The sequence below is a fragment of the Variovorax robiniae genome (assembly GCF_037889955.1).
GTDB lineage: Bacteria > Pseudomonadota > Gammaproteobacteria > Burkholderiales > Burkholderiaceae_C > Variovorax > Variovorax robiniae.
Map to the genome: position 1 here is coordinate 1 of NZ_JBBKZS010000012.1, position 57,671 is coordinate 57,671.

At 66.5% G+C, this 57,671-nt stretch carries 48 protein-coding genes and 1 pseudogene (1 of these 49 running past the window's edge); 19 read left to right on the plus strand and 30 right to left on the minus strand.

Annotated elements, in window-relative coordinates:
- From WKW79_RS23895 to argS, 11 genes are all read right to left on the minus strand, one after another.
- On the minus strand, positions 1–1,395 hold a 1,395-nt coding region (locus tag WKW79_RS23895), incomplete at its 3' end, for an Ig-like domain-containing protein (RefSeq protein WP_340337708.1).
- A 309-nt stretch (positions 1,396–1,704) separates the two neighbouring features.
- Positions 1,705–5,664 (minus strand): beta strand repeat-containing protein, encoded by a 3,960-nt coding sequence (locus WKW79_RS23900; RefSeq protein ID WP_340337709.1) that lies wholly within the window; start codon positions 5,662–5,664, stop codon positions 1,705–1,707.
- A gap of 267 nt (positions 5,665–5,931) precedes the next feature.
- Positions 5,932–7,203 (minus strand): HlyD family type I secretion periplasmic adaptor subunit, encoded by a 1,272-nt coding sequence (locus WKW79_RS23905; protein ID WP_340337710.1) that lies wholly within the window; start codon positions 7,201–7,203, stop codon positions 5,932–5,934.
- The gene (locus tag WKW79_RS23910) at positions 7,196–9,433 is read right to left on the minus strand and encodes a type I secretion system permease/ATPase (RefSeq protein ID WP_340337711.1); all 2,238 of its coding nucleotides are present in this window, start codon (positions 9,431–9,433) and stop codon (positions 7,196–7,198) included. The genes WKW79_RS23905 and WKW79_RS23910 overlap by 8 nt, the downstream gene beginning before the upstream one ends.
- A 16-nt stretch (positions 9,434–9,449) precedes the next feature.
- Positions 9,450–10,751: a TolC family protein gene (locus tag WKW79_RS23915; protein WP_340337712.1), complete on the minus strand. Its 1,302-nt coding sequence runs from the start codon at positions 10,749–10,751 to the stop codon at positions 9,450–9,452.
- A 398-nt stretch (positions 10,752–11,149) separates the two neighbouring features.
- On the minus strand, positions 11,150–12,736 hold the full coding sequence (gene rpoN / locus WKW79_RS23920) for an RNA polymerase factor sigma-54 (protein WP_340337713.1): 1,587 nt from the start codon (positions 12,734–12,736) through the stop codon (positions 11,150–11,152).
- A gap of 10 nt (positions 12,737–12,746) precedes the next feature.
- Complete coding sequence (gene lptB / locus WKW79_RS23925; RefSeq protein ID WP_340337714.1) at positions 12,747–13,586, minus strand: LPS export ABC transporter ATP-binding protein; 840 nt, start codon at positions 13,584–13,586, stop codon at positions 12,747–12,749.
- Complete coding sequence (lptA, locus tag WKW79_RS23930; protein ID WP_340337715.1) at positions 13,586–14,293, minus strand: lipopolysaccharide transport periplasmic protein LptA; 708 nt, start codon at positions 14,291–14,293, stop codon at positions 13,586–13,588. Before lptA ends, lptB begins: the two co-directional genes overlap by 1 nt.
- A 104-nt stretch (positions 14,294–14,397) precedes the next feature.
- The gene (locus WKW79_RS23935; RefSeq protein ID WP_340337716.1) at positions 14,398–15,045 is read right to left on the minus strand and encodes a thiol:disulfide interchange protein DsbA/DsbL; all 648 of its coding nucleotides are present in this window, start codon (positions 15,043–15,045) and stop codon (positions 14,398–14,400) included.
- Positions 15,046–15,278: 233 nt separating this feature from the next.
- Positions 15,279–15,983 carry an SPOR domain-containing protein gene (locus tag WKW79_RS23940; RefSeq protein ID WP_340337717.1) on the minus strand — a complete coding sequence of 235 codons (705 nt, stop codon included), beginning with the start codon at positions 15,981–15,983 and terminating at the stop codon, positions 15,279–15,281.
- Between the two features lie 5 nt (positions 15,984–15,988).
- The gene (gene argS, locus WKW79_RS23945) at positions 15,989–17,686 is read right to left on the minus strand and encodes an arginine--tRNA ligase (RefSeq protein WP_340337718.1); all 1,698 of its coding nucleotides are present in this window, start codon (positions 17,684–17,686) and stop codon (positions 15,989–15,991) included.
- A 130-nt stretch (positions 17,687–17,816) separates the two neighbouring features.
- On the opposite strand from argS, the gene WKW79_RS23950 reads away from it, so the two are divergent.
- Complete coding sequence (locus WKW79_RS23950) at positions 17,817–18,146, plus strand: hypothetical protein (protein WP_340337719.1); 330 nt, start codon at positions 17,817–17,819, stop codon at positions 18,144–18,146.
- A 74-nt stretch (positions 18,147–18,220) separates the two neighbouring features.
- Here WKW79_RS23950 and WKW79_RS23955 read toward each other — a convergent pair whose 3' ends face one another.
- The 8 genes from WKW79_RS23955 to WKW79_RS23990 all read right to left on the minus strand — a co-directional run bounded on the left by WKW79_RS23955 (position 18,221) and on the right by WKW79_RS23990 (position 26,883).
- The gene (locus tag WKW79_RS23955; RefSeq protein ID WP_340337720.1) at positions 18,221–20,260 is read right to left on the minus strand and encodes a fused MFS/spermidine synthase; all 2,040 of its coding nucleotides are present in this window, start codon (positions 20,258–20,260) and stop codon (positions 18,221–18,223) included.
- A 63-nt stretch (positions 20,261–20,323) separates the two neighbouring features.
- Positions 20,324–20,776 carry a DUF2214 family protein gene (locus WKW79_RS23960; RefSeq protein WP_340337721.1) on the minus strand — a complete coding sequence of 151 codons (453 nt, stop codon included), beginning with the start codon at positions 20,774–20,776 and terminating at the stop codon, positions 20,324–20,326.
- A gap of 41 nt (positions 20,777–20,817) precedes the next feature.
- Positions 20,818–21,753: a LysR family transcriptional regulator gene (locus tag WKW79_RS23965; protein WP_340337722.1), complete on the minus strand. Its 936-nt coding sequence runs from the start codon at positions 21,751–21,753 to the stop codon at positions 20,818–20,820.
- Positions 21,754–21,879: 126 nt separating this feature from the next.
- The gene (locus WKW79_RS23970; protein WP_340337723.1) at positions 21,880–22,776 is read right to left on the minus strand and encodes an SMP-30/gluconolactonase/LRE family protein; all 897 of its coding nucleotides are present in this window, start codon (positions 22,774–22,776) and stop codon (positions 21,880–21,882) included.
- Between the two features lie 7 nt (positions 22,777–22,783).
- Complete coding sequence (locus tag WKW79_RS23975; protein WP_340337724.1) at positions 22,784–23,749, minus strand: Bug family tripartite tricarboxylate transporter substrate binding protein; 966 nt, start codon at positions 23,747–23,749, stop codon at positions 22,784–22,786.
- A 30-nt stretch (positions 23,750–23,779) separates the two neighbouring features.
- Complete coding sequence (locus tag WKW79_RS23980; RefSeq protein ID WP_340337725.1) at positions 23,780–24,757, minus strand: Bug family tripartite tricarboxylate transporter substrate binding protein; 978 nt, start codon at positions 24,755–24,757, stop codon at positions 23,780–23,782.
- 4 nt (positions 24,758–24,761) lie between these two features.
- A complete protein-coding gene (locus WKW79_RS23985) occupies positions 24,762–25,955 on the minus strand; it encodes a CaiB/BaiF CoA transferase family protein (protein WP_340337726.1) in 1,194 nt (397 codons plus the stop codon).
- A complete protein-coding gene (locus tag WKW79_RS23990) occupies positions 25,948–26,883 on the minus strand; it encodes a hydroxymethylglutaryl-CoA lyase (RefSeq protein WP_340337727.1) in 936 nt (311 codons plus the stop codon). The genes WKW79_RS23985 and WKW79_RS23990 overlap by 8 nt, the downstream gene beginning before the upstream one ends.
- 96 nt (positions 26,884–26,979) lie before the next feature.
- Here WKW79_RS23990 and WKW79_RS23995 point away from each other — a divergent pair, with 96 nt between their 5' ends.
- The 5 genes from WKW79_RS23995 (at position 26,980) to WKW79_RS24015 (ending at position 31,742) form a co-directional block, all read left to right on the plus strand.
- A complete protein-coding gene (locus WKW79_RS23995; RefSeq protein ID WP_340337728.1) occupies positions 26,980–27,717 on the plus strand; it encodes an IclR family transcriptional regulator in 738 nt (245 codons plus the stop codon).
- A 132-nt stretch (positions 27,718–27,849) separates the two neighbouring features.
- Positions 27,850–30,024, plus strand: coding sequence for a malate synthase G (locus WKW79_RS24000; RefSeq protein WP_340337729.1), 2,175 nt, complete (start codon positions 27,850–27,852; stop codon positions 30,022–30,024).
- A gap of 152 nt (positions 30,025–30,176) precedes the next feature.
- On the plus strand, positions 30,177–30,467 hold the full coding sequence (locus tag WKW79_RS24005; protein WP_340337730.1) for a type II toxin-antitoxin system Phd/YefM family antitoxin: 291 nt from the start codon (positions 30,177–30,179) through the stop codon (positions 30,465–30,467).
- Positions 30,461–30,886 (plus strand): type II toxin-antitoxin system VapC family toxin, encoded by a 426-nt coding sequence (locus tag WKW79_RS24010; protein ID WP_340337731.1) that lies wholly within the window; start codon positions 30,461–30,463, stop codon positions 30,884–30,886. Before WKW79_RS24005 ends, WKW79_RS24010 begins: the two co-directional genes overlap by 7 nt.
- Before the next feature lie 253 nt (positions 30,887–31,139).
- Positions 31,140–31,742, plus strand: coding sequence for a fasciclin domain-containing protein (locus WKW79_RS24015; RefSeq protein ID WP_340337732.1), 603 nt, complete (start codon positions 31,140–31,142; stop codon positions 31,740–31,742).
- Between the two features lies 1 nt (position 31,743).
- Here the strand turns inward: WKW79_RS24015 and WKW79_RS24020 are convergent, their stop codons facing one another.
- The 3 genes from WKW79_RS24020 to WKW79_RS24030 form a co-directional block, all read right to left on the minus strand.
- Complete coding sequence (locus tag WKW79_RS24020; protein ID WP_340337733.1) at positions 31,744–32,511, minus strand: hypothetical protein; 768 nt, start codon at positions 32,509–32,511, stop codon at positions 31,744–31,746.
- Positions 32,504–32,719, minus strand: a complete 216-nt coding sequence (locus WKW79_RS24025) for a hypothetical protein (protein ID WP_340337734.1) — start codon at positions 32,717–32,719, stop codon at positions 32,504–32,506. The genes WKW79_RS24020 and WKW79_RS24025 overlap by 8 nt, the downstream gene beginning before the upstream one ends.
- A gap of 346 nt (positions 32,720–33,065) precedes the next feature.
- Complete coding sequence (locus tag WKW79_RS24030) at positions 33,066–34,433, minus strand: MATE family efflux transporter (RefSeq protein ID WP_340337735.1); 1,368 nt, start codon at positions 34,431–34,433, stop codon at positions 33,066–33,068.
- Positions 34,434–34,620: 187 nt separating this feature from the next.
- Here WKW79_RS24030 and WKW79_RS24035 point away from each other — a divergent pair, with 187 nt between their 5' ends.
- Together WKW79_RS24035 and WKW79_RS24040 are read left to right on the plus strand one after the other, a co-directional pair.
- Entirely contained in the window at positions 34,621–35,676 is a 1,056-nt protein-coding gene (locus WKW79_RS24035; protein ID WP_340337736.1) for a hybrid sensor histidine kinase/response regulator, read from the plus strand.
- 133 nt (positions 35,677–35,809) lie between these two features.
- Positions 35,810–36,736, plus strand: a complete 927-nt coding sequence (locus tag WKW79_RS24040; protein ID WP_340337737.1) for a hypothetical protein — start codon at positions 35,810–35,812, stop codon at positions 36,734–36,736.
- Between the two features lie 297 nt (positions 36,737–37,033).
- Here the strand turns inward: WKW79_RS24040 and WKW79_RS24045 are convergent, their stop codons facing one another.
- Positions 37,034–37,963, minus strand: coding sequence for a LysR substrate-binding domain-containing protein (locus WKW79_RS24045; protein ID WP_340337738.1), 930 nt, complete (start codon positions 37,961–37,963; stop codon positions 37,034–37,036).
- An 82-nt stretch (positions 37,964–38,045) separates the two neighbouring features.
- On the opposite strand from WKW79_RS24045, the gene WKW79_RS24050 reads away from it, so the two are divergent.
- Positions 38,046–38,381, plus strand: coding sequence for a DUF2917 domain-containing protein (locus WKW79_RS24050; RefSeq protein WP_340337739.1), 336 nt, complete (start codon positions 38,046–38,048; stop codon positions 38,379–38,381).
- A 6-nt stretch (positions 38,382–38,387) separates the two neighbouring features.
- Here WKW79_RS24050 and WKW79_RS24055 read toward each other — a convergent pair whose 3' ends face one another.
- The gene (locus WKW79_RS24055) at positions 38,388–38,951 is read right to left on the minus strand and encodes an ankyrin repeat domain-containing protein (protein WP_340337740.1); all 564 of its coding nucleotides are present in this window, start codon (positions 38,949–38,951) and stop codon (positions 38,388–38,390) included.
- A 251-nt stretch (positions 38,952–39,202) separates the two neighbouring features.
- Here WKW79_RS24055 and WKW79_RS24060 point away from each other — a divergent pair.
- From WKW79_RS24060 to WKW79_RS24075, 4 genes and pseudogenes are all read left to right on the plus strand, one after another.
- A pseudogene (locus tag WKW79_RS24060) lies at positions 39,203–39,363 on the plus strand (acetyl-CoA C-acetyltransferase); the annotation flags it as partial.
- Positions 39,364–39,366: 3 nt separating this feature from the next.
- Positions 39,367–40,161 carry an enoyl-CoA hydratase-related protein gene (locus tag WKW79_RS24065; RefSeq protein WP_422823954.1) on the plus strand — a complete coding sequence of 265 codons (795 nt, stop codon included), beginning with the start codon at positions 39,367–39,369 and terminating at the stop codon, positions 40,159–40,161.
- 111 nt (positions 40,162–40,272) lie between these two features.
- Positions 40,273–40,752 carry a VOC family protein gene (locus WKW79_RS24070; RefSeq protein WP_340337741.1) on the plus strand — a complete coding sequence of 160 codons (480 nt, stop codon included), beginning with the start codon at positions 40,273–40,275 and terminating at the stop codon, positions 40,750–40,752.
- A gap of 244 nt (positions 40,753–40,996) precedes the next feature.
- Entirely contained in the window at positions 40,997–41,797 is an 801-nt protein-coding gene (locus WKW79_RS24075; RefSeq protein ID WP_340337742.1) for a DUF899 domain-containing protein, read from the plus strand.
- Between the two features lie 87 nt (positions 41,798–41,884).
- Here WKW79_RS24075 and WKW79_RS24080 read toward each other — a convergent pair whose 3' ends face one another.
- The gene (locus WKW79_RS24080) at positions 41,885–42,211 is read right to left on the minus strand and encodes a DUF7709 family protein (protein WP_340337743.1); all 327 of its coding nucleotides are present in this window, start codon (positions 42,209–42,211) and stop codon (positions 41,885–41,887) included.
- Positions 42,212–42,254: 43 nt separating this feature from the next.
- Between WKW79_RS24080 and WKW79_RS24085 the strand changes: the two genes are divergently transcribed.
- Entirely contained in the window at positions 42,255–42,503 is a 249-nt protein-coding gene (locus tag WKW79_RS24085; RefSeq protein WP_340337744.1) for a cysteine-rich CWC family protein, read from the plus strand.
- Positions 42,500–43,762: a 6-phosphofructokinase gene (locus tag WKW79_RS24090; protein WP_340337745.1), complete on the plus strand. Its 1,263-nt coding sequence runs from the start codon at positions 42,500–42,502 to the stop codon at positions 43,760–43,762. The genes WKW79_RS24085 and WKW79_RS24090 overlap by 4 nt, the downstream gene beginning before the upstream one ends.
- On the opposite strand, the gene WKW79_RS24095 is transcribed toward WKW79_RS24090, so the two are convergent.
- On the minus strand, positions 43,707–45,260 hold the full coding sequence (locus tag WKW79_RS24095; protein WP_340337746.1) for a zinc-binding metallopeptidase family protein: 1,554 nt from the start codon (positions 45,258–45,260) through the stop codon (positions 43,707–43,709). The two genes, WKW79_RS24090 and WKW79_RS24095, sit on opposite strands and share 56 nt — an antisense overlap.
- Positions 45,261–45,400: 140 nt before the next feature.
- Between WKW79_RS24095 and WKW79_RS24100 the strand changes: the two genes are divergently transcribed.
- The 4 genes from WKW79_RS24100 to WKW79_RS24115 all read left to right on the plus strand — a co-directional run bounded on the left by WKW79_RS24100 (position 45,401) and on the right by WKW79_RS24115 (position 51,345).
- Positions 45,401–46,882: a DHA2 family efflux MFS transporter permease subunit gene (locus WKW79_RS24100; RefSeq protein ID WP_340337747.1), complete on the plus strand. Its 1,482-nt coding sequence runs from the start codon at positions 45,401–45,403 to the stop codon at positions 46,880–46,882.
- Positions 46,883–46,902: 20 nt separating this feature from the next.
- The gene (locus WKW79_RS24105) at positions 46,903–47,670 is read left to right on the plus strand and encodes a class II glutamine amidotransferase (RefSeq protein WP_340337748.1); all 768 of its coding nucleotides are present in this window, start codon (positions 46,903–46,905) and stop codon (positions 47,668–47,670) included.
- A gap of 194 nt (positions 47,671–47,864) precedes the next feature.
- Positions 47,865–50,030: a TonB-dependent receptor gene (locus tag WKW79_RS24110; protein WP_340337749.1), complete on the plus strand. Its 2,166-nt coding sequence runs from the start codon at positions 47,865–47,867 to the stop codon at positions 50,028–50,030.
- 10 nt (positions 50,031–50,040) lie between these two features.
- A complete protein-coding gene (locus WKW79_RS24115; protein ID WP_340337750.1) occupies positions 50,041–51,345 on the plus strand; it encodes a PepSY-associated TM helix domain-containing protein in 1,305 nt (434 codons plus the stop codon).
- Here WKW79_RS24115 and WKW79_RS24120 read toward each other — a convergent pair.
- From WKW79_RS24120 to WKW79_RS24135, 4 genes are all read right to left on the minus strand, one after another.
- Entirely contained in the window at positions 51,291–52,661 is a 1,371-nt protein-coding gene (locus WKW79_RS24120) for a TolC family protein (protein ID WP_340337751.1), read from the minus strand. The genes WKW79_RS24115 and WKW79_RS24120 overlap by 55 nt on opposite strands.
- Positions 52,662–52,666: 5 nt before the next feature.
- The gene (locus WKW79_RS24125) at positions 52,667–53,983 is read right to left on the minus strand and encodes an HlyD family type I secretion periplasmic adaptor subunit (RefSeq protein ID WP_340337752.1); all 1,317 of its coding nucleotides are present in this window, start codon (positions 53,981–53,983) and stop codon (positions 52,667–52,669) included.
- A complete protein-coding gene (locus tag WKW79_RS24130) occupies positions 53,980–56,187 on the minus strand; it encodes a type I secretion system permease/ATPase (RefSeq protein ID WP_340337753.1) in 2,208 nt (735 codons plus the stop codon). Before WKW79_RS24130 ends, WKW79_RS24125 begins: the two co-directional genes overlap by 4 nt.
- Positions 56,188–56,447: 260 nt before the next feature.
- On the minus strand, positions 56,448–57,671 hold the 3' portion of the coding sequence (locus tag WKW79_RS24135; protein ID WP_340337754.1) for an SdrD B-like domain-containing protein. It continues 4,575 nt past the right edge of the window; only the last 1,224 of its 5,799 coding nucleotides appear in the window; the start codon falls outside the window, past its right edge; its stop codon occupies positions 56,448–56,450.

Consider the following 57,671-nt stretch of genomic DNA (forward strand, 5'->3'; position numbering starts at 1 on the left):
GGCACCACCAGAGACGGCGATGTCGCTAGTGGTAAAGCCCGTCGGGGCTTCCGAGAAGGTGAAGGTGATGAGGGCGGTCTGGCCAGCTTTCACAGCGGCCACATTGCTGGTGATGGCCACCGTGGGGGCCAAGGTGTCAATGGCAATGGTCGGTGTCGTGCCCGCACCGCCGTTGTTGCCCGCTGCATCGGTGTAGGTGCTCGCGCCCACGGTAATGCTGGCGCTACCGCTGGCCAGGTCGGCCGTGGGCGTGAAGGTGGCGGTGTAGACCTTGGGGTCTGCCGTGACCGCCAGTCCTGTCACGGCACCACCAGAGACGGCGATGTCGCTAGTGGTAAAGCCCGTCGGGGCTTCCGAGAAGGTGAAGGTGATGAGGGCGGTCTGGCCAGCTTTCACAGCGGCCACATTGCTGGTAATGGCCACCGTGGGGGCCCGGGTGTCGATGGCAATGGTCGGTGTCGTGCCCGCACCGCCGTTGTTTCCCGCTGCATCGGTGTAGGTGCTCGCGCCCACGGTAATGCTAGCGCTGCCGCTGGCCAGGTCGGCCGTTGGCGTGAAGGTGGCGGTGTAGACCTTGGGGTCTGCCGTGACCGCCAGTCCTGTCACGGCACCACCAGATACGGCGATGTCGCTAGTGGTAAAGCCCGTCGGGGCTTCCGAGAAGCTGAAGGTGATGAGGGCGGTCTGGCCAGCTTTCACAGCGGCCACATTGCTGGTGATGGCCACCGTGGGGGCCAAGGTGTCCACGGAAATGGCAATGTTTGCCATGCCGGTGTTGGAGTGCAAGTCGGTCTGCGATGCCGTCAGGGTATGGCTGCCTTGCGCCAAGCCCGTCAGGGTGAAGGTCCACTGGCCACTGGCGTTCACCAAGGCCGTACCCAGCACGGCGGAGCCTTCCGTGATAGTGACGTAGCCTGAGCCGATTTCGGCGGTGCCGCTAATGATGTTGTCGCCGGCTTGGCTGCTGACGACCGTGTCGCCACCCAGACCCACCTTTGCGTCGATGGTCACCGGCGGGAGCACCGTGTCGATTGGCCGCGCAGTAAAGGCAGGGGAACTGACGGCCGGGCTGTTGAGAAAGCGGTTGGTCTCCGAAAGAGCGCCCGAATTGATGCTGAACGAACTAGTGCCACTCGACTCGGTCGCCGTTAGCTTGAACGTCACCGTATCAACAGTGTTTGCTGGGTTGAACGTATTGACCAAGTTAGCCAGCGTGAATCCATCCAAGGTGAATTCATTGGCCTGAACACTCGTGCCTGCGGAAGTCCACCAGGTTTCGGTCGTGGTGTAGACAACCTTGACGTACAACACGTCCCCAGCATGCACGGTCGTTGGCGTGACGACTCGGGTCAATGACGAGTCAGAGTAGTAGGTGATGCTGGTTGTGATGGCCATTTTTTATCTAATCGAAGAGAAGCTAATTGATCTGAATCGGCGTGCGGCGCGGCATTGCAGCGCGGGCAGGGCTGTTAGACGACTGCCCAACGCTCGTCGCGAGACGGCTGCTGGAGGCGGAAGGTGGGTTGACGGCGAAATTGCCGGGGCTGCGGATTTGCTCGTAACGCTACATGTAATAAACGTAAATAATTGTTACTACAGTGTTCACTATGCCCCATTTCCACAGGTGCGTCTATGGTCAGACGAGCGTCAGGTGTTGTTCGATTACTGGGAAAAACCCCAGTTCGTGCATAAGTTCTCAACAACTCAAGCCTGAAGCTTGAAGTTCTCAGCCAACAGCGACTCCAGGCTGCTACCGCCGGCGAAGGTCATCTCACCCAAAAGCGTCAGCTCTCCCGCCTGAATCATCCCGTCGGCATCGCCGCCATTGCTGCCGTCCTGATAGCGCCAGACCTTGGATTCAGCCGGGTTGGCCAGGTCTTGAAGCAACAAGACAAGATTGGCGCCGCTGGTGAAACTTCCTGCGTTGGCAGTGAGCTCGGTGTTGACATCGGAAGCCACGGTCGCTGCCGAGTCGAGGCCGGTGAAGTTGCCGCTGATGGCCAGCACTTCGTTCGTCGTGATCGCCGCGGCGTTGAAGCCGGCCAAATGAAAGCTGTCCAACGTGGCCGTACCGGACTGCGCATCGACCAACGTGTGGATGTCAAAGCCGGACACATCAATGACGCTCCCACCTGTTCCCGTGTGGAAGTCGAGGCTGACTTCTGGCGTCGTCGTTTTCAACACGACCTGGAGCGTGTCCGATACATCGCCTGATGCGCCGCTGTCACGGGTCACCACGGCGGTAAAGGCATGCGTGCCGTCGCCAGACAAATCGGCAACATACGTCCAGGTGCAAGCCGGGCCGGCAGTCGCATATCCCAGGAAAGCACTGCCGTCATAGATCGCGACCTGTTCGACCGGCGCAAGGGGCGCATCGGTCGTACCGCTGAGGGCCAGTGTGGTGTCGTTGGTGACGCCCTGGTGCGCGAAGGGCGGCTGCTCGGTCGTGTGGTACCCGACGGAGCCGGTGAAGATCCCGGTGTCGTCGCTGGCGTCGGTGATGCTGGCCAGCGTGGTCGAGATGGCCGTGTCGATCACGATCGGCGTGCCGTGGATCAACGCGCTGGCATTGCCGGCGGCATCGACGACTTGCGTGCTGAAGGTGTAGCTGCCATCGGCCAGGCCCGTTGCCGGCGTGTAGCAGGTCTCAAGCAGGTACGGACCGCTCTGGCCGTCGGGGATGGTGAAGCACGCCACCGCCATCGCGACGCCGTCCTGGTACAGGTAGAGCGTCTCGCCGTCGTTGAGCGTGGCCGTGACGTGGATCGTGGGCGTGTCGTCGCTCGTGAGGTTGTCGCTGGCACTGAAGCCCAGGTCGCTGGCCGCATCGAGCACCGGCGCTGCCGGGTTGGCTGGCGCGATGGTGTCGAGCACCACGAAGTACGGGTCCGAGTAGTCGCCCAGCGCGCCGCTGTCGCGCACGATGTTGACGGTGAAGCTGTGGGTGCCCTCGCCCGCCAGCGCAGGCGTGGTGTAGGTCCAGGCGGTGGCGCCCGTGCCTGCCGCCGCGTAGCCCAGGAAGGTGCCGCCGTCGTAGATGGCCACGCGTTCGCCAGCCTGCAGCGGCGCATCGATGGCGCCGTCCAATTGCAGGACGTTGTCGTTGGTGGCCCCACCGTCGGGGACGATGCCGGTTTGCAGGGCGACATCGTCGGTCACGCTGGTGATGCAGGCCAGCGAGGTGGAGATGACCGTGTCGATCACCACCGGCGCGCCGGCGACGACGGCACTGGCATTGCCAGCCGCATCGACGACCTGGGTGCTGAAGGTGTAGCTGCCGTCGGCCAGGCTCGATGCCGGCGTGTAGCAGGTGTCGAGCAGGTACGGACCGCTCTGGCCGTCCGGGATGGTGAAGCTCGCCACGGCCAGCGCGACGCCGTCCTGGTACAGGTAGAGCGTCTCGCCGTCGTTGAGCGTGGCCGTGACGTGGATCGCGGGCGTGTCGTCGCTCGTGAGGTTGTCGCTGGCACTGAAGCCCAGGTCGCTGGCCGCATCGAGCACGGGCGCTGCCGGGTCGGCCGGTGCGATGGTGTCGAGCACGATGCTGTACTCGGCCGACAAAGGGCCGACATTGCCGGCACTGTCGACGACTGCCGTGGTGAAGCTGTGCAGCCCTTCCGTGGCGAGTGCAGGGGTGGTGAAGGTCCAGGTGTCGCCGTTGACGGTCGCAAAACCTATCGGGACGGCGCCGTCGTAGATGATGATCTGGTCGCCGGCTGCGAAGTCGGCGTTGACGGTACCGTCCAGCGTGATTGTCGAATCATTGGTGACGCCGCCCCGCGCGACCGTGTCGATCACCGGCGCCATGTCGTCACTGGCGCAGGCGATCTCTGCCGAAGACAGCGTCGCCGTCTGGTCCAGCGTGAAGGTCAGGCTGGTGCTCCGGACGTTGCCGGCGGCGTCGGTGTCGGTGACGACGACCGTGTGCGAACCGTCGCTGGTCGGGGCGACATAGCTTGCAGAAGCCGCGCCACCGTCAACCGTGAAGGTACGGGTCGCATCGGCCGGTACTTCGCTGAACGTGAGCGACGCATCGGAGGTGATCCGATCGCTCGTGCTCGCGCCGGTATCGTCGGCCAGCGCGATCGTCGGGGTATCCAGTGTGGTGTCCAGCGTGAAGGTCAGGCTGGCTGTCGTGACGTTGCCCGCCGCGTCGGTATCGGTGACGACGACCGTGTGAGCGCCGTCGTCGGTCGGGGCGACATAGCTTGCAGAAGCCGCGCCACCGTCGACCGTGAAAGTACGGGTCGCATCGGCCGGTACTTCGCTGAGCGTGAGCGACGCATCGGAGGTGATCAGGTCGCTCGTGCTCTCGCCGGTGTCGTTGGTCAGCGCGATGGTCGGCGTGGGCAGCGCGATGCCCAGCGTGAAGGTCAGGCTGGAGCTTCGGACGTTGCCGGCGGCATCGGTGTCGGTGACGACGACCGTGTGCAAGCCCCAGGTGGTCGGGGCTTCATAGCTTGCAGAAGCCGCGCCGCCGTCGACCGTGAAGGTGCGGGTCGCATCGGCCGGTACTTCGCTGAGCGTGAGCGACGCATCGGTGGTGATCCGGTCGCTCGCGCTCGCGCCGGTGTCGTTGGTGAGCGCGATCGTCGGGGTGGCCAGCGTGGTGTCGAGCGTGAAGTCAAGCGAAGTCGACGCATTGCCGATGTTGCCCGCGGCATCGATCTGGCGAACCATGACCGTGTTGCTTCCCTCCACCGCGGAGAAGTTGTCGCTCCAGGTAGTGCCACCGTCCACGCTGAACTGAAGCCTGGCGCCACTCTCCACGCCCGTCACGTTCAGGTGGCCGTTGCGGGTGATCCCGTCACCCGCGACGCCCGTGTCGCTCACAAGGCTGACAGCAGGTGCGGAAGGCGCCTGGGTGTCCAGGGTGAAGGTCAGCTGGGTGGCAACGCCCGCGTTGCCGGCCAGGTCCAACTGACGAACCAGAACGGTGTTCACACCCTCCACCGGCGTGAAGTCGCTCGAATAGCTGGCGCCGCCATCGATGCTGTACTGCACCTTGGCGCCCGGCTCGATGCCACCGACGCTGATGGCGCCGTTGCTGGTGATCCTGTCTCCGTCGACGCCGGTGTCGCTGGTCAAGGCCACGCTTGTGGCGCCTGGCGCCATCCGGTCCAGATGGAAGCTCAACGTGGTGCTGGTGCTGGAGTTTCCTGCTGCATCGATATCGATGACTTGGACGGTATGGCTACCGTCCAGCAGAGGCGCGACGTAGGTGAGCGAGGGTTGACCGCCGTCGACGACAAAGTAGCGGATCCCACCCGCAGGCGCAGCGCTCAGCGTCAATGCTGCATTCGACGTGATGCCATCGGAGGCACTTGTGCCAGTGTCCTGGGCCAAGGTCACCGTGGGCGCCGACAGCGGTTTGGCCGGCGTGCCGCCGCCACCCGCGCCTGAAAGCACGAGCGGCAATGCGGCGCCACCGCCGCCACCACCACCGCCGCCGCCTGCCGCACCCAAAAGCAGGAGCGGCAATGCGTAGAGTGCATTGAGGTAGTTGTCCTGGCCTGTCGCAGTGGCGGCAGCGGACCCGTCGTCCGTCGACGCAAGCGCCTTGCCCTCTTCGGTTGCAGCCGATCCGTCCGACACGGCCGCCACCTTGACGTCGGCATCCGCACCTTCAGCCAAAGGCGCGTCGGCAGCCTCTTTCTGAGCCACCAGGGCTTTCTTGCGATCCGAATCTTCCTGCTCTTTTCTGGCAGCTTCCGCGACCTGCACGGCGGTGAGATTCTTTGCCGGGACGGGCGGGCGGGTGCGGCCGCGCAACGAATGCTCCCTTTCCCGCATGAACCGAATGACCTCCCCATCCTGGATATCTGACGGAGTCGTCGGGGCAAGGGGATTCTTGGGAGTCGCCATAAATTCTTGGGAGCCTGCGATGATGAAAAAAAGGGCAATGCCGCCGCTACGCTGTCGACAGTGAGGTCAGCGTTCGCGCAATGCTTCTCGTGCCTTGTTGAAGGGTTTGACCAGGTAACTCAAGACCGACTTTTCCCCGGTCTTGATTTCGACCACCGCCGTCATGCCCGGGATGATCGGAAAGGTCTTGTCGCCGCGCTCGAGTTCAGCCTTGTCGGTCCTGACGACCACGCGATAGAACGTGTCATCGGGTTGTCCGCGGCGCTGCTCGTCTTTCAAGGTGTCGGGGCTGATCAGTTCCAGCGTGGCGCTGAGGCCGCCGTAGATGGCGTAGTCATAGGCCGTGATCTTGACCACGGCATCGAGCCCCGGGCGAAGAAAGGCCACGTCCGCGGGCCTGATCTTGGCTTCGACCAGCAGCTTGTCTTCGAGCGGAACGATCTCGAGGATGTCCTGGGCGGGCTGCACCACGCCACCCACCGTGTTGAAGCGGATGTTCTTGACGGTTCCTCGCAAGGGAGCGGTCAGGGTGGTGCGTCGCAATTGGTCCTGCCGCGCCACCAGGGACTCGTTGGTCTGCGCCAGTTCCGACTCGACCTTGACCAGTTCGTTGGCGGAATCGGCGCGCAGCTTGTTCTGCCGCTCGGCGATCTGGACGTCGAACTCATTGACGCTGCGGCGCAGCCGAAGCACCTCGGTCTCCGCCACCAACCCCTTGGCAGCCAGGGGCTGAAGCATTTGCAGTTCGGTATTCGCCAGGGCCTTGCTTCTCAGCAAGCCAGACACGGACTCGTCGACCGCACGACGCTTGGCCAGATAGGTGTCGGTTTCGTTCTTGACCAGCTCGGGGATGGCTTTGACGTCCTCGGGGAAGGCCAGGCTGACGCCACGGCTTTCGGACCGAAGGCGTGCAGCAGTCGCCTTGAGCGCCATCGCCTTGCTGACGCCTTCCATGACGGACGACTGCGCCTTGGTGGCATCGATGCGCACAAGCGGCTGGCCGGCCTGGACGATGGCACCCTCGCGCACATAGACCTCGGAAATGATGCCGCCCTCAAGGCTCTGGATGATCTGCTCGCGCGTCGACGGTATGACGGTGGCATCACCCCGGGTGATTTCCTCGACATGCGTGAGCGAAGCCCATGTCAGCAGCGCCCCCATCATCACGACCAGCAGCAACAGCAACCACGCAACCGAATGCTTTCGCTCGGTGACGAGCGCCTGATAGATGTCGCGGGTATAGGCCAGCTCGCTCTCTTTGATGCTGCCGACGCCAGTCGACAGGGCCAGCCCCGAGTTGGCACGCATGGCCACTGGCTGGAGGTTTGGCTTATCCATGGGTGGCCTCCACTTCATCGTGCCGGCGAGCCACCGGCTTCGGGGCGGGTGCTTTCGGCACAGCGCCCGCAGCCGCCGGGTTGGCATCGGCCTTCATGACCTTGCCGGCTTGCAATGCGGCCAGCACCGAGTCGCGCGGACCGTCGGCCACGCGCAAGCCATGGTCCACCACCAGCACGCGCTGCACATATTCCAGGAGTTGCAGCTTGTGCGTGACCAGCACCACCGTCCGGGTGTCGGCATAGGCGAACAAGGCCTTCAGTGCCTGTGCCTCGGTGCCGGCATCCATGGCGCTGGTGGGTTCGTCCAGCAGCAGGACCGCCGGATTGACCAGCACCGCTCGCGCCAGCGCAACGCACTGACGCTGGCCGCCCGACAAGTTCTCGCCGCGTTCGCCGATGACCATGTCGTAGCCCAGCGGATGGGTCTGTGCAAACGCGTGCACGCCCATGGCGGTCGCGGCACTGACCATGTCCTCGTCGCTGGCGAAGGGATTGCCTGCCTTCAGGTTCTCACGCAGCGTGCCATAGAACATCTGCGCGTTCTGGCCGACGTAGAGCACGTTGCGGCGGAAGTCGGCCGGATCGATCTGCTTGGCGTCGACGTTGTCGATGGTGACCATGCCGCCCTGCGGCAGATACAGCCCCGCCACCAGCTTGAGAAGCGTGGTCTTGCCGCTGCCCACGCGTCCCAGGATGGCGACCTTTTCGCCCCGGGCGAACGACACGGACACATCGCGCACGGCGGGCTGCAAGTCGGGCGCATAGCTGAACTTGAGGTCTTTCAGGCTCAGGTCGCCCTTCAAGACCGGCTTGACCAGATAGGAGCGGCCCTTCTCGCGGTCTGTCGGCTTGTCCATGATGCCGGACAGCGTCTTGTAGGAGTTGCGCGCCTGCTGCAGTCGAACTGCAAGGCCGTTGAGCGCAGTGAGTGGCGCCAGCGCGCGGCTGGTCAGCATGACCGCGCCGATCAGCGCACCCATCGTCAACTTGCCCTCGCCGATCAGGTAGCTACCCCACACCACTTGCGCGACGGTGCACAGCGTGGAGGTGACGTAGTTGAAATTGAGGACCGAGTTCGAGAGCAGCCGGCTCTTGTTGGCGGTGATGGCCGTGATGGCACTGGAGTGCTCGTACTTGGCCTGCATCATGCCTTCGGCACGCAGGGCCTTCAGCGTCTCGGCGCTTTCGATTGCCTCGATCAGCACGCCGTGCTTGACGCTGGATTCCCGCTGGTTCTCATTGATGTAGCGAGACAGGGGCAATTGCGCCAGCGCACCCACCATCAAGATCGCCGGCACTGCGATCAGGGGCACGATGAAGAGCGGCCCCGCAATGATGTACAGCACGACCAGGAACATCAGAAGGAACGGCAGGTCGCTGAGCGCGACCAGCACGGTGGAAGTCGCGAAGTCGCGCAGCGACTCGTACTCCTTGAGCATGTTGGCGAAGGCGCCAGCGGACGCAGGACGCGCCTCCAGCCGGGTGGCGAGCACCTGCTTGAACAACTGCGAGCCGAGCAGCAGGTCCGCCTTCTTGCCGGCGTTGTCCAGCAGCCAGACGCGCAGGTTCCGCAGGAAGTACTCCAGGGCCAGCGCGATCATCACGCCGATCGCCAGCGTCCACAGCGTCGTGTAGGCCTTGTTGCTGATGACACGGTCGTAGACGTTCATCGTGAAGAAGGTGCTGGCCAGGGCTAGCACGTTCACAAGCGCCGCGATGACCGCCGTCTCGACGTAGTAGACCTTGAAGTGCGCGATGACCTTCCAGAACCAGTGACCCTTGCCGAACAGCGGCTCGACTTCGCTGCGCTTGTCGCGAATCGCCTGCGGTTTGACCAACAGGATCTGGTTGCTGAAATCGGCTTCAAGATCGGCCCTGGACAGAACCACCGGTGAATCACCGACCTCGCTGAGCACTGCGGTGACGTTGGACTCGTCAAGACTGACGAGCACGGCGCACTGGCCGTTCTTGCGCATCAGCACGCAGGGCAACAGCAGGGGCGAGATCTCGTCGATGCGCCGCGTGCGCCAGACGGCCTCGAAGCCTTGTTCATGCGCGATCCGCACGACCTGCTGGGGATTGACGGACGGGCTGACCGGCAGGCCGGCCACCATCGATTCCTCGGAAACGCTGTGTCCGAGAAGTTGGAACAGATGACGCAGCGACACCAGTACCGGGGTTGATCGCGCGCTAGCCGATTGTACGCCGAAGTTCAAAGTTTCTTTCATGGGCCAGGCTGCAAGATCAGTTCCGCGATGGCCGGGTTGGCACATCGACGGTCAGACCGAGGAATGCGTTGAGTTGGGCCGTCGCAGTCAAAAGTCGGTACTGCGATTGGGCGATCTCCATGCGATCACTTTCCGCGCTGCTGGCAGCCTGGAATATTTCGCTCTGGACGTTCAGAAGATCCAGGATCGAGCGCCGGCCGATCTTGAATTGCTCCCAGTAGCCATCCTTGACCGAAGTCAACTGGGCGACGAGGAGCGACCAGGTCGCGATGCGCGCCTTTCGCGTGGCAATGGCTTGCAGGTTCCGGATCACTTCCGACGTGAGCTCCTGCAAGAGCGCGTCGCTGCTGTTCAAGGCAGCCTGGGCCTGTTCGGCGGCAGCCGATGCAGCCGCCTGCGAACCACCACCGTCGTAGCCGGTCCATCTGGCAGCCAGCCGCACGTCGACGACAGGGCTGGAGCTTCCTCCGGACTGGTACGAGGTGCCTCGCTGCAAGCTGGTCTGCAGATCGACACGGGGCATGTTCCAGGCGGCGGCGATCTTGGCAGCTTGCGACGCGGCTGCGGCATCTGCATCGGCGGCCAGGATGGCCGGATGGGACTTGAGCAACACCCCGGCAACCGCTTCGGACTGCGGCGCAACCGCTGCCGCATCGCGCACCGGCAATATCTGCACAGCAGGCCGACTCACCAGGTTGGCCACCTGGGCGCTTGCCTCCACCGAGGCAGATTGCCGCTGTTGGAAGCTGATCCTTGCCTGCTCCAGGCGGGCCTGGGTCTGGGTCAATTCGGAGCCACGACCGCGGTCGACCGCGACGATATCCTCCACTCGCTTGACCAGGTCCTGGTGGGCGGCGACGTTGTCCGCGGCGACGCTGGCGAGCTTGGATTGCTTCAGTGCCTCCAGATAGAGGTCGGCGATCTGGCCGCCGATCTGCTCGGCGCTGACGATGACGCGCTGCTCTGATGCGGTCAGCCGGGCTTTCTGCCGGTCGATCTCGGCATCGGACTTGCCGCCGTCGTACAGCAGCTGGCTTCCTCGAAGGCCGATGTCACCGGACTGGACCGAGCCCGAACCCGTCACCCCAGTGCTACGGCCCGGATCGGCAACGAGGTCCACCCGTGGAGACCAGGCCGCCTGCGCCTGGGTTACCTCGAAATTCGAGGCGCGGGCCGTGGAGCGTGCCGCCAGGACCTTGGGGTTGGAATCGAGTGCGCTTCGCACCAGCACTTCCAGGGCCTGCGCACGAACAGTTTCGATCGGCAGGAAGCTTCCGAGCAGGCAAGAAACTACAGCAATCGCAGCACGAAAATTCATACGGGTCGGTCGAAAAGGCGAACTTCAGGAAATCAAGAACCGACTGGTGAAAACCGTGGCTAATGCTGTAAAGATGGTTACTTATTGTAACCTTAAGTTTTGCAATTGATTGACAGTCTGGGGCGCTGGCGGCGCTGATCGAAGCATTAACTCACCGGGAGTGTGGATTACTTCACTCACCAGCCTCACCACGCTGTCCAGATGCCGGAAATCGCGGAAATGCGAGGCCAATCCGCCCATGCGCGAACACGAGGGGGCGGATGCGGGTCAGGTGCCGGTCGGGTCTTGATCGGCCGCGGCGGACGGCCATTGCGCAGGCGGCACGCGCCCTGATCGTGCAACCATCGTGCAGCGGCTGCGCCCGAGCGGGGGCCGTGCTTCCCGGAACGAACGCAGCGCTACAGCGCCTTGCGCAAATTCGCCGGCGCGATCCGCAGCGCCTCGCGGTACTTCGCCACCGTCCGGCGCGCGCACTCGATCCCCTGCTCCTTGAGCATGTCCGAGATCTGGCTGTCCGACAGCGGCTTCTTGATGTTCTCGCTGGTCACGAACTGCTTGATCAGCGCCCGCACCGCCGTGCTCGACGCATTGCCGCCCGTCTCCGTGCCCAGCGCAGAGCCGAAGAAGTACTTGAGCTCCACCGTGCCGTAGGGCGTCGCCATGTACTTGGCGGTCGTCACGCGGCTGATGGTCGATTCATGCAGGCCCAGCTCGTCGGCGATCTCGCGCAGCACCAGCGGCCGCATGGCCAGTTCGCCATGCACGAAGAAGTTCTTCTGCCGCTCGACGATGGCGTTGGATACGCGCAGGATCGTGTCGAATCGCTGCTGGATGTTCTTGATGAACCAGCGCGCCTCCTGCAGCCGCTGCGACAGCGCCTGGCTGCCCTCGCCCTTGTGCGCCTTCAGCGCGCCGGCGTAGATGTCGTGCACGCGCAGGCGCGGCATCACGTCCGGGTTGAGCATCACGCGGAACTTGAGCGAGGCGCCGCGGCCGGTGCGGGAGACGATCACGTCCGGCACGACCACGTTGCGCTCGACGTCGACAAAGCGCCGGCCCGGCTTGGGCTCCAGCCGCGCGATGAGCTGCATCGCGCCGCGCACCAGTTCTTCGTTGCTCTTGGTCAGCGTGGCCAGGCGCTTGAAGTCGCGGCGGGCCAGCAGGTCCATCGGCAGCTTGCAGATCGCGATGGCGACCTTGCGCACCTGCTCCTCGTCCTCGGATTCATCCTCATCGGCCAGCGCGCGCAGCTGGATCGCCAGGCATTCGCCGAGGTCGCGCGCACCCACGCCGACCGGCTCCAGGCTCTGCAGCAGGCCCAGCGCCATCTGGAAGCGGTGCACAAGTTCATCGAACTCGTCGTTGTCGCTGCCGGCCAGGCCCGAGGCCAGCGCAGGCAGCGAGTCCTCCAGGTAGCCGTCGTCGTTGAGCGACTCGATCAGGAAGCTCAGCGCGGCGCGGTCGGTATCGTCGAGGCGCAGGCCCAGGGCCTGGCGGTGCAGGAAGGCCTGCAGCGACTCCTGGCTGCGCGCCAGTTCGGTGGCGTCGGCGCGCTCGTCGCCGTTCAGGTTGTTGGCACGCGCGGGGGCGTCGCCGCCCCATTCGCTGTCGTCGGGCACCATGTCGACGGTGCCGTCGCCGCCCCAGTCGGGCTCGCCGTCGGAGACGCCGTCGGCGGTCGCATCGGCGGTGGCGGCATCCGCATCGTTCGAAGCGGCGCTCGTGGCGGGGCCGTCGGCGCCGTTGGCGGCTGGCACGGTCGCGAAGTCGTCGTCCCGCGGCGGCGGCGTGTCCGCAGCCTCGAGGCCGAACTCCTCGCGCACGGCCTCTTCCGCGGTACGTTCCAGGAACGGGTTGTCGTCGAGCATCTGCTCGACTTCCTGGCTCAGTTCCAGCGTCGACAGCTGCAACAGCCGGATCGACTGCTGCAATTGGGGCGTCAGTGCCAGGTGCTGCGATACGCGCAGCGACAGGCCTTGCTTCATGCCGAGGCCCCTACATTCTGAAATGCTCGCCGAGATACACCCTGCGTACCTCCGCGTTGTCGACGATCTCCGAAGGCGTGCCTTGTGCCAGCACTTGCCCGTCGCTGATGATGAAAGCGTGATCGCAGATGCCCAGCGTCTCCCGCACGTTGTGGTCCGTGATGAGCACGCCGATGCCGCGCCCCTTCAGGAAGCTGATGATCCGCTGGATCTCGATCACGGCGATCGGGTCGATCCCCGCGAAGGGCTCGTCCAGCAGGATGAAGCGCGGCTGGGTGGCCAGCGCCCGCGCGATTTCCACGCGCCTGCGTTCTCCGCCCGACAGTGACAGTGCCGGGGAATCACGCAGATGTTCGACGCGCAGGTCGGTCAGCAATTCGGTGAGGCGCTGCGCGATCCGGCCTTCGGTCAGCGGCACGCGCTTGCCCTTGGCATTGGTCTCGAATTGCAGCTCCAGCACGGCGCGCACGTTCTGCTCGACCGTCAGCTTGCGGAAGATCGAGGCCTCCTGCGGCAGGTAGCTCAGCCCCATGCGCGCGCGGCGGTGGATCGGCATGTGCGCGATCGGCTCGCCGTCGATGGTGATGTCGCCGGCATCGGCCCGGACCAGGCCCACGATCATGTAGAAGGACGTGGTCTTACCGGCGCCGTTGGGACCGAGCAGGCCGACCACTTCGCCCTTCTGCACGCCCAGCGACACGTCCTTGACCACCATGCGGCTGCCGTAGGACTTCTGCAGGCCGCGCGCTTCCAGGCGGCTGCCGTTCCCGGCGATACCCGCGACGGCGCCGCCACCGGACCCGAGCAAAGGCTCGCCGCCGGTGTCGATCAAGGCGTTGTCGTTGCGCATCACGGACGCGCTTCCCCACCGAGCGTGGTGGTGGAGCGCAGGCCGGCGCCAGGGGCCGGCGCGGGCGGCGGAGGCGCGGAGCCGGCCCTGGGGCTGCCCGGCACTGCGTTGGCCGGCGGACGCGGCGTGAGCACCGCACGCACCCGCGCACCTTGCGTGCCGGTCGACACGGCAGCGTCCGGCGGCACGGTGGAGCCGTTGACTGTGAAGGTGTCGTTGCTCTGGTCGTAGACGATCAGCGGGCCGCTGCTTTCGTCGTTGACCTTGCTGCCGATCAGGCGCCGCATCACGGCATGGCCGATGAACTTGACGTTGTCGGCGCGGCTGTCGTACTCGATGCGGTCGGATTCGCCCTCGATCCACTCGTCGCCGCCGGGCGCGTCGCGCTTCTGCTTGTAGTAGGCCAGCTTGCCGGGTGCGGCGGTGACCACGCCGTACTGGTAGCCCTCAGGGTCCTGCCGCACGTCGATGCGCGCGCCGCGGATGATGATGGTGCCCTTGGTGACGACCACGGCGCCGGTGAACACGCTGGTCTGCTTCAGGTCGTCGTAGCGCATCGAGTCGGACTCGATGTTCATCGGCTTGGCGCGATCGGCCTTTTCAGCGTGTGCCAGCGGCGCGCCCGCAACGGCCGCCAGGGTGAGCAGACCGAGGGTTGCCTTGCATGCGGATCGAAGCGGGGTGAGGAGGAATGAGCGCGTGGTCATAAAGGCACGAAACTTGCTGCGCCCATTGTATGCGGCAGGCTGACGCGACCTTGACGAAAGGCCCAGTGTCAGAGGTCGATATTTCTGACGAATGACTTGATCGATCAAGTCTTGCGGGCTTCGCCGATCAGGTAATCGGTGATTTGCAGCGCGCGCTCCATGCTTTTGGCCAGTTCGCCGTCCACATACCAGCGGCCCGCCACGCCGAAAGCGGGCACGCCGCTGACCTGGTATTCGTTCTGCAACTGCGTGGCGCGCTTGACCTTGCCCGAGACGGAGAAGGACTTGAACATCTCGCCGAATTTCTTGGCGTCGAGTTCCGGCTGCTTGGCGACCCAGGCCAGGATGGCGTCGTCGCCCATGATCGGCTGGCGCTGGCGGTGGATGGCGTCGAAGATCTTCATCTGCATCTCGTCGACCTTGCCCATGGCCTCGAGCGTGTAGTACATGCGCTGCTTGCTCTCGACGTCGTTGCCGACGAAGGCCACCGGCACGCGCCGGAAAGCAACCTGCGGCGGCAGTTTCTTGACCCACTTCTCCAGGTCCGGCTCGAAGGCGGCGCAGTGCGGGCAGTTGTACGAGAAGAACTCGACCACCTCGACCTTGCCGGCCGGCGAATCCACCGGCGCGGCCTTGCCGAGCTTGATGTAGTCCTTGCCGGCCGCGAACATGGGGGCCTGCGCATGCGACGGGCTGGCCAGGGGGAGCAGGCCGAGCGAAGTGGCGGCCAGCGAAAAATCACGACGATTCATTGAACAAATTCTCCAGTGCGGCTGACAGAGCTTGCCATGCGACGCGAAGTTCCTCGCGCGCCGGCCGTGCGCCATTCTCCCTGCAAGTTTCAATTAGTTTCCGAGGCTTCGCGGCTAGCCCGCTTGGCCTACCACCTTTCGTGGAAGACAAGGCGGCCGGCGATGCGGTGCCGCAGTCTCTTCCGGCGAGGAGCGAAAGGCCTGCTCGAAGCAGGCACCAGCCGTGCGGCAGCTTACTTCTGCACCCGGACCAGCGCGGTATCCAGGCCGCCGCTGTCGAGCCGTTCCTTCAGGCGATCGGCATCGTCCTTCTTGCTGTAGGGACCGGCACGCACACGGTAGACGGTGCGTCCGGCCTGCTCGCGTTCGGTGACCTTGGTCTCGACGCCCATCAGCGAAAGCTTGGCACGTTGCGCCTCGGCATCCTCGGTCGAGCGGTAGGCGCCGGCCTGCACGAAGTACATGAACGGGTCCGCGCCGGAAGACGGCGCCGCAGCCGCGACCTGCGTGCCACCGCCAGTTTTCGAGCGGGCGAGGTCGCCGATCGGGTCGTTGGAGGGCGAGGCGTTGGCTTCGGCCGGCGTCGTTGGCTTGGCGCCCGGCTTGGTGGGCGCGACCACCACCGGCACGGGCGGGGTGGCCGGCGGATTGAGCGGGCCCACCGTGGCGGGCTGGGGCACGGTCGTGGGCGCCACGGCGACCGGGGCGGGCGCGGGCGGCTTGGCACCGGCCTTGCCGGCCAGCGGCGCGTTCGGGTCCCAGTCGCGGTTCTTGCGGGCCTCGGCCTCGTCTTGTTCCGCGCCGCCACGCTGCGTCTTGGTCATGAACGGGATCGGCACCTTGGTCACGTAGACCGCGATGCCCAGGGCCACACCCAGCCCGATGACGAGGCCGATGATCAGGCCGATGACTACATTGCCGCTTTGTCGTTTTTTCATGGATGTCACATTTTTTCCGGCGCGCTGACGCCGAGCACTGCCAAGCCATTGTGCAGCACCTGCGCACACGCCGCGACCAGCGCCAGGCGGGCGTTCTTCAGCGTTTCATCGTCCACCAGCACGCGCTCGGCATCGTAGTAGCTGTGCAGGTTGGCGGCCAGTTCACGGAGGTAAAAGGTGACATCGTGAGGGGCGAAATCCCGCGCCGCCGCGGTAAGCATCTCGGGGTACTTGGCCAGTTGCAGCATCAGCGTCTGCGCCTGCGGCACCTGCAGCGGCGACAGGTCGACGCCGGCCAGCGCGGCCACGTCGCCGCCCCAGTCGCGCAGCATCTTGCGGATGCGGGCGTGGGCGTACTGGACGTAGTAGACCGGGTTGTCGTTGTTCTGCGAGAGGGCCAGGTCGATGTCGAAGGTGTATTCGGTGTCGGGCTTGCGGCTCAGCAGGAAGAAACGCACGGCGTCGGTGCTGGTCCACTCGATCAAGTCGCGCAGCGTGACGTAACTGCCGGCGCGTTTGCTGATCTTGACCTCCTCGCCGCCGCGCACCACGCGCACCATCGTGTGCAGCACGTAGTCGGGGAAGCCCTGGGGAATGCCTTCGCCCGCGGCTTGCAGGCCGGCGCGCACGCGCGCGATGGTGCCGTGGTGGTCGGTGCCCTGGATGTTCACGACCTTGTGGAAGCCACGCTCCCACTTGGCGATGTGATAGGCCACGTCCGGCACGAAGTAGGTGTACGTGCCGTCCTTCTTGCGCATGACGCGGTCCTTGTCGTCACCGTAGTCGGTCGACTTGAGCCACAGCGCGCCGTCCTGCTCGTAGGTCTTGCCGTTGGCGACCAGGCGGTTCACCGTCGACTCGACGCGGCCGCTGGTGTACAGGCTCGACTCCAGGTAGTAGTGGTCGAACTTGACCTGGAAAGCCTTCAGGTCCAGGTCCTGCTCGCGGCGCAGGTAGGCCACGGCGAATTCGCGGATCGAGTCGATGTCGTCCACGTCGCCGCTGGCGGTGAACTCGCGGTCATCGGACTTGACGGTCTTCTTCGCCAGGAAGTCGGCGGCGATGTCGGCGATGTAATCGCCGTTGTAGAAGGCCTTGCTGGCCGGGTTGTCGGGGTCGGTCGGCCAGCAGGCGTCGCCGGGCTTGAAACCCTTGGCGCGCAGTTGCGTGCTGTTGGCCAGCGTCTGGATCTGCACGCCGGCATCGTTGTAGTAGAACTCGCGCCAGACCTTGTCGCCCTGCGTGGCGAGCAGGTTGCAGATGGCGTCGCCGAGCGCAGCCTGGCGGCCGTGGCCGACGTGCAGCGGGCCGGTCGGGTTGGCGGAGACGAACTCGACCAGCACACGCTCTTCATTCGCGGGCTGCTGCCCGAATGCAGCGCGGTCGTTCAGCACCTCGCGCACGACCTGCTGCTTGGCCGCCAGCTTCAGGCGCACGTTGAGGAAGCCGGGGCCGGCGATCTCGACCGCGTCGACCCACTGGGCGAAGGCCGGCGTGGCCATGAGGGCGGCGCTCAACTGCTCGGCCAGCTCGCGCGGCTTGCGCTGGAGCGGCTTGGCGAGCTGCATGGCGGCGGTGCTGGCGAAGTCGCCATGCGCTGCCACCTTGGGCGATTCGAAGATGGCCTTGGCGCTGGCGCCGGGCAGGAAGGATTCGAGCGTGCTCGCGAGTGCTGCGAGCAACTCTTGTTTGACCAATAGCATTCGGGAATTTTACCGGGGCGAATTTTGGGCGGCCCGTGCTGGTCATCCAGCGGACAGGGTCGACCGTTAGGATGGTCGGCCCCGGGAGCGGGGCACTGTCACAACCAACCTTGCAAGGACATACACCATCATGAAGAAGCTCCTTTCCCTGGTCGCCTCCACCGTCGCCTTGGGCGCCTGTCTCACTTTTGGAACTGCGCAAGCGCAGGACAAGGCCGCGGCGCCTGCCGCCGCCCCTGCAGCCGCTGCCGCGGGCGGAAGCTGCGACATGCAGGCGGCCGAGAAGAAGCTTGCTGGCGCCGCCAAGAACAGCTTCGTCAAGAAGTGCGAAAAGGACACCAAGGCCGCCGCCACCCCGGCTTGTGCGGCCAAGGCAGTCGACAAGAACGGCAAGCCCCTGGCAGGCGCCGCCAAGAACAGCTTCATGAAGAAGTGCGAAGCTGACGCAGCCAAGGGCTGAGGCACCGCGACTCCCAGCATTGAACCCAGGCCCGCCGCGTGCGGGCCTTCTTGCTCTTGCAGACCGGGTCGGCCCTACTTCAGCACGCCAAACAGGTTGTTGAAGTCGTCTGTCCAGGCTTGCAGGCCCGCGATCGGCGTCACCGGGACGCTGGCACGGCGGATCGATTCGCGTTCGAGACTGGCCGGGTTGCGCGAGACGAGCACCCAATCGGTGCGGCGCAGCGCATCGTTGTGCTCGGCTTCGTCGTGGACCAGCACCGCATGCAGCCCCTGCGCCTTGGCGATCTCGACCACGACCGGGGCCAGCGCGAGGAACCGGTTGGTCACGTGGAAGGCGATCACGCCATCCGCCTTGATGTGGCGCAGGTAGACCTCCATCGCCTCTTCCGTGATGAGATGGATCGGCACTGAATCGCCGGAGAAGGCGTCGACGGCCAGCACGTCGAACTGCTGCGGCTCCTCGCGTTCCAGCGCCAGCCGGGCATCGCCGAGCACGCGCTCGATCTTTGCGGGGCTGTCATGCAGGAAGGTGAATTCAGTGTCCGCCAGCTCGAAGACCTGGGGGTTGATCTCGTAGATGCGGTAGACGTCACCCTTCCGGCCATACACCGCTAGCGTGCCGGCCCCGAGCCCGATCAGCCCCACGCGGCGCGGACCCTGCGGCGCCTCGGCCAGCGCCAGGCCGATGCCCGAGGTGGCGCCGTAGTAGCTGGTCGGCTCGCGGCGACGGGCCGGTGCCAGGAACTGCTCGCCGTGCTTGACCGAGCCGTGGTACATCTGGCGCACGTTGTCCTCGGGCTTGTCGCGCCGCGTGTCGAGCGTGATCAGGGTGCCGTAGAAGTTGCGCGACATCTCGCGCGTGTCAGCGCTTTCGTTGCGCACCTGCAAGGCGAGGAACCAGGCGCAGCAGGCCGCGAGCGCCAAGCCGCCCGCCCATCCCAGGCGCCGGTCGCGCAGCACCGCCGCGCCCGCGAGCGCGCTCAGCACCAGGCCAACGCCCAGTTCGTAATACGCGGGCAGCACATGCGGCGCGACCAGGCCGACCGAGATGCCGCCGATGGCGCCACCCAGCGACAGCATCAGGTAGAAGCGCGTGAGGTATTGCGGCGCCGGCCGCATACGCGCCATCTCGCCATGGAAGAACATGCACAGCACGAACAGCCCGATCACGTAAAGAGGCAGCGCGGTCTTGACGTTGAAGCCGAGGTCGGCCTGCAACCCGAAGGCGCACAGCACCAGCATCACCGCCGTGGCCGGCAGGAAGAAGGCACGGCGATACCAGCGGTCGCTTTCGAAGCACAGCACGAAGGTCAGCAGGTAGACCGACAGCGGCAGCACCCACAGGAAGGGAATGGCCGCGACGTTCTGCGTGATGTGGTTGGTGATGGCCAGCAACAGCCAGGAGCCGAGCGCGGGCAGGCCGAGCCAGAGAAGGTAGTCGGAGGCATGGGGTGCGCGCTGTGGCGTGGCCGGCGCCGACACGGTCCCGGTGGCGGCCACGGTCGGCGCCGCGCCCTGTCGCGCCGCGTACACCGTGGTCCCGATGCACAGCAGCACGAAGGCCGCATAGGCCCACGACCAGCCCTGCGCCTGCCGCAGCAGCGAACTGTGCGGCTCGATCAACACGGGGTAGCTCAACAGCGAGGCCAGCGAGGCGAGGTTCGACAGCGAGAAGTAGCGGTACACCTGCGAACCCCACGGCGTGCGCGAGAGCCAGGACTGCACCAGCGGCCCGGTGGTCGACAGCAGGAAATACGGCAGCCCGATGGTGCCCAGCAGCAGGCCGAGGATCCAGAGCGTCGGGTCTTCGGAGCCGGCGGGCTTCCAGCGCGCGCTGGTCACGATCGGCAGGAAGGCCAGACTCACCAGCAGCAGCGCGACATGCAACCGGGCCTGCACTTTCGGCGTGAACCGCCGCGTCACCGCATCGGAGTACGCGTACCCAGCCAGCAGCACGACCTGGAAGAACACCATGCAGATCGACCACACCGCGGCCGACCCGCCGAACCACGGCAGGATCTGCTTGGCGATCAGCGGCTGGACCAGGAACAGCAGGAAGGCACTGGTGAAGATCGTGCCGGCGAACAGAAGCTTGATGAACCCAGGACTCACGTGCCCTCCTCCCATGTGTTGTTGATGCTTGCGTCACCGCGCCCGCCGGCCCACCGCCGCAGCCTACTTGCCGAAGCCCCGCGCCAGGAACACCGCGAACAGCGGGATGAGCGCGATCAGGTGCGCCTGGATCATCACGAGCTTGCGCGTCTTGCGGACCTCCACCTCGGCGGGCAACGCGCCTGTGGCACGCAACGTCTTGCGCCAGCGAATGTAGGTCATGGTGGGGAAGGCAGAGAGAACACCCACGATGATGAACAGCGTGAGCTTGATGTGCAGCAGGGGATTGGTCCAGTACCAGCCGGTGCCCTTGACGCCGAGCCAGGTGCGCAGCACGCCGGTCAGCAACACCAGCACGGCGGCGATGCCGTAGACCATGTCGACGCGTGCCAACCGCTCGACGACGGCGGCGTTGATCCACTCGATGCGGCACAGCGCCGCTTCGCTCGCGACGAAGACCACCATCGTCAGGATGGCCAACAGATGCAGGTAGGCAAGGATGGCTTCAAGGGTCATCACTGGATTGTGCAAGCAACGTGCCTGCCTTGCCTATGGGTCTATGCGCTGCGGCCCCAGTACTCCGGCATCTCGTATTGCGCCTTGAGGAAGTCCAGCCACAGCCGCACGCGCAAGGGCAGGTGCTTGCGCTGCGGGAACACCGCGTACACGCCGTTCGGCGGCGCGGCGAAGTCGTCGAGCAGGGGCACCAGCAGGCCGGCGTCGATCTCGGCCTCGACCTCCCAGTTGCTGCGCCAGGCGATGCCGTGGCCGGCCAGGCACCAGTCGTGCAGCACCTGGCCGTCGGTGCAGTCGAGCGGGCCGCTGGGGCGCAGGTGGATCACTTCGTCGCCACCCTCCGTGCCCGGCGCGGGCGGCAGGCGAAAGGCCCAGCCACGCGTTTGCGATGCATCGCTGGAGAGCGTGAGGCAGGCGAAACGCACGAGGTCCGCCGGGTGGCGCGGCGCGCCGTGGCGGCGGATGAATTCCGGCGTTGCGACACAGCGGCGGCGGTTGTCGGCCAGGCGCAGGCTCACCAGCGAAGAGTCGGGCAGGTCGCCCACGCGCACCGCGCAGTCATAGCCTTCGCCGGCCACGTCGATCACGCGGTCGCTGAGGTTCAAGGAGATGCGCACCTCCGGATGCAGCGCATGGAAGCGCGGCACCAGCGGCGCCACATGGCGACGGCCGAAACCCGCCGGCGCCGTCACGCGCAGGTGCCCGCTGGCCTTGACCCCGCCGGCGCTGACGCTGGCCTCGGCATTGGCGAACTCGACCAGCAGGCGCTGGCAGTCCTCGAGGAAGGCGCTGCCCTCGTGCGTGAGCGTGATGCGGCGCGTTGTGCGCACGAACAGCTTCACGCCGAGGCGTTCCTCCAGCGCGTCGATGCGCCGCCCCATGATCGCGGGCGCCACGTTCTCCGCCTTGGCCGCCGCGGTGAGGCTGCCGCGGGTGGCGATGGAGACGAAGGATTCGAGTTGCTTGAGGCGGTCCATCGCGGGGATTATGCGAAGCGCGGCGGCGCGGTGGCACGCCAGGGTTCCGCGTCGTCGTCCGGGCGGCATCCGGCCGCACGACAACTTGCCGTCGATCGCGGCCCGCGTCGTCGCTTCCGCAGGCAGCTACGACGGAGGCAATCCTGCCGACAGCACAGTCCCGGACGCCGATTCGGTCATGACCAGCTCGCGCGTGCCCGGCCGGAATGCCACGTTGGTCACCGTCTTGCCCGTGGGGCTGCGAATGAAATGCGTGACCTCGCCCATCGCGTTGAGCACGAACGCGCCGCCCAGGCTCGCGTGGGCGACGACCAGGCTGCCGTCGTCGGCAACGGCGAGGCCATCGGGCCCACTGGTCCCGAAAAAGGTCTGGAATGCGCCCATCTTCGAGATGCTGCCATCCGGCAACAGGGGCGCGCGCCAGACCTGGTTGCCGCGCGTGACGGCGACGAACAGCACCTTGCCGTCGGCACTCAGCGCCACGCCGTTGGGGCTGGGCGCATTGGCGAGCAGCAGGTCGAGCTTGCCGTCGACGCCGAGGCGGTAGACCCGGCCGCTCGGATCATGCAGCCCGGTCTGCCCCTGGTCGGTGAAATACAGGTTGCCGTGGCCGTCGAAGCAAAGGTCGTTCACGCCCTTGAAGGACTCGCTGTTGCGGTGCGCGAGCACGGTCTCGACATGGCCGCTTGCCATGTCGAGCGACAGGATGCCACGCTGGTAGTCCGCGATCCACAGGCTGCCGTCCGCGTGCAGGGCCATGCCGTTGGGCCAGCCGTCGTACTGCACGACCAGTTGCCACTCCAGCGTCGGCGTGATGCGGAAGATGCGGCCGTAGGGAATGTCGGCGACGTACAGGTTGCCCGCAGCGTCGAACACCGGCCCTTCGAGAAAGCTGTCCATGACGTGACCGGGCTTGTTGGCGTCGACCCACCCGGTGCGACGTGGCGCGCGGAATGCGTCAGGCAGGCGCGTGAGCACACGCGCATCGATCACTTGCGGCGGTGCGAAGCTGAGGTTCCACATCGCGCATTCACTCCGGTTGCACGCCCGCGGCCTTGATGACCTTGCCCCAGTCGTCGGTCTGTCCGCGAACAAACTTCTGGAAGTCGGCAACGGACAGGCCACCCGGTTCTGCGCCCTGCTCGGCGAAGCGCTTGACGAGGTCCGGCGAGGCCAGCGCCTTCTTCACCTCGGCCTGCATCTTGTCGATGATGGCCTGCGGTGTGCCCTTCGGCGCGGCGATGCCGAACCAGTTGGTGGCGGTGAAACCCTTGAGGCCGGCCTCCGCGCTGGTGGGCACATCGGGCAGCGCGGCAATGCGCTTGGGCGATGTCACGAGCAGCGCGCGAATCTTGCCGCCGTTGATCTGGGCGATCGCCGTCGGCGCCGCCGTGACCAGCACGTCGACCTGGCCCGACACCACGCCGAGCATGGCTTCACCGGCACCTTTGTACGGCACATGGGTGAGTGAAACCTTGCCGTTCTGCTTGAACAGTTCGCCGCCGAGGTGCGTCGAACTGCCGATGCCGCCGGAACCGAAGGTGAGCTTGTCGGGGCTCTTGCGCGCCGCGTCGATCAACTGTTCCACGGTCTTGTACGGCGACGCGGCACCGACCACGAGTGCCAGCGGCGTATCGACGATGTTGGTCACGGGCACCAGGCCTGTCGCGTGGTCCCACGGCATCTTCTTGTAGAGATGCGGCAGCATCGCGTAGGTGGTGTCGTTGACGAGGAAGGTGCCGCCGTCCGGCGCTGCCTTGGCGACCAGGTCGGAGCCGATCATGCCGCTGGCGCCGGCCTTGTTCTCGACATAGAAGGACTTGCCGGTCTGCTCGGTGAGCTTCTGCGCGATCTGGCGCGCCGCGTAGTCGGTGGTGCCGCCCGGCGAGTAGGGGACGATGAGGCGCACCGGCTTGTCGGGCCAGGCGGATTGGGCGCTGGCCAACAGGGGGGCCATCAATGCAGCGGTGAGGCAGAAGATGTGTCGCGTCTTCATGGGAATGTCTCCTTGTGGTTCTGGACGTGATCACTCGGGCTGGATGCCGGACTCGCGCACCACCGCGCCCCACTTCGCATGCTCCGCCTTGATGTACTGCGCAGCCTGCTCGACGGTGCCGCCGACGGGCGTGCTGCCCTCTGCCGCCAGCTGCGAGATCGCCGCGGGGTTCGCCAGTGCCTTGTTGACGGCGGCGTTGAGCTTGTTCACCACGTCGGCGGATGTGCCGGTCGGCGCGACGATGGCCTTCCAGTCGACGGCCTCGAAGCCCTTGTATGTTTCGGCGACGGTCGGCACGTCGGGCAGCACGGCCAGGCGCTTCGTCGAGGTGACCGCGAGCGCGCGCAGCTTGCCGCCCTTGACCATCGCGAGCGCGCCCTGCGGCGTGGCGAACATGTAGTCGGTCTGGCCGCCGAGCAGGTCGGTGATGGCCGGCGCGGCGCCTTTGTACGGCACGTTGAGCACCTTGAAGCCGGCCTGCTTTGCCAGCACCTCGCCGGCCATATGGCCCAGCGTGCCGGTGCCCGCGAGCGCCTGCTTGACCTCGCCCGGCTTGGCCTTGGCGGCCTTGACCACGTCGGCGAGTGTCTTGTACGGCGCGTCGGTGCGCACCACCATCACCACGGGTTGCGAGGCGACGACGGCCACGGGCGCCGCGTCCTTCAACGCGTCGTAGGGCATCTTCGGGAACAGGGTCGGGTTGATCGCGAGGTTGGCGGTCTGGCCCATGCCGATGGTGTAGCCGTCGGGCTTGGCCTTGGCGATGGCGTCCATGCCGATGTTGCCGTTGCCACCGGCGCGGTTGTCGATGACGAAGGTCCACTTGGTGTCCTCGGTCATCTTTTGCGCGACCAGGCGGCTGACGATGTCGGTGGCGCCGCCGGGTGTGTAGGGGACGATGAAGCGGATCGGCTTGTCCGGCCACGTGTCGGCGGCGAAGGCGTTGGGCAAGAAGGCGAGCGCGGCTGCGCCAGCCAGCAGGGTCCTGCGGGCAATGCGGAAAGGCATGGGGTCAGTCTCCGGTGGTGATGTGCTGTGACTTGAGCGCTGCGATGTCGGCGTCGCTGTAGCCGACTTCCTTGAGCAAGGCGTTGGTGTGCTCGCCGATCAATGGCGGCTGCAGGCGGATGCCCGGACGCTCGCCACCGATCGTGAAGGGCATCAACGGCACCTTCGAGGTGCTGCCGTCGTTCATGCGGATCGGCGCGAGGCCGCCGGTCGCGTTGAGGTGCGGGTCGTCGAAGAGGTCCTGCGGGCGGCTGATCGGCGCGAAGGGCAGTTCGTTCTGCTCGAAGACGGCGCTGAGTTCGGCGGCACTGCGATCGGCCAGGTGGGAGCGCAGGATCGGCAGCATCCAGTCGCGGGCCTTCACGCGGTCGTTGTTGGTCTTGAGGCGCGGGTCGGCCAGCATCTCTTCCAGGCCGAAGGCCTTGCAGAAGATCCCCCACTGCTTGTCGCTGACGGCCGCGAGGAAGATCTGCTCGCCGTCCTTCACGGTGAAGACGTCGTAGACGGCCCAGGCGGAGATGCGGCTGGGCATGGGGTCGGCCGCCTTGCCGGTGGCGGCGAACTGCATCATGTGCTGCGCGACCAGGAAGATGTTGTTCTCGAACAGGGCCGACTGCACTTCGCAGCCCTCGCCCGTGATGTCGCGCTGTCTCAGCGCAGCCATGGCGCCGATGGCGCCGAACATGCCGCCCATGATGTCGTTGACGCTGGTGCCCGCGCGCAGCGGGTCGCCGGAACGGCCGGTCATGTAGGCCAGCCCGCCCATCATCTGCACCACTTCGTCGAGGGCGGTGCGGTGGTCGTAGGGGCCGGGCAGGAAGCCCTTGTGGCTCACGTAGATGAGGCGCGGGTTGAGCTTCTTGAGGCTGTCGTAGTCGAGGCCCAGCTTCTTCATCGTGCCGGGCTTGAAGTTCTCGCTCACGATGTCGGCGGTGGCGATCAGGCGCAGCGCGGCTTCGACGCCTTCGGGGCGCTTGAGGTCGAGCGCGACGCTCTTCTTGTTGCGGTTGAAGGTCGGGAAGAAGCCTGCGCCGGAGCCGAGCAGGCGTCGCGTGTTGTCGCCCTCCACCGGCTCGACCTTGATGACCTCGGCGCCCAGGTCGGCCAGCAGCATGCCGCAGCTCGGGCCCATGACCATGTGGGTGAACTCGACGACGCGGACGCCCGCGTAGGGCAGTGGCTTCTGTACTTCAGACATGGGTTGTTCCTTGTGGCTTGAATCCCTTGGGCAGGCCGGCTTCGGGCGTCATGCCGTAGACCGGTTCTCCCGGCAGACCGGCGATCAGCGGAGCCCGAGCGGCCATCAGTCGGTCGATGTCGATGCCGGTGCGAACGCCCATCGCCTCGAACATGAAGACCAGGTCCTCGGTGACGACATTGCCCGATGCGCCCGGCGCGTAGGGGCAGCCGCCGAGGCCGCCCAGCGATGAGTCGAAGGTGCGTACGCCCTCCTCGTAGGCCGCGAGGCAGTTGGCCAGGCCGAGGCCGCGCGTGTTGTGCATGTGGGCCGCGCCCGCGTGCTCGCCGAGTTCCGCGCGGAGGCGCTTGAAGAGCCGTCGCACTTGCGCGGGGTTGGCATAGCCGACGGTGTCGGAGAGCCCCGATTCGTCCGCGCCCGCGGCGATGCACTGCACGGCCAGCGCGATGACCTCGTCCTCCGGCACGTCGCCTTGCAACGTGCAGCCGAAGGCGGTGGAGATGCCGGCTTCCAGCTTGACGTGCGGGGCCATGTCACGGCGCAGGTCGGAGATGGCCCGCACCTCCTCGACCATCTGCTCGCGCGTCTTGCGCACGTTGGCGAGCGAATGGGCCGCGCTTGCGGACACCGGCATGGTGAGCTTGTGGACACCGGCCGCCAATGCAGCCTCGGCGCCGCGCCGGTTGGGCACCAGCGCCATCACGGTCAGGCCGGGCAAGGTGATCGCATGGCGCACCACCTCGGCCGCGTCGGCCATCTGCGGCAGCAACTTGGCAGGCACGAAGGACGCGACTTCGATCTCGCGCACGCCGGCTGCGTAGAGTGCGTCGATCCAACGCAGCTTGTCGGCGGTGGGCATCGTGGCCTTGACCGATTGCAGGCCGTCGCGCGGACCGACCTCGCTGATCAGCACATCGGGGGATGTCATGGAATTCGTCTCCTTGCTTGACCGTTCTGTTAGATAGAACTATATTCCGTTAAACAGAATTAAATCGACAAACCGCCGACCTGTCAAGGAGCCGCCATGCCGCGCAAAGCCCAGACCGAATCCGTCTCCGACCTCAATGCCGCCCCAGGCGGCGCTGCAGCGGTCGATCGTGCGTTGAGCCTGCTGGCTGCCTTTCAACCCGGTGACGACGCCCTGTCGCTCGGCGATTTCGCGGCGCGCACACAGCTTTACAAGAGCACGGTGCTGCGCCTGCTGGCCTCGCTGGAACATGCGGCATTGATTCGCCGGCTGGACGACGGCCGCTACGCGCTCGGCGCCGAGATCGCCCGCCTGCATGGCCTCTACGCGGCGGCCTTCTCCCTAGACCAGATCGTGCTGCCCGTGCTGCGCGACCTGGTCGCGGCCACCGGCGAGAGCGCGGCCTATCACGTCAAGCAGGGCCACGGCGCCGATGCCGTACGCGTCTGCCTCTACCGCGTCGATTCGCCGCATCCAATCCGCGACCACATCAAGGCCGGCGACGTGCTGCCGCTCGACCAGGGCACTGGCGGCCGCGTATTGACCGCCTTCGATCCTCAGGCGCCCTCACCCGCCGCCAAGGACAAGGCGCTCTACGCCAGGATCCGCAAGGACGGCTATTTCAGCAGTGTGGGCGACCGGTTGGCCGACGTGGCCGGCATCTCCGCGCCGGTGCTCGATGCGCGCGGCGCGCTGGCCGCGGCCGTGACGCTCACCATGCCCGCGCACCGCTACGACGCGGCCTACATCAGGCAGGTGCTCACTGCGGCAAAGCAACTCAATGGCCGCGTCTGAGCGCCGATTAAGTGCATTCTTGTCACAAATAACGGGATTCTTCGGCGATTAATCTTTGCCTCGGTATCCAATACAGTATCGGCATGGGTTTCGCACCCTCCACTTTCATATATCCCCCCGAGGTTTCCCGATATGACCGAACGCACCACCGTTCACGGCCTCCAGGTCGCGACTGAACTCCATCAATTCATCGAACAGAAGGTCCTGCCCGCCACCGGCGTGGACGGCGCGACTTTCTGGAAGGGTTTCGACGCGATCGTGACCGACCTGGCGCCCAAGAACGCCGCCCTGCTGGCCGAGCGTGATCGCCTGCAATCCGAGATGGATGCTTGGCACAAGGCCAACCCGGGCCAGATCAAGGACATGCCCGCGTACCGGGCCTTCCTCGAGAAGATCGGCTACCTGGTGCCCTCGCCGAAGGACGTGCAGACCACCACCGCCAACGTCGATGCCGAACTCGCGCAACAGGCCGGCCCGCAACTGGTGGTGCCCATCCTCAACGCCCGCTACGCGCTGAACGCCGCCAACGCACGCTGGGGCTCGCTGTATGACGCGCTCTACGGCACCGACGCCATCCCCGAGACCGACGGCGCCGACAAGGGCAAGGGCTACAACCCCGTGCGCGGCGCCAAGGTCATCGCCTTCGCCCGCGAAGTGCTCGACCAGGCCGCGCCCCTGGCCAACGGCTCGCACAAGGACGCGACCGGCTACAGCGTCAAGGACGGCCAGTTGGTCGTCGCCTTGCACAGCAGCAGCACGGCCCTCGCCGAGCCGTCGCAGTTCGTCGGCTACACCGGCGACGCCGCCGCGCCTTCGTCGGTGCTGCTCAAGCACAACGGCATCCACCTCGACATCCAGATCGACCGCAGCACCGCCATCGGCAAGACCGATGCCGCCGGCATCAGCGACGTCGTGATGGAAGCCGCGCTCTCCACCATCCTCGACCTGGAAGACTCGGTGGCCGTGGTCGATGCGGAAGACAAGGTCGTCGCTTACAGCAACTGGCTCGGCATCCAGCTCGGCACGCTCACGGAAGAAGTGAGCAAGGGCGGCAAGACCTTCACGCGTGGCCTGAACCCGGACCGCGAATACACCGCCGCCGACGGCAAGCCGATGAAGCTGCATGGCCGCTCGCTGATGTTCGTGCGCAATGTCGGCCACCTGATGACCAACCCGGCCATCCTGTTCGCCGGCGGCAAGGAAATCCCCGAAGGCATCCTGGACGCCGTCGTCACGACCACCATCGCCACCATCGACCTGAAGCGCAAGGGCAACTCGCGCACCGGCAGCATCTACATCGTCAAGCCGAAGATGCACGGCCCGGCCGAGGTCGCCTTTGCCAACGAACTGTTCGGCCGCGTCGAGCAACTGCTGGGCCTGCCAGCCAACACCGTGAAGCTCGGCATCATGGACGAGGAACGCCGCACCAGCGTCAACCTCAAGGCCTGCATTGCCGCCGCCTCGGCGCGCGTGGCTTTCATCAACACCGGCTTCCTGGACCGCACCGGCGACGAGATGCACACCGGCATGCAGGCCGGCGCGATGCTGCGCAAGGGCGACATGAAGACCACGCCGTGGATCACGGCCTACGAGAAGAGCAACGTGCTGGTGGGCCTCGGCTGCGGCCTGCGCGGCAAGGCACAGATCGGCAAGGGCATGTGGGCCATGCCGGACCTGATGGCCGACATGCTGAAGATCAAGATCGGCCATCCGAAGGCCGGCGCGAACACGGCTTGGGTGCCTTCGCCGACCGCCGCGACGCTGCATGCGCTGCACTACCACCAGGTCAGCGTGGCGGATGTGCAGAAGGAACTGGAGAAGATCGACGCCGACGCACAGCGCGACGCGATCCTCAACGACCTGCTGCAAGTGCCTGTCTCGCCGACGACCAACTGGACCGCTAAAGAAAAGCAGCAGGAACTAGACAACAACGTGCAGGGCATCCTCGGCTACGTGGTGCGCTGGATCGACCAGGGCGTCGGCTGCTCCAAGGTGCCCGACATCCACAACGTCGGCCTGATGGAAGACCGCGCCACGCTGCGCATCTCGAGCCAGCACATCGCCAACTGGCTGCTGCACGGCATCGTGACGAAGGAAGAAGTCAACGCGACCTTCGAGCGCATGGCCGCAGTGGTCGACAAGCAGAACGCGGGCGACGCGCTCTACAAGAACATGGCGGGCAACTTCAAGACCTCGGCGGCGTACATGGCCGCGCAGGACCTGGTGTTCAAGGGCATCGAGCAGCCCAGCGGCTACACGGAGCCGTTGCTGCACGCCTGGCGGTTGAAGGTCAAGGGCGAGGCTTGATGGCCAACGCTGGATTGAAAACGATCACCGACTGATCGCTTCAAGGAGGCCCGACCTCCGCAAATGACGGCGCCACGGGGCGCCGTTCTTCATTGACTTTCGCAGCAGCGCAGGCAAATGTACAATTCAAATGTACAAATCCAGGAGGCCTTGTGCAGCAAATTCCTTTTTCGCAAGCCCGCGCCAACCTGGCGGACACACTGCGCTCCGTGGAGACGGGTAACGAACCGGCCCTGATTTCTCGGCGCGGTGCGCCTGCGGCCGTCTTGATGTCGGTCGCCCAGTTCCGCCGGCTTTCCGCATCGGCGCAAGGTTTCGCGAGCAAGCTTGACGATTGGCGTCAACAGCATCTGGTCGCCGGTGACGACCACACCGGCGAAGGCTGGGCGGACCCCTTCGCCAACATTCGCGACACGACGGCGGGACGTGACTTCAAATGGTGACTTGGCTGCTCGACAGCAATGTGTTGTCTGAGGCTGCGCGTCCGCAGCCGAATGCCGCCGTGATGGCTGCCTTGAAGCGGCACTCGGGCGAACTCGCCATTGGCGCCCCGGTCTGGCACGAGTTGCGATTTGGTTGGTTGCGCATGTCGTCGGGCCAGCGACGCGATGCCATCGAACGGTATCTGACCGACGTGGTGGGTTCGCTGCCAATCCTGCCCTACGACGCCGCTGCGGCGCGCGTACACGCAGAGATCCGCGCCGAGGCCGAGCGTAACGGCAAGACGCTGCCATTTGTCGACGGCCAAATCGGCGCCATTGCCATCGCCCAGGGCTTGACGCTGGTTACTCGCAACCTGAAAGACTTTGCAGGCGTCCGAGGCTTGCGCGTGATGAATTGGTGGAGAGCGACCGACGCGTAATCGCGTGCCGCCTGTACCTCCCCTGCCGCGCCGTTCGAGAACACAACCTACGGCCTCGAACCGTCCACGCACTCGCAGGCAGCGCCGCAGGCGCATGACCGGCTTATCCACGCCTCGGCAAGCAAGACCGGAAAGCCCCCCGTTGAATCCGCCGCGCCACTGCGCGCGTATTGGATGCAAGCGCAATGCGCCCCCGCGCTGTTGGCGGTTTCCACAGATGCCTTGCTTCATTCAACCTTCCAGGAGCTTCCCAATGAAAAAACTCATGATCGCCGTCAGCGTCTCCGTCCTGCTCAGCGCGTGCGCGGGGGGCATGGGAACGAGCAGCAACAGCGTGACCAATGGCGGCAGCGGCACCCTGTCGATGGCGCCGGCCAACCCGATGGTCGGCGGCGCAGCGATGTATCCGAGAAAAGACATCGTCGACAACGCCGTCAACTCGAAGGACCACACCACCCTGGTCGCCGCGGTCAAGGCCGCGGGCCTGGTCGACACGCTCAAGAGCCCCGGCCCGTTCACCGTGTTCGCACCGACCAATGAAGCATTCGTCGCGCTGCCGCCCGGCACTGTGGACACGTTGCTCAAGCCCGAGAACAAGCCGACGCTTTCCAAGGTGTTGACCTACCACGTGGTGCCGGGCCGGATGGACGGCCCCGCCTTGATGAGCGCCATCAACGCGGGCGGAGGCAAGGCCACGCTGAAGACCGCCAGCGGCGGCACGCTCACCGCGACGATGAGCGGCAGCAAGGTGATGGTGACCGACGCCAAGGGCGGCACCGCCACGGTGACCATCGCCAACGTCTACCAGTCGAACGGCGTGATCCACGTCGTCGACAAGGTGCTGCTGCCGGGTTGATCTACGCGGAAGGCGACGGCATGCCGTTCGGAAAGCGCCGCCGGATCTCGGCCCGGGACAGGCGGCGCTTGCTGGCCACGTAGACATTGGCGCGGCCGAACAACTGCGCAGGGGTCTGGGTGCCCGGCAGGCAGGTGATGCCGCGCACCACACGGCATTCGCGCAGTGCGTCCCAGCGCGTCGGCGAACGGTCGGTCGTGGGTGGCAGCAGGTCCAGTCCCAGCTCATGCCATTCGCCATCGATGCAATGCCATTGTGTCCAGTCGTCGATCACGATGCGGCGTGGCGGCGCTGGCGCGCGACGGCTCCATTGCGCACGCCGCGCGGCGCGCGACCCGTCCGAATACCGGTTGCGCAGCAGAATGCGCGTCACCGGATGCACGAACAGTTCGATCCAGGGTGCCTCGCGCGGCGGCACCGGAACGCGCCTCGGCCCCCAAGACAGCAACACCTCGCCGTCCTCCCACACCGCATCACGCGCCACGAAACCGTCGAGGTGTTCATGGATGTGGGCCTGCACGGCGTTGCGCTTGTCGATGCCGGCGCTGAGTTCGGCATACACCTTGTCCCATGGCCGGTCCACCTGCTTGTGAAGCCAGCGCTTGAGCGGGGCAAGGTTCTCATTCAGGTGCTTGCGAAAGACATGGCCCCGCTTCATGCCGAGGTGCGAACCGCGCTCGCGACTGTTGCGCCATGTGCGGCCATCGCCCTGAACGCCGCCACCACGACGCGGGCGCTCGACGATCACCTTGTCCATGTCTTCACGCATCGAAGACCTCCCGCACCAGGCGTTGCAGCGCGACCTTCTGCGCGCGGCGTTCGGCCCGATGGGTGCGCAGATGGCGCCCGGCGTTCTGGCCGGTCGGTCGCTGCGCCAATGCGGCGAGCACCGGGTTACGCGGCCTGGTAGCCGGCAGCGAGAAATAGAAATGGGCGAGTCGCTTGTCGTCGTCTCGCGCCTTGCGTTGGGCACTCATGTGCGCACTCCAAAAAACAAAACCCCGGCAACAAGAAATGCGCCGGGGCTTTGTCGGCCGCGGCTGAATGCGATGCACATCCAGCCGGGGCGGTGGTGTGCGGATCAGAAAACGAAGGAACGATTCATGAAACTTGAATGGGTCTTGAGGCTGCCGGGAGGTTGCTGGTCACCGGCTGCAATGCAGTTGTGAAATCGAGCGCGGATTGTGCAAATGCATCGGGCTACGCGCAAGAGGGTGGCAACCCGGTGTGGCCGCCGTGAGACAGCGCATTGCGCAATGCGTCACGCGCGTTGAAGGCAGGCTCCGAAACAGTCTCGCGAGAGCGCGGATCGTTTGGCGCCTGCTATCCATCGTCGGCATTCGGCGGCATCAGCGTTGCGAGCGAGGATGCACTGCCCGCCTCCGGCACCGGCCTCGCGTCCAGTGACGTCCCCGCGTCCTGCACCGGCCCGAGGCGCGCCGCCAACCGGAACGCAACCACCATCGCCAGTGTCCCGAAGATGGCCGCACCCGCCGCCTGCCCCACCAGCACACCGGCCGGCCCGTAGTGCGAACCGATCCATGCAAAGGGAATGGTCCCCAGCGTGGCACGGGCCCAGTTGAAGCCCGTCGACAGCAGCGGCCGGCCGAGGTTGTTGAAGGCCGCATTCGCCACGAACAGCGCGCCGATGAAGAAGAAGCCCGAGGCGATCCACGAGCAGTACGCATGGATCAACGCCGCCGCGTCGCCCTCCGCCGAGAAGGCCCGCACGATCAGCGACTGCGCCAGTGCCAGCAGCAGCCAGGCCACTCCCACCGCGCAGACCATGAACATGAGGCTGTCCCGCAGCCCCACGCGCACGCGCTCGTATTCACGGGCGCCGAGGTTCTGCGCAAGGATCGGCCCGACCGCACCGCTGAGCGAATACACCAGCCCGAAAGCCACCGGCGTCACGCGGTCGATGATGGCCTGCCCCGCGACCGCCGACGCGCCGAACTGCGCGATCGAATGCGTCACGAAGGCCGCGCCGACCGGTGTCGCGAGGTTGGTCAGCACGCCCGGCCCAGCCACGCCGGCCAGCAGCCGCGCATCTGCAACAAAGCGCGTGCGATCGAAGCGCGCCAGCAGCTTGTGCCGCACGACAACGCCGCGCAGGCCGACCGCTGCCAGCATGCAGCGCGAGATCACCGACGCAGTGGCCGCGCCCTCCAGCCCCATGCCCAGGCCGAAGATCAGGATCGGATCGAGCACCGCCGTCGCCACCGCCGCGCCCAGCGTCACCATCATCGCGCGCCGCGCATCGCCCACGGAACGCAACAGCGCCGCGCAGGCCATCCCAAGGCCGAGCAAGGGCATCGACATCACGGTGATCGCGAGGTAGCGGGCCGCATACCGCTCGGTATCACCGCTGGCGCCCAGCGCCCGCAGCAGCGGGTGCAGGAACATCAACGTGACGATGCCCACGCAGGCCGTCAGCGCGACCATCAGCACCAGGCTCGACGTCGCGATGCGCCGCGCATCGGCACGCCGCCCCGCGCCGATTGCACGTGCGACCACGGCCGTGATACCGATGGTCATGCCGATGCATATCGATGTATGGAAGAAGCCGACCACGCCCGCAAAGCCAACGGCCGCGGCGATTTCCTTCTCGCCCAGGCGCGAGATGTAGAACAGGTTGATGAGGTCGACGATGAAGACCGCCACGAGCCCGACCGCCGCGGTGCTCGACATGACGCAAACATGCTTCAGCAACGACCCGGTAACGAAACGTGGTTTGTCGAGATCGTGTGTGGTCATGGGCGCGCCATTTTGCGCGGGCACGGAGTGCTCACTATCATCGGCCGCAATGTTTTTTCGCCTACTTCTACAACGGCTGCGTATCCTTCACCTGGAGCCGTCGGAGACAGACCACCAGCAGATGTGCGGCGCCCTCGGGCTCGATGCTTCGAGCCCGGTGGTCGAACGCATCGACACGCTGGATCGCTTCACGCAACGACTCGCCGATGGGCCCTGCGACGTCGTCGTATCGGCCTATCACTTCGATGGCTTCACCGCGATGGACGCGTGGGAGGTCCTGCTCGGCATGCCTGGCCGGCAACCGGCGTTCATCGTGTTGTCGCGCTCGGCGAGCGAAGCCGAGGCCATCGATGCGGTGCGGCGCGGCGCCTGCGACTTCCTGCGCAAGAACGCGCTGGCGCAACTGGCCCGCGTCATGGTGCGCGCGCTGGATGCGAGCCGCATTCGCATCGCGAAGGAAGACTCGCAAGCCGAGCTGGCGGGCTCCGTGGAGCGATCGACGGAACTCAACGACTACCTTCGCAAGTGCGTCGAGGAGGAGCTTCAGGCGATCGCGCGCGAGGTGCATGACGACATCGGCGGCTCGCTCACGGCGCTGAAGTCCGACCTGGGCTGGATCGGGCAGCAGGCGAAGGAACCCGGCGTGATCGACCATGTGAATGCCGCCACCGAGATGCTGCAGCACGCCATACGCGCCAGCCAGCGGATCGTGCAGGACTTGCGCCCGCCGGTGCTGGAGCGGGGAATCGTGGCGGCGGTCGATTGGCTCGCGGATTCCTTCGAGCGTCGCACCGGCGTCAAGACCGCATTCACCAGCACACATCAGGTCATCCATGCGCCGGAGGATGTGCAGCTCGTGACCTACCGCACGGCGCAGGCGGCGCTGACCACCATCGCCCGGCATGCGGCCTGCAGCGAGGTGCGCATCGACCTGTCGGACGGCGAGAACGTGTTGAAGCTCGAGATCACCGACAACGGCCGCGGACTGACGCGCGCGGAACTCGACAAGCCGCGCGCCTTCCACGGACTGGGCGCGCGCGCACGCACCGTCGATGGCCGGCTGGCCATCAACAGCAGGAGCGGCGGCGTGGGCACGTCCATCATCCTGTCGGTACCGCTGGCACCGGTGGTAGGCAGCCTGAAGACGGCACACCGCGGGGCGGCCGCACTAGGCTGATCGGGCTGGCGGTGCATCCGCCGTTCTCCTCCCATCGGCGGGGGAGTAATCCACACTCAAGCCTTCTCGCGGATGAGCCGCGGCACTTCATTTGGTCGAGAATTCAATTTCTTACAAATGGAGTGACGACGCAATGAGTTCGAGGACGATCCCTTTTTCCGCGCTGGCCCTGACGGCCGCCGCTGCACTACTGGCCGCGGGCTGCTCATCCACCGGAAGCAAGTCCGCGGATCCGGCCCCGGCGGCCCCGGCCGCGGCAGCGCCGCCCGCGCCGCCGCCCAAGCCCAGGATCGAGGGGATGGGCTATGACGAGTTGGCCGGCGTGCTGGGCGACGGCGCAGGCAAGGGACTCAAGCAGGAACTCGTCGGCAAGACCGTGACGCTGACGCTGTCGAAGCCAACTGGCCGCGGCGCTCCGGCCGGCAGCTACGTGGTCAGCGACGGCGACTCGACCTACTTCCGTTGCCGCGCGGTGGGTGGTGGGTTCTCGGGTGGCGAAGTGGTCACGAAGATCCGCGACTACCGCTATGTAGCGAAGCCGCTGCAGCGCATCGTCGACCTCGACCGCTGTGCCGTGGCCGCCTCCGCCGAACCGGCGCGTCCTGCCGCGGCAGCTGCCGCAACAACGACGGCTGCGGCACCCGCACCGTCCAGCGCCGGCGCAGGCACCGTCGGCGCGGGCAAGCCCGGCATGGACGCGCGCGGCAACGTCGTGGACTCCTCCAAGGTCGAGGCCGGCAGCGGCCGCACCGTCAAGGGCATCAACGACTACGAAGGCGAGATCACCGGCAACCCGGGCGCCGGCAGCAAGTTCACGCGGCTGCAGATCGGCATGTCGAGCCGGCAAGTGACCGACCTCATCGGCCCGCCCACGGACCAGGGCGCCTACGTGACCGGCAAGGCCTTCATTCCGTTCTATTTCGGTGGTGACCGGCACCGCTATGAAATGACCTACAAGGGCCAGGGACGCCTGGTCTTCGCGGGCGGCGGGATGGGCGACTTCACGAGCGGCAACCTGATCTGGATCATCCACAACCAGAACGAGACCGGGTACCGGTGAGCTTTCAGAAGGCGTTCTGGTAGCGCAAGACTTGGCAATCAAAGGAGCCGGGGGCCGTCTGGCAAACGTCGTAGCCGTCCCGAGGCGGCGCGGTGCCGCAGCCGGCCAATACGCAAAGGAGCAAGGCGCTCATCCACTTGAACATGGGTTCTCCGCTGGAGGGTTGCCTTGCGACTGTACCGGCGGGGTGGCCAACGTGCTCGGGATTTACTTTCTGACGGCAATCCTCCACTCGCGACCCTGCTCGTCCTGTAGTTGCGCATCTGGAAGGAACCGCAGGGTCGGTGGCGCTGAGGATCAGGCCGTCCCCGCCTCCGCCTCGGCCCGCAACCACCGCACGAAGTCCTGCGCATCCCAATTGCCCGCCGCACGCACCGACGTGTCGATGAAGTAGCCGCGCCGCGTCGCCGTGCCCTCGCCGAAGGGTGCAACCAGGCGGCCGTCCTGCAGCAGTTCTCGCAGCAGCGGCATGCGGCCGATCACCACACCCTGCCCCGCCACGGCGGCGGCCACCGCGTCGGTGTAGTGCGAGAAGCGCAGCACGCTTTTCATGCGCAAGCCGGTCAGGCCCATCACCTGAAGCCAGGGCTCCCAGTCGACTGTCGGCGCCTCGTGGTGATTCGGTGCATCGATGGTCAGCAGCGTCTGGTTGCCAAGGTCGGCCGGCGTGTGCAGCGTCGCTGCCAGCGACGGCGCGCAGACCGGCATCACCGACTCCTCGAACAGCGCCGCGCCATGGCCGCGCGCGATCGGCACGAAGCGCACGGCCAGGTCGAGGCGGCTGCGATCCAGGTCCAGCACGTCCAACGTGGCCGACACGCGCACGTCGACCTGGGGATGCGCCGCCGTGAAATGCGCCAGCCGCGGGATCAGCCACAGCGACGCAAAACCCGGCGTGCAGGTGATCGCCACTTCGCGTGCCACGGGCGCGGCACGCACGCGGGCCGTGGCGTCGCGCAACCGCTCCAGGCTGTCGACCACGGCGCGCTGCAGCACGGCGCCGGCCTCGGTGAGCGCCAGCGCGCGATGCCGGCGCTCGAACAGCAGCACGCCCAAGCTGCCTTCGAGTTGCTGCACCTGGCGGCTGACGGCCGATTGCGTCAGCGAGACTTCCGCTGCCGCCTCGGTGAAGCTCAAGCGGCGCGCGGCGGCCTCGAAACTGCGCAGCAGTTCCAGCGGGGGCAGGTCATCGAGCTTCCGAGCGGTTTTCGCATTCTCTGGATGCATGCAACGAGTTCCTATTCATCGTGTGCAATTGGAAGACGTGCCCACTATATTCATTCTCACCACGAATGTGAAAGGGCTCCTCATGAACAACCGCTCAGCACTCCTCAGCGCCACGGTGTCGTCGGCGTTCCAGATGGGACTGCCGGCCCACGCGGTCTACAGCGTGGGCGATGCTTCCGAGGTGCGCATCACCTGCCGCAGCGGCTCCGTGTGGATCACGCTGGACGACGATCCGGTGGACACCGTGCTGGAACCGGGCGAACAGTTCACGACCCCGCTGCACCGGCGTGCACTTGTGTCCGCACTTGAATCGTCATGCATCTCGGTTGCGCCCGCGGTAGAACGCAGCGCGGCGAGACAGGCTGCCAAGCCGCACCGCACGCCGGCCTTGCACCTGCGGGACTTCTTGCCCGCCTGAGGCGGCTCAGCGCCGCTTGAGCAAGGTGGCGATGTCGGCGCGGCCTGCGGCCTTGGCCAGGTCGTACGGCGTCTCGCCGCGCGTGTCCGCGATGGCGGGGTCGGCGCCGCTGGACAACAGCACCTTCACGACCTCGGCACTGGCCTTGTCCTGGACCGCCACGTGCAGCGGCGTCCAGCCGAGGTAGTCGCCGCGCGCGTTGGGGTTGGCGCCCTGACGGGCAAGCAACTCGACCATGGCCGGCGAGCCGCTGTGCGCGGCGGTGTGGATCGGGTACCAGCCTTCGCCGGTCTTGAGTTGCGGGTCGGCGCCGCAGCGGATCATCGTCTGGACTCGCCAGAAGTCCTTGGCCGCCACCGCGCGCGACAGGGGCGCGTCGCCGCTGGCATCGTTGGCGTTGCTGGCCTCGCTGGGAATGCTCGGGCATGCCGACGTGGCGGCGCTGGCCGAGGTGATGGATGCCGAGCCCGCTGCGGCCGAGGCCACAGGCTCCGCGGCGCCGGTGACCCCGGCTGCGCCGACGAGCAGGCCTGTGGCCAGCACGATGGCAGTCGCTTGGCATGAACGCATGGTGTGTCTCCCTGACTGGTTCTTTTTTTCATGGCAGCCTTCCCGGCGTGCCCGCCCGCATCGCGGAGGGCGCCAGCAGCCTCCGCACGCAGATTACCAGCGTCGCCGCGATTGGCCGGCGCAGGCGGCGTCGACGTCACGTTCTGCCACGTGCAACGCCCACATATCGCACGGCTCCACCGCTTGCGAGATGTCACCCGCGCGACGCGGGTTGATACCGAGTTGGCCACGACCCGGCGCCGCCCAAGATCAAGGGCGGCGCCATCGCGCTCGGCCATCCGCCCGGTGCATCCGGCACCAGCGCATGACGACGTGTGTCAACGCCCTCGGCCAGCGCGGCATGCGCCATGGCCCGCAGACCATGTGCGCAGGTGGCGGCATGGCCAACATGACCCAAGTGGAAAGACCCTGAACCATGTCATTCGTTTTGTATGAAGTCGAGAACAGCGTTGCGACGATCACGCTGAACGTGCCCTCCAAGCTCAACCCGATCGCGCGGGACTTGCAGCATGAATTGCGCGATGCATTGGCCCGCGTGAACGCGGACAAGGGCGTGCGTGCCGTGGTGCTGACCGGCGCCGGCAAGGCCTTCTGCGTCGGCGCCGACCTGAGCGCGATGAGCCCGCCGGAAGAAGGCAAGACGCTGGGCGACCAGACCGCCGAGTGGATGCAGTCGCTGAGCAACCCGATCATCAGCGGCCTGCGCCAACTGGCGGTGCCGGTGGTGTGCGCGGTCAATGGTCCGGCTGCGGGCGCGGGCGTCGGCCTGGCGCTGGCGGGCGACGTGGTGTTGGCGGGGCGCAGCGCGTACTTCTACCTTTCCTTCCTGCCCAAGCTCGGCATCGTGCCGGACCTCGGCTGCACCTGGTTCCTGCCGCGCCTGGTCGGCCCGGCGCGTGCGCTGGGCATGGCCTTGCTCGATGAACGCCTGGGCGCCGAGAAGGCCGCGCAATGGGGGCTGATCTGGGCCTGCGTGGACGACGACCTGCTGCTGCTCGAAGCGCAGAAGACGGCGCAGCGCCTCGCGCAGTTGCCGGCGCATGCGATCCTCGAAGCGCGCAAGGCCTTTGCGGCGAGCGAGCGGCATTCGCTGGACGAGCAACTGCACTACGAGAGTGAGCGGCAGCGGGAGTTGCTGGTGAAGCCGAGTTTCAGGGAAGGCGTGAATGCGTTTCTGCAGAAGCGGGCGGCGGTGTTCGAGGGGCGGTGAGGTCGGGCGGATTGCGGGGGCGCGCGGCTGCCTCTCGGTCTTGAGAATCAGACGATCGGCGTTGCCCTGTCATCCCGGATACCGGATGCTCGCCCCTTTCAGGAGACACCGATGATCCCCAAGAACACCATCTGCATCTGGTACGACACCGACGCCCTCGAGGCCGCGAACTTCTATGCGAAGACCTTCCCCGACAGCAGCGTCGGCGCCATCATGCGTGCCCCGGGTGACTATCCCAGCGGCAAGGAGTGCGATGTCCTGACGGTCGAGTTCACTGTCGCGGGCATCCCCTGCATCGGGCTGAATGGCGGCCCGCAGGTCAAGCATTCCATCGCCTTCTCGTTCCAGATCGCGACGGACGACCAGGCCGAGACGGACCGCCTGTGGAATGCCGTCGTCGGCAATGGCGGCCAGGAAAGCGAATGCGGCTGGTGCCAGGACAAGTGGGGCGTGTCATGGCAGATCACGCCGCGCACGCTTACCGAGGCGGTGACGAGCCCGGATCGCGCAGAGGCCAAGCGCGCGTTCAACGCGATGATGACCATGCGCAAGATCGACGTCGCTGCGATCGACGCGGCACGGCGCGGCTGAAACCGCGCGGGTCGGATGGCGTGCGCGCCGTCGTGGCGCGTCATGCGCAGTGCATGCCGATGCGCCCAGCGGAATCCCGCCAGACTTGTTACTCCCGCGCTTCGCCCCGCCGGTGCCAGACTACATCTCAGGTCGATGTGGCCCTGCCATCTCGACTTGATCCCTTTCTCGTCCATCCACCGCGAACGATGCGTAGCGAACAACAGGATCGCGTCATGCCGTTCGCCCAACAAGGAGTCCAGCGATGACGACATCCACCCGGCCCGAATCAAGCACATCGAAGCCCGCCATGCACACGCCCCCGGTCGTATCCCCGCAGGCATGGGAGGCGGCCCGCCAACAGTTGCTCGTGAAGGAAAAGGCCCATACCCGCGAGCGCGATGCCCTGGCCGCCGAACGCCGGCGCATGCCCTGGACGGCCGTAGAGAAGTCGTACACCTTCGAAGGCCCGGCCGGCACGGCCAGCCTGGCCGACCTGTTCGAAGGCCGGCGCCAGTTGATCGTCTACCGCGCCTTCTTCGAGCCGGGCGTGTTCGGCTGGCCCGACCATGCCTGCCGCGGCTGCTCGCTGGTCGCCGACCAGGTCGCCCATGTCGCCCACCTGAATGCGCGCGACACGACCCTCGTGTTCCTCTCGCGCGCGCCGCAGGCCGACATCGCGCGGCTGAAGGCGCGCATGGGCTGGCAGGCGATCCCGTGGTTCACCGTCACTGACAGCTTCGACGCCGACTTCGGCGTGGACGAATGGCATGGCACCAACGTGTTCTTCCGCAACGGCGATCGCGTCTTCCGCACCTACTTTGTCAACAACCGCGGCGATGAACAGGTGGGGGGGACCTGGAACTACCTCGACCTCACGCCGCTCGGCCGACAGGAACTGTGGGAAGACTCGCCCGAGGGCTATCCGCAGACGCCGACCTACAAGTGGTGGAACTGGCACGACAACTACGAGGCGGAGAAGGCCGCGCCGGACAAGAAGTGGGTCGAAGTGACCGATGCCGGCGAGGCGGCATTCCGGGCGCTGGAGACGGCCCGGAAGGCTTGACGGGCCGCGGCCGTCGACCAAAGCGCCGCCAAATGCTTGCTCGCAGCCTTGGCAGCGAGCCGGCCAGGGCCGCACACGTAAAGGCGGCTATTGCGCTTCCATGAGCTTGCGCGCCGCCAGCCCCACGAAGCGCCGACCCGGATTGGTCCCCGCGATCCAGTCCTCGACCGGGAACAGCTCGAACAGCCCGACCTTGATGAGCGTCGGCACCGACATCTCCAGCTCGACCTCCACCCGCCCGCGCTCGCCACTGTTGTAGCGCGCGACGTTGTGCAGCATCGTGGCCACGGTGCCGGTCTGCACCCGGGTGCCGTCCTTCAGCTTGACGGCGGGCAGTTGCTCGCCCTCGGCCAGGATCTGGGGGCGGCATTCACGCACGGCAAGAGCCGCACCACGAATATCGACGGCTTGCACCACAGCGTTTGTTGGCGGCCGATGCCTGCCGCAGAATGCAGCCATGACCGCCCCGGCCTCCGTCGACCCCTCCCGCTGCCCCCTGTGCGGCGCAGCCAACGTCTGCGCGATGGAAGTGGCACGCGAGACCGGCGTCGCACAGCCGCCGTGCTGGTGCATGTCGGCCACCTTCACCGAATCGCTGCTTCAAAGCGTGCCGGCCCCAGCGCGCGGCAAGGCCTGCATCTGCGCCGCCTGCGCCGCCAAGGCCGCGGCCGCCTCCGTCACCGAGACCACCACAGGTATTTCATGACCCAAGCCCGCACCAACGCCTTCTACGCCCAGTCCGGTGGCGTCACCGCCGTCATCAACGCCTCGGCCTGCGGCGTCATCGAGACAGCGCGCCAGCACACCGACCGCATCGGCACCGTCTACGCCGGGCGCAACGGCATCCTCGGCGCACTGGCCGAGGACCTGATCGACACCTCGCTCGAATCGCCCGAGGCCATCGCGGCGTTACGCTCCACGCCCTCGGGCGCCTTCGGCTCCTGCCGCTACAAGCTCAAGTCGCTGGAGAAGAACCGCCGCGAGTACGAGCGCCTCATCGAGGTCTTCAAGGCGCACGGCATCGGCTACTTCTTCTACAACGGCGGCGGCGATTCGGCCGACACCTGCTTCAAGGTCAGCCAGCTCTCGCAATCGATGGGCTATCCGTTGCAGGCCATCCACGTGCCGAAGACCATCGACAACGACCTGCCGATCACCGACTGCTGCCCCGGCTTCGGCTCGGTCGCGAAGTACGTGGCCTTGTCGACACTCGAAGCCTCGCTCGACGTGCGCTCGATGGCCGCCACCTCGACCAAGGTGTTCGTGATCGAGGTGATGGGCCGCCATGCCGGCTGGATCGCCGCGGCCGGCGGGCTGGTGGAGGACCACGGCATCCCGGTCGTGATCCTGTTCCCTGAAATCGAATTCGACGAAGCGAAGTTCCTGGCGCGCGTCGATGCAATGGTGAAGCAGCACGGCTACTGCAGCGTCGTCGTGTCGGAAGGCGCGCACCATCCCGACGGCACCTTCCTCGCCGAGCAGGGCACGCGCGATGCGTTTGGTCATGCGCAACTCGGTGGCGCGGCGCCGGTGGTGGCGAACATGATCAAGACCGCGCTGGGCCACAAGTTCCACTGGGCCGTGGCCGACTACCTGCAACGCGCCGCGCGGCACGTGGCCTCGGCTACCGACGTCAGGCAGGCCTATGAACTCGGCGCACGCGCGGTCGAACTCGCGCTGGAAGGCCGCAATTCGGTGATGCCAACGATCGACCGCATCAGCGACGTGCCGTATGAATACCGCATCGGGGTCGCCACGCTCGACACCGTGGCCAATGTCGAAAAGATGATGCCGCGCGACTTCATCTCGGAGGACGGCTTCGGCATCACCGACAAGTGCCGCCGCTATCTCGCCCCGCTGATCGAGGGCGAGGACTACCCGGCCTACCGCAACGGCCTGCCGGTGTACGTCACGCTGAAAAACCAGGCTGTGGCGAAGAAGCTGCCCGCTTTCGCATTGGCCTGAAGCGGTTCGCGACGCTGCGCGTCACGGGCTCGGCCTGGAACGCCGGCGCCATCGCTTCGCACGCCTGCATGGGCAACGCCTGCTGCTGCTGCGCCTGCTGCTGCATCGGGGCTTGCGCCGGTTCGGGCGCATTGTCCGCGACCATCACGGGCTGCTCGGTCTCCAGCGGCGCCGCCAGCTGCTGCCGCTGCTGCGTGATGACCTGATGCACGAACTGCAGCTTGCCGACCGCCGCGCGCGGCAGCACGAAGGGGTAGTAGTCGGGCTGGCCCATGCTGCGCGACAACTCGTTGAGCACATTGGTCAGGCGCACCCAGCCGTTGAGGAAGTCGAGGAATTTCATCGCATCGGGATGGTCCGGCTGCCACAGGTCGGCGGGCTCGAACAGGTCGCTCGCGAGTTCGACGCGCGTGGCGTCGACGCCAAAGCTCAAGGCGGTGTCGGCTGTGTCGGCCATGTGCAGGTAGTGGGCCCAGGTCTCGGCCCAGTCTTCCCACGGATGCGCGCTGGCATAGCTGGTGACGAAGCGCACCGCCCAGTCGGCCGGCGGCCCCATCTCGTAGTGGGTGCGCAGTGCGCCCGCATAGTCGAGCCGCTCGTCCCCGAAGAGCGCGCGGAAGTCGTCGATCCACGGCGTCGGGAATACCAGCAGGTCCCAGTAGTAATGGCCGATCTCATGGCGGAAGTGGCCGACCAGCGTGCGGTAGGGCTCGCGCATCTCGGCGCGGATGCGCTCGCGCACGGCGTCCTCGGCTTCTTCCGCGTTGAGCGTGATCACGCCGGTGTCGTGGCCGGTGAGCACATGCGGGCCGCCCGGCATGTTGCTGAGGAAGTCGAAGGCGAGGCCGTGTACCGCATCGGCATGGCGCGTGACTACGGGCAGGCCGAGTGCCAACAGTTGCGACATCAGGCGGCGCTTGGCCTGCTCCAGCCTGCGCCACAGTTCACCATTGGCGGGCAGCGAGAGGTCAGGAATGGTGCGCGTGGCGCTGCAACAGAGGCAGTAGCCGGGCACCAGGCCTGCGGCGTCAGGCGCGTCGCCTTCGCGCGTCAAGGGCACCATCCAGTTGCAGCCCGCGGCCGTCGTGAAGTTGGCGCAGCGGTGGTATTGCCGGCCATTGCCGTCCCCGAAGACGGTGTAGGTGTCGAGCGCGGGGTCGATGGGCTCAATAGGCGGGGCGTTGTTGGCGTTGCCGTCGTTGCCTTGGTCATCGGTGCCGTTGGTCTCGACGCCGTCGACATCGCCACGCTGATCATCGATGCCATTGCCATTCGAGGATGAGGCAGGCGCTTCGACCGGCGCGAGCGGCACCACCCCCAGGCTCTCGATGACGAAGCCCAGCGGCGTATGGCAGGCCAGGCATTGGCTGTTGCCCAGGAAGATCGGTCGCCCGCATTGGCATTGGTAGGCACGCGTGACGGTCGGCGCGCTCAATTCCGCCGCCAGCGAAGTGGGGGCCGTATCGACCTGGGCTGCTGTTTCCGGTGGAGTGTCCATGATGTGGTGTTGTTCTCTGGAACTGATGCTGGGCCAGCGGCAGCGCCTCGATTGTGAGCGCAGCGCGGCGCGCCCCCAAGCGCCGCAAACACCGATATCCTTGTAGGACGGCTTGCCCGTCCCCGCAGCTCCCAGGCTTCATGACCGATCCCTCCCCACCCGCGTCCGCCGCCCCCCCGCCGCCCTCGATGAACATCCTGCGCGAGCGCTACGGCGATCGCTACCGCTGGCTGCTGTTGTTGTCGGTGATGGTCGGCACGATGGCCTCGATCATGTCCTCGACCATCGTCAACGTGGCCATCCCCGACATGAGCCGCCACTTCGCGCTGGGGCAGGAACGTGCGCAGTGGGTGAGTTCGGGCTTCATGGTCGCGATGACGGTGTCGATGCTCACCACGCCCTGGCTGCTGTCGCGCTACGGCTATCGGCGCACCTATGTCGGCACGATGGTGCTGCTGCTGGCGGGCGGCGTGCTTGGCGGGTTGTCGAGCGTGTTCTCGCTGGTGCTGATCGCGCGCGTGGCCGAGGGGCTGGCTGCCGGCGTGGTGCAGCCGATCCCGGCCATCATCATCCTGCGTGCCTTCGAGCCGCATGAGCAGGGCCGCGCCAGCGGCATTTTCGGCATGGGCGTGGTGCTGGCGCCGGCCATAGGGCCGAGCATCGGCGGCGTGCTGGTCGACCTGTTCGGCTGGCGCTCGATCTTCTTCATGGTGGTGCCCTTCTGCCTGGCCTCGCTGTGGCTGGCCTACAAGTTCGTGCCGACCACCGCGCCCGGTGGCGTTGCCGCGTCGCGGCAGGGCGGGATCGACTGGCGCGGGCTGCTGCTCGGCACCGTCGGCACGCTGTGCCTGTTGAACGGCCTCGTTGAGCTTCGCGGAAACGCGCCACTGGAAGCTGCGCTGCTGCTGGCCGGCGCAGTCGCCTCGCTGGCGGTGTTCATCTGGTGGCAGAAGCGCCTGGCCGCGGCAGGCGGCGAGCCGCTGATGAACATGGCGCTGTTCGGCTACCGGCAGTTCGCGATGGGCAGCGTGGTCGCCTTCATCTATGGCACGGCATTGTTCGGCTCGACCTATCTGCTGCCGGTCTACATGCAGGTGGCGTTGCACCTGTCGGCCTCGCATGTGGGCACCATCATGCTGCCGGCGGGCATCGTGCTGGCCTTCACCATCGCCGGGGTGGGACGCCTGGCCGATCGGCAGCCGACTTGGATCCTGGTGAGCATCGGCCTGTTGCTGCTGGCCGTGTCCTTCGCGCTCATGGTGCTGCTGCACCTGCGCAGCCCGATCTGGCCGCTGGTGGTGTTCGCCATCATCGGGCGCATCGGGCTGGGCTTCATCCTGCCTTCGCTCAATCTCGGGTCCATGCGCCCGCTGGCCAAGCCGCTGATCCCGCAAGGCGCGAGCGCCATCAGCTTCGTGCGCATGCTGGGCGGCGCGGCGGGCGTGAGCCTGTGCGCGATCGTGCTCGAATGGCGACTGGCCGCGCATGGCGATTCGCTCAAGAGCACGATCACCAGCACGGCGCGGCTGGACGCGTTCAACGAGGTGTTCGTGATGCTTGCCGGGCTTTGCGCGCTGGCGATTTGCGCGGCCTGGCAGTTGCGCGAGAAGAAGACGTCCTGAAAAGGCGCTTTAATCAAGCCATGTGCCAATTGCTAGGGATGAACTGCAACACGCCCACGGACGTGACCTTCAGCTTTGCCGGATTCGCCCAGCGCGGCGGCCGCACCGACCACCATGCCGACGGCTGGGGCATCGCCTTCTTCGAGGACCGCGGCCTGCGCCACTTCGTGGACCACCAGCCGGCCTGCGAGTCACCGGTGGCCGAGTTGATCCGGCGCTACCCGATCAAGAGCCAGCACGTCATCTCCCACATCCGCAAGGCGACGCAGGGCAAGGTCAACTTGCAGAACTGCCATCCCTTCGTGCGCGAACTCTGGGGTCGTTATTGGGTGTTCGCGCACAATGGCGACCTGAAGGACTTCCGCCCGCGCCTGCACGGCAACTTCCATCCGGTCGGCGACACCGACAGCGAGCATGCCTTCTGCTGGATCATGCAGGAGCTGGCCAAGTCGCATGCCGGCGTGCCGAGCATCGAGGAACTGACGCTCACGCTGCGCGAACTGGCGCCGCAGATCGCCCGGCACGGCACCTTCAATTTCATGCTGTCCAACGGCCAGGCGCTGTGGGCGCATGCCTCGACCAATCTCTGCTACATCGAGCGCAAGCATCCTTTCAACGAGGCGCACCTGGCCGACGAGGAGTTGTCGATCGACTTCGCCCGGCACACCACGCCGACCGACCGGGTCGCCGTGGTCGTGACCACGCCGCTGACCACCAACGAGACCTGGACGCCGTTCGCGAGCGGGGAACTCAAGGTGTTCGTGGACGGTTGCGCCCTCGGGCGCTGAGCCCCGCCGCTCCCTCCCAGCGAACTCCGCCGGCTGAGGCCTGCGCGGAAATATCCGCCGTTGTGGCTTTTTCGCAAATTCGAGCGGCGATTCGCCCAGGCCTGGTTGCAAAACGCAGGAAATCCATCGATCGCAATGCATGGGAACGGCAATAATAACGGTTCTCATTAGTATTCGCATCCAAAGAAACTGACATGCCCGCCCCCGCCTTCCGCCCTCTCCCGCACGTCACCGCCACGTTGCTCGCCCTTTCGGCCTTCGCGGCGCAGGCCCAGAACGCGGCGCCCGCCGCCCAGCCCCAGGCGGGCGTGCTGCCCACGATCACCGTCAACGCCGCCGCCGACGCCTCGGCCGAAGGCCTGACCAAGCCCTACGCCGGCGGCCAGGTGGCGCGCGGTGGCCGTATCGGCATCCTGGGCAACCAGGACAACATGGACACGCCGTTCAGCATCAACAGCTACACGCAGGAGCTGATCGCCAACACGCAGGCGCAGAGCATCGGCGACGTACTGCTGAACGACCCGGGCGTGCGCGTGGCGCGCGGCTTCGGCAACTTCCAGCAGACCTACTTCGTGCGCGGCTTCCCGGTCGCCTCGGATGACGTGGCCTACAACGGCCTCTACGGCCTGGTGCCGCGCCAGTACATGGCAGCGGAACTGGTCGAGCGCGTCGAGGTGTTCCGCGGCGCGAGCGCCTTCCTCAACGGCGCCGGGTCGGGCGCGACCTCGGGCGGCGGCCTCGGCGGCCTGATCAACGTGGTGCCCAAGCGCGCCGCCAGCGAGCCACTGACCGAAATCACGGCCGGCGTCGAAAGCAGCCAGCAAGGCTACCTGGCCGCCGACATCTCGCGCCGCTTCGGCCCCGATCAGTCCACCGGCATCCGCCTGAACGTGGCCGGCCGCGACGGCGGCACCGGCGTGGGCGACGAGAAGGCCCAGCTCGGCCTGGTCTCGGTCGGCCTCGACTGGCGCAGCAGCAACGTGCGCCTGTCGGCCGACTTCGGCTATCAGAACCACGAACTCAAGGCCAGCCAGCCCAGCGTGACGCTGGCCGCCGGCATCCCGGTGCCGCGGGCACCGGACGCCTCCAAGGGCTTCGCGCAGCCGTGGACCTTCTCGAACGAACGCGACACCTTCGCCACCGTGCGCGGTGAAGTCGACATCACGCAGAGCATCACGGCCTGGGCCGCCGTGGGCGGTCGCCAGGGCCGCGAACGTGCCGCCTTCGCACCGCCGACGCTGCTGTCGCTCGACGGCGCCACCACCGCCTACCGCTTCGACAACGAGCGCGACGACAACATCGCCACTGGCGAGATCGGCATCCGCGGCAAGTTCAAGACCGGCAGTGTCGGCCACACGGTGACGGCATCAGGCTCGATCTTCAGCTCGGACTCGAACGTGAACTACGGGCTGTCGAACAACTTCGCCAACAACCTGTACTACCCGTACGCGGTGCCGCCGCTGGCCACGCCGTTCACCGGCAGCTTCGGCGAATCGATCAAGAACACCAGCTTCGCCATCGGCGACACGATGTCGTTCTGGGATGACCGCATCCTGCTCACGCTGGGCGCGCGCGACCAGAAGATCGAGGACGAGACCTTCGGCCCCTTCGGCACGGCCTATTCGTCTTCCAAGACCAGCCCGATGGGCGGCCTCGTGGTCAAGGCGACCAAGGAAATCTCGATCTACGGCAACTACATCGAAGGCCTGGTCAAGGGCGACACGGCGCAGGGCGTCAACGTCATCAACCAGGGCCAGGTGTTCGCACCGTACGTGGCCAAGCAGAAGGAAGTCGGCGTCAAGTACGACGGTGGTTCCTTCGGCGGCGCGCTGTCGTACTTCACCACCGGCAAGCCCAGCGCCTATGTGCAGAACGGCGTCTACGGCGTGTTCGGCGAGCAGCGCAACAAGGGCGTCGAGTTGACGGTGTACGGCGAGGCCACCAAGGGCCTGCGCGTGCTCGGTGGCGTGACCTTCCTCGACGCGAAGATGGTCAGCACGCCCGGTGGCCTGCAAGACGGCAACCGCGTGATCGGCGTGCCGAAGCAGCAAGCCAACTTCGGCGTCGACTGGGACGTGCCGGGCGTGCGCAACCTCTCGCTGAACGGCCGCGTGATCTACACCTCCTCGGTGTATGCCGACGGCGCCAACCTGCAGCAAGTGCCGTCGTGGACCCGCTTCGACATCGGCGCGCGCTACCTGATCGACATCGGCAACAACCGCCTGCTCACGCTGCGTGCCCGCATCGACAACCTGACCAACAAGAGCTACTGGGCCTCGGCTGGCGGCTACCCCGGCTTCGGCTACCTGACGCTGGGCACGCCGCGGACCTTCTCGCTGACCGGGACGATCAACTTCTGACGAGTCCTTGATGCGTTCCTTCTGGACGCTCATCCATCGCTGGGCCGGGCTCACTGTCGCGCTGTTCCTGATCGTCGCCGGGCTGACCGGCGCGGTCACCTCCTGGGACCACGAGATCGACGAGTGGCTCAACAGCGCGCTCTACGACAACGACAGCCGCGGCCCGTTCCGCGATCCGATGGCGCTGGCCGCGGTGGTCGAGGCAGCAGACCCACGCGCGAAGGTGAGCTACATCTCGCTCAACTTCGAGGAGGGTCACAACGCGGGTTACTTCGTCGAGCCGCGCATCGACCCGGCGACGCAGCAACCCTTCGTGCTGGGCTACAACCAGGTCTTCGTTAATCCGGTCACCGGCGCGGTGGTGGGGCGGCGCGACTCGACGGCGGTCTCGCTCTCACGCGAGAGCCTGATGCCCTTCCTGCGCACGGTGCACTACAGCCTGCACATCCCCGCAATGTGGGGCACCGATCGCATCGGCTACTGGATCATGGGCAGCGTGGCGCTGGTGTGGCTGCTGGACAGCTTCGTGGCGCTCTACCTGACGACGCCACGGCGCCTGCGCCCCTCGGTCAATCCGGACCATCGCACGCCCAAGGGCTGGCTGTCACGCTGGCTGCCGGCCTGGACCGTGCGCTGGCGCGCGGGCGGCTACAAGCTCAACTTCGACCTGCACCGCGCGGGCGGGCTGTGGGTATGGGTCTTCATCATCGTGATCGCCTTCACCTCTTTCTCGCTGAACCTGTACCGCGAGGTGTTCTATCCGGTGCTGTCGCTGGTGTCGAAGACCACGCCGGGGCCTTACGAGACGCGCCCGATGGCGCCGCTGGGCAGCACCATCACGCCGACGCTGGGCTTTGCCGAAGTGGTCGAACGGGCCAAGGCCGAGGCGCAACGGCGCGGCTTCGACCTGCCACTGGGCGGCATCTACTACGAGGCGCGCTACGGCTTCTACAACGTGTCCTTCTTCGAGCCCGGCGCGGAGCACGGGCAGGGCGGCATGGGCCTGGCCAATCTCTACATCGACGCACACGACGGCCGCGTGCTGAGCCAGAACGTGCCGTGGAAAGGCACTGCCGCCGACGTGTTCGTGCAGCTCCAGTTTCCGCTGCACTCCGGCCGCATCCTCGGCATGACGGGGCGCATCCTGATGTCGCTGATGGGCCTCATGGTCGCGATGCTGTCGGTGACGGGCATCGTGATCTGGGAGCGCAAGCGGCGCTCACGCCGCCTGCAGGCGCACCGTGAAAAGGCGGCCGGGGCTCAGTCCGGCGACAAGCCCATCGCGGCCAGGAAGTCGCCCCTCAACGCCAGGTAGCGCAGGCGCGAGGTCAACAGCTTCAGGCGCTCCTCGGCGCGGCGTTGCTGCGCGACGAAGCGGCTGTCGAACAATTGCACCAGTTGCGTGAGGCTGCGGCGGCCGGCCTGGAACTGCAGGTCGCCCACGCGCACCAGTTCGTCGTATTGCGCGATCTGCTGGTCGAGTTGCTGGATCGCTTCCTCGCTGTGGCGCATGCGCGGCGGCAGCGTGGCCAGTTCGGACTGCACGGTGCGCAGCACGCGGTCGGCCTCGGCCTTGGCGGCTTCGGCACGCTTGAGACCTTCCGCGCGGCGGGCCTGGTTCTCGCCGCCGAGCGGCAGGTCCCAGCGCGCGGTCACTTGCCAGCCGTGCAACTCGGTCGGGTCCGTGGCCGGTATCGTGCGGTTGCTCAGCAGCTTGCTGTATTCGAGGTCCACGCGCGGTGAAATGGTCGACAGCCACGGCACCACGCGTTGCTGGGCCGCGTCCGCACGCAACTGCGCGGCGGCGACGATGCCGGCGGAACCCATGGGCGCGTCAGCGGCGAGCAGGTTCGGCGCCAGCTTCACCGGCACGGTCGGGCGAAGCTCGCTGCCGGTGATGACGATCATGCGGTCGCGGGCGGCACGCAGGTCGGCCAGCAACTGGCCGTGCGCCACCTCGGCATCGAGGTACGCGGCTTGCGCCTGGCGTGCGTCGACGTCGGCGAGCTTGCCCAGGTCGTTAGCCTTCTGCACCTGCGCCAGCAGGCGCTTGGCCTCCTTCATGCGTTCCAGCGAATACGGCAGCAGTTCCTCGTGCCGCAGGATTTCGGCGTAGGCATCTCCGATGCGCTCGCCGATCTCCTCGCGCGCGCGCCGCACGTCCTGCTGGGCGGCGGCCACGTCCTTGGTCGAGCCCTTGAACTCTGCGACGTCGTTGCCGCCATTGAAGAGGTTCCAGCGCAGCGCCATGGAGGACTGGTCGGTGGTGCCGCTGACGTTCTTGCCGAAGTTGATTTCCTGCGATTTGCCGCGCGAGCCCTGCACGCTGAACACCGGCGCCAGGCGCGAGCGGGCCTGCGCGCGGCGTTCCTCGGTCACGCCGAGCAATGCGTTCGACACCTGCAGTTGCGGGTCCTGCTCCAGCGCGCGCGCCAGCAGGGCCTGCAGGGACTCCGGCGCGCCGCTGGGCGCCAGGAGATCGGTGCGCGCCGCGAGCGCTCCGCCGGGCAGCACGTCGGCAGCCGCCACCATGCGTTGCGCCAGCGCGGAGGACGAGGCGGCCAGCAGGCAGGCCAGCAGCACCGCGCCGGATAGGCGGCGGGGCACGAATGCGAAAGTGGGTTTGCCCATGATGCTCAACGTTCCTGCAGCGCGCCTTGCACGCCGCGCAGCACTGGTTTCAAGAGGTATTGCATGACGCTGCGCTGGCCGGTCAGGATGCTCACGTCGAGCGGCATGCCGGGGCTGATCGCCAGCGGCTTGCCGTGCGACTTCAACTGGTCGCGCGCGGCGGTCAACTGCACTTCGAAATAGGACTCGCCCTTCTCGTCGACCACCGCATCGGCGCCCACGCGCTCGACCTTGGCATCCATCTGGCCGTAGGTGGCCGAGTCATAGGCCAGCACACGCACATGGGCGTCCTGGCCGGGACGCAGGAAGCCGATGTCCGCCGGCATCACGCGTGCGGTCATCTGCAACAGCGATTCATCGGGCACGATCTCGAGGATCGGCTTGCCCGCCAGCGCCACGCCGCCCTTGGTGGCCACGAGCACGCGATTGACGACGCCATCCACCGGCGACGTCAGCTCGCGCCGCGCGACGCGGTCGTCATGGCCTTCCAGCGTCGCGGCGATGCTGGTCACCTTGGTCTCGAATTCCGAACGCTCGGCGCCCCATTGGGCGCGCAGGCGCGAGGTGGCCTGGGTGGCCTGGGCATCGGCCTCGGCCAGCGCCGCCTTGAGGCGAGGGATCGACTGGCGCAGCGCATCGAGCTCGGCCTTCTGGGCCAGCAGCTTCTGCTGGGCGGCGAGGTAGTCGGCGCGGGCACCGGCGCCTTCCTTGAACAGGCGCTCCTCGATCGCAAAGCTCTCCTGGGCCACCTTGACGCTGGGCTGCAGCGACTGGATACGGGCCTGGGCCTCGCGCAGTTCGCCGCTGTGGCGCGCCGTGCCTTCGCGCGCGGCCTCGACGCTGGCGTTGTACTCGCGCAGGGCATCGCGCCACAGTTGCATTTCCTTGTCGATCAGGTCCGGCGCTTCCGCGCTCCAGGCCGGGTCGAATTTGGGCGCACCGCCATTGAGCAAGGCATCGGTGCGCGCCCGGCCCGCGAGCGCCGCGAGGTAGCGCTGGCGGCTTTCACCGCGGCCGGCGGTGTACTGTGCGGTGTCCAGGCGAACCAGCAACTGGCCCTTCCTGACGTGGTCGCCGGCCTTGACCAGCATGTCCTGCACGATGCCGCCTTCGAGGCTCTGCACTTCCTGCATCTTGCTGGGCGCCGTGACCACGGCCCGGGCCTGCACGGCCACATCCAGGTCGGCGACGGTGGCCCAGACGAGCGAGACGACGAGAAAGAGGACGAGCACCAGCACCATGGCCAGCACCGTGCGGCGCGGCCCGTGGTCGGGATCGGGATGGGCCGCGGGCAGCGGACGGGATTTCAGTTCTTCACTCATGACGCAACTCGCATTTCCTGGGAAGGCGCCGGGGGCCTGGGCGGCGCGCCGTCGGCCGGCGGCCGTTGCGCCAGCGCCTTCAACACCTCGTCGCGCGGGCCATCGGCCACGACGCGGCCACGGTCCATCACGACCAGGCGATCGATCAGGGCCAGCATCGCCATGCGGTGCGTGACCAGCACGACGGTGGTGCGCGGCAAAGCGCGCAGACGGGCGATGAGCTTCTGTTCGGTGGCCGGGTCGACCATGCTGCTGGGCTCGTCGAGCAGCAGCAGCTTCGGCTTCATCAACAGGGCGCGCGCGATGGCGACCAGTTGCCGCTGACCGCCCGAGAGCCGCTCGCCGCGTTCGCCAACGGCCGTGGCCACGCCTTGCGGCAATTGCGTGACGACCTCGTCGAGGCAGGCATTGCGCATGGCTTCGAGCAGGCCCGCGTCGTCGCCCTGCACGCGGCCGATCTCGATGTTCTCGCGCAGGCTGCCGTGGAACAGCGTGACGTCCTGCGGCACATAGCCGATCTGCCGGCGCAGCGACAGCGGCTCCAGTTGCGTGGCCACGATGTCGTCCACCAGCACGGCACCGGTGGCTGGTGCGTACTGGTTCAGGATCAGCTTGAGCAAGGTGCTCTTGCCCGAACCCAGCTTGCCGATGATGCCGACGCGCTCGCCGGGACGGATGTGCAGGTTGAGCCGCTCGATGGTCGGCGGCTGCTTCGGATAGCCGAAGCTCATGTCGCGGAATTCGAGCGCGCCGGTGAGCGGCGGGGCCTGCAGGCTGGCGGCGGCTTCGTCGGTCGGCGCCGCCATGATCTTGTTGAGCGCGACGAAGCTCAGCTTGGTCTGCTCCCAGCGCAGCACCAGGCCGGCGATCTGGCTCACGGGCGACAGTGCACGCGCGGTCAGCATGCTCACCGCGATGATCTGGCCCATGCTCAGCGAATGGTCGGCGGCCAGCATGGCGCCCACCGCGACCACGGCCACGCTCGCGAGGCCGAGGACCGCCGCGTTGGCGTAGTTCATGCGCGTGGTGATCTCGCGCGTCTCGAGGTTGTTGTGGGCAATCGCCTGCGTCAGCGCTTCCCACTTGCGGCGGCTCCAGGCTTCGGCGCCCAGCGCCTTGACGGTGTCGAGGCCGTTCATCGTCTCGAACAGGTGCGCGGTGCGCTGCGAGCTTTCCTGCATCGACTCGTTGACCTTGCGCGCCAGCGGCTTGCGGGACGCGAAGGAGATGCCCAGCAGGATCGGGATGCAGACCAGTGGCACCAGCGCCAGCTTGCCGCCCACCAGCGCGATCACGCCGAGGTACAGCACCATGAAGGGCAGGTCGCCGAGCACGGTGAGCGTGCTGGTGGCGAAGAATTCGCGCACCGATTCGAAGTCGCGCACGGTGTTGGCCAGGACACCGCCCGAAGCCGGCCGATCGGCCGCGCGCATGCGCAGGCACTGCGCGAACACCTTGGACGACAGGGCCACGTCCATGCGCCGCGCCGCGGTCTCGAGCAGGTTGCTGCGCAACAGCTTCATGACCAGCTCGAAGCCCGTCAGCAACACCACGGCCGAGGTCAGCACACCAAGGCTGCCGAGCGCGTTGTGCGGGATCACGCGGTCGTACACCGCCATGCTGTAGAAGGGAATCAGCGCGCCGAAGATGTTCAGCGCGACGGTGCCCAGCAGGGCCCAGACGAACATCCAGCGGTTGCGCTCGAAGGTGTCCCAGAACCAGCGGCCCATCTGGGGCAGTGTGTAGAGCAGACTGCGCTGGTCGAAGTGAAGCTGCGGCCGGGCGGCGAGCCAGCGGGCGTTGGGCACCTCGCGATCGATGGCCTCGGCGTCCAGCCAGCTCACGCCCTCGATGCCGGGCAGGTGGCATTCCATCTGGCCGTCCTTGAGCGACAGCACGACGATGGCGCGGCCGTTCTCACCCAGCACCAGCGCCGGCAGTTCGGTGTGGCGACGCCGCTGTCCGCTTGGCAGCGGCGTGGCGGTCAGGCCGCCGTGGGCCAGCAACTGGGCCAGGGCCTCGCCCTCGGGAATGATGCGATGGTCCTGCTCGTGCGCGGCGAGGCTGTCGCGCAAGCGTTCGACCTGGATCGGCGCACCGAAGAAGCGCGCCAGGAACACGATGCTTTCCTGCAGGGGCGACTGGGGCAGGAGCCTGGCAGTCGCTGTGTCCGCCGAAGCGTTGGATGAAATGTTGTCGGTCATGAAAAGCCCGGAGGGCAGGACTGCATGAACAGTTCATGCGGAACGGGAGGACAACAAGCACGGAGCGGCCGGCAGCGGGATCGATGTGTCCCATGGCCGCGGCGCGAGGCGCCTCCCTTGAATGGCTCATGGATGATCGGGCCGGGCGGTCCGGCCATCCATGCGAAATGTCTGAATGCGGGAAAGAACCGTCTGACGATCAAGCGGGAAAGGAGTGACCGGGCCACCCGGACCCGGTCACTCCCTCATCACGCGATCGATCAGGCCGCCGCGGTGTGCGCTTCCGCGCCCTGCTGCAGGGAAGCCACCAGCTTGCGCATCAGTTCGGCGGCGTCGCCGACGTCGGCCGCGCCTGCCACGTCGTTGGCAGCCGTCACATTGGCGGGTGCGACATGGCCGAGCAAGCCATCCAGCGAGCCGTCGCCAAGCAACTCGGCCTGCGTTGGCAAGGCAGCGGCCGGTGCAGACGCGAAGAACACGTCCTCGCTCAGCACCGTGCTGCCATCCGTCCGCGTGGCCGTGGAACCGATATGCAGCTTGCCCTCGGCGTCATAGCTCAGCGACAGGTTGGCGCCCACGCTTTCGATGCCATAGTCCGACAGCGAGTGGATCTCGCCTTGCTGGACCACCGCATCGCCGTTGTCGACCCACAGCTCGATGCCCTTGAGCTCCGCGCCCGACAGCTTGCCGTCGTGGTTGGCGTCCATCGTGGCGAGCTTGTAGTAGCCGTTGCCATAGGCGCCACCCTGGTCGCCGAACAGGCGCGAGCCGTTCATGTCGGCGGCCGCGTTGCCGTCGCGGTTGTCGATCAGGATGCCGTCGCCGGAACCGTTGAACCACTCGGTGGCCACCTTGGTGCCATTGCCGGCCATGTCGAACATCACGGTATGGCCCAGTGCCGCGCCAGGATCCTTCAAGTACGAAGACGTGGCGCCGGTCACGCCGATCTTGCCATCGCCATTCAGGTCGAGCGCGATCGGCGTGTAGATGATCATGTCGCTCGAGTTCGACACCACCGTTCCGTCATAGCAGTACGGATTCGCGACGGTCCCGTTGTCCTGCAGCTGGAAGCCCAGGTCGTAGGACACATAGGCGGCACGGAAATCGAGCGCCAGCTTGCCATTGACGATGTCGGCCAGCGGGATCACGTAGGTCTGGCCCTGGCTGAAGTTCAGCACCTGGCCGTAGTACGTGATGTCGGCGTAGGGGGCCGTGCTGCCCTTCAGCCCGGAGATCACCACGCCCTGCCAGAGGTCCACGTCGTTCGCGACACCGACGTTGTAGTTGCCGAACTGCTGCAGCTGATCCGCCGCGTCGCTGAACGTGCCGAAGTCGGCGACGTTGTAGGTATGGACCCAGTGCTGCACGCCACCGGAAACATACTGGTTTTCCCAGCCGCCAGGGTGGTAGCCGTTGCCGACGGCAACCGGCCCATCGGAGACGGGGTTGATGGTGACGTTCACCGTCTGCGTCGAGACCTTCCC

Coding starts and splice junctions, on each gene's coding strand:
- WKW79_RS23965 (WP_340337722.1), bottom strand. CDS start 21,753: ATGGACCGCCTCAAGCAACTCGAATCCTTCGTCTCCATCGCCACCCGC.
- lptB (WP_340337714.1), bottom strand. CDS start 13,586: ATGCGCAACGACAACGCCTTGATCGACACCGGCGGCGAGCCTTTGCTC.
- WKW79_RS24105 (WP_340337748.1), top strand. CDS start 46,903: ATGTGCCAATTGCTAGGGATGAACTGCAACACGCCCACGGACGTGACC.
- WKW79_RS24070 (WP_340337741.1), top strand. CDS start 40,273: ATGATCCCCAAGAACACCATCTGCATCTGGTACGACACCGACGCCCTC.
- WKW79_RS24125 (WP_340337752.1), bottom strand. CDS start 53,983: ATGAGTGAAGAACTGAAATCCCGTCCGCTGCCCGCGGCCCATCCCGAT.
- lptA (WP_340337715.1), bottom strand. CDS start 14,293: ATGACCACGCGCTCATTCCTCCTCACCCCGCTTCGATCCGCATGCAAG.
- WKW79_RS23940 (WP_340337717.1), bottom strand. CDS start 15,983: ATGAAAAAACGACAAAGCGGCAATGTAGTCATCGGCCTGATCATCGGC.
- WKW79_RS23995 (WP_340337728.1), top strand. CDS start 26,980: ATGCCGCGCAAAGCCCAGACCGAATCCGTCTCCGACCTCAATGCCGCC.
- WKW79_RS24110 (WP_340337749.1), top strand. CDS start 47,865: ATGCCCGCCCCCGCCTTCCGCCCTCTCCCGCACGTCACCGCCACGTTG.
- WKW79_RS23970 (WP_340337723.1), bottom strand. CDS start 22,776: ATGTGGAACCTCAGCTTCGCACCGCCGCAAGTGATCGATGCGCGTGTG.
- WKW79_RS24040 (WP_340337737.1), top strand. CDS start 35,810: ATGAGTTCGAGGACGATCCCTTTTTCCGCGCTGGCCCTGACGGCCGCC.
- WKW79_RS24025 (WP_340337734.1), bottom strand. CDS start 32,719: ATGAGTGCCCAACGCAAGGCGCGAGACGACGACAAGCGACTCGCCCAT.
- WKW79_RS23975 (WP_340337724.1), bottom strand. CDS start 23,749: ATGAAGACGCGACACATCTTCTGCCTCACCGCTGCATTGATGGCCCCC.
- WKW79_RS23915 (WP_340337712.1), bottom strand. CDS start 10,751: ATGAATTTTCGTGCTGCGATTGCTGTAGTTTCTTGCCTGCTCGGAAGC.
- WKW79_RS23980 (WP_340337725.1), bottom strand. CDS start 24,757: ATGCCTTTCCGCATTGCCCGCAGGACCCTGCTGGCTGGCGCAGCCGCG.
- WKW79_RS24095 (WP_340337746.1), bottom strand. CDS start 45,260: ATGGACACTCCACCGGAAACAGCAGCCCAGGTCGATACGGCCCCCACT.
- WKW79_RS24010 (WP_340337731.1), top strand. CDS start 30,461: ATGGTGACTTGGCTGCTCGACAGCAATGTGTTGTCTGAGGCTGCGCGT.
- WKW79_RS24090 (WP_340337745.1), top strand. CDS start 42,500: ATGACCCAAGCCCGCACCAACGCCTTCTACGCCCAGTCCGGTGGCGTC.
- WKW79_RS24115 (WP_340337750.1), top strand. CDS start 50,041: ATGCGTTCCTTCTGGACGCTCATCCATCGCTGGGCCGGGCTCACTGTC.
- rpoN (WP_340337713.1), bottom strand. CDS start 12,736: ATGAAGCAAGGCCTGTCGCTGCGCGTATCGCAGCACCTGGCACTGACG.
- WKW79_RS24065 (WP_422823954.1), top strand. CDS start 39,367: ATGTCATTCGTTTTGTATGAAGTCGAGAACAGCGTTGCGACGATCACG.
- WKW79_RS24085 (WP_340337744.1), top strand. CDS start 42,255: ATGACCGCCCCGGCCTCCGTCGACCCCTCCCGCTGCCCCCTGTGCGGC.
- WKW79_RS23990 (WP_340337727.1), bottom strand. CDS start 26,883: ATGACATCCCCCGATGTGCTGATCAGCGAGGTCGGTCCGCGCGACGGC.
- WKW79_RS24100 (WP_340337747.1), top strand. CDS start 45,401: ATGACCGATCCCTCCCCACCCGCGTCCGCCGCCCCCCCGCCGCCCTCG.
- WKW79_RS24045 (WP_340337738.1), bottom strand. CDS start 37,963: ATGCATCCAGAGAATGCGAAAACCGCTCGGAAGCTCGATGACCTGCCC.
- WKW79_RS23950 (WP_340337719.1), top strand. CDS start 17,817: ATGAAGAAGCTCCTTTCCCTGGTCGCCTCCACCGTCGCCTTGGGCGCC.
- WKW79_RS24015 (WP_340337732.1), top strand. CDS start 31,140: ATGAAAAAACTCATGATCGCCGTCAGCGTCTCCGTCCTGCTCAGCGCG.
- WKW79_RS24030 (WP_340337735.1), bottom strand. CDS start 34,433: ATGTCGAGCACCGCGGCGGTCGGGCTCGTGGCGGTCTTCATCGTCGAC.
- WKW79_RS23905 (WP_340337710.1), bottom strand. CDS start 7,203: ATGGATAAGCCAAACCTCCAGCCAGTGGCCATGCGTGCCAACTCGGGG.
- WKW79_RS24050 (WP_340337739.1), top strand. CDS start 38,046: ATGAACAACCGCTCAGCACTCCTCAGCGCCACGGTGTCGTCGGCGTTC.
- WKW79_RS23935 (WP_340337716.1), bottom strand. CDS start 15,045: ATGAATCGTCGTGATTTTTCGCTGGCCGCCACTTCGCTCGGCCTGCTC.
- WKW79_RS23910 (WP_340337711.1), bottom strand. CDS start 9,433: ATGAAAGAAACTTTGAACTTCGGCGTACAATCGGCTAGCGCGCGATCA.
- WKW79_RS24120 (WP_340337751.1), bottom strand. CDS start 52,661: ATGGGCAAACCCACTTTCGCATTCGTGCCCCGCCGCCTATCCGGCGCG.
- WKW79_RS24035 (WP_340337736.1), top strand. CDS start 34,621: ATGTGCGGCGCCCTCGGGCTCGATGCTTCGAGCCCGGTGGTCGAACGC.
- WKW79_RS24000 (WP_340337729.1), top strand. CDS start 27,850: ATGACCGAACGCACCACCGTTCACGGCCTCCAGGTCGCGACTGAACTC.
- WKW79_RS24055 (WP_340337740.1), bottom strand. CDS start 38,951: ATGCGTTCATGCCAAGCGACTGCCATCGTGCTGGCCACAGGCCTGCTC.
- WKW79_RS23985 (WP_340337726.1), bottom strand. CDS start 25,955: ATGTCTGAAGTACAGAAGCCACTGCCCTACGCGGGCGTCCGCGTCGTC.
- WKW79_RS23960 (WP_340337721.1), bottom strand. CDS start 20,776: ATGACCCTTGAAGCCATCCTTGCCTACCTGCATCTGTTGGCCATCCTG.
- WKW79_RS24075 (WP_340337742.1), top strand. CDS start 40,997: ATGACGACATCCACCCGGCCCGAATCAAGCACATCGAAGCCCGCCATG.
- WKW79_RS24130 (WP_340337753.1), bottom strand. CDS start 56,187: ATGACCGACAACATTTCATCCAACGCTTCGGCGGACACAGCGACTGCC.
- argS (WP_340337718.1), bottom strand. CDS start 17,686: ATGCTATTGGTCAAACAAGAGTTGCTCGCAGCACTCGCGAGCACGCTC.
- WKW79_RS24020 (WP_340337733.1), bottom strand. CDS start 32,511: ATGCGTGAAGACATGGACAAGGTGATCGTCGAGCGCCCGCGTCGTGGT.